We start from the raw sequence: 55,981 nt of genomic DNA on the forward strand, positions 1-55,981 counted from the left end.
CGGCGGCGCGACTGCAGCGTCGGTGCGCCGGCCTTGTTTTCGATGATGAAGCTCTTCGCGTACTCGCCCGTCTGAATGTCGGTCAGCACAGCCTTCATCGCCTTCTTCGTTTCAGCCGTCACGATACGCGGACCCGTCACGTACTCGCCGTATTCAGCGTTGTTCGAGATCGAGTAGTTCATGTTCGCGATGCCGCCTTCGTAGATCAGGTCGACGATCAGCTTCAGTTCGTGCAGGCATTCGAAGTACGCCATTTCCGGCGCGTAGCCCGCTTCCACCAGCGTTTCGAAGCCGGCCTTGATCAGGTCGACCGTCCCGCCGCACAGCACGGCTTGTTCGCCGAACAGGTCGGTTTCCGTCTCTTCGCGGAAGTTGGTTTCGATGATGCCGGCACGGCCGCCGCCGTTCGCTGCCGCGTACGACAGTGCGATGTCACGTGCTGCGCCCGACTTGTCTTGCGCAACCGCGATCAGGTGCGGCACGCCGCCACCTTGCGTGTAGGTGCCGCGAACCGTGTGGCCCGGCGCCTTCGGCGCGATCATGATGACGTCGAGGTCGGCACGCGGAATCACCTGACCGTAGTGAACGTTGAAGCCGTGAGCGAATGCCAGCGCAGCGCCTTGCTTGGCGTTGGCGTGCACTTCCTTGGCATAGACTTCGGCGATCTGCTCGTCCGGCAGCAGCATCATGACGACGTCTGCGCCCTTGACGGCTTCCGCCACTTCCTTGACTTGCAGGCCGGCGTTCTCAGCCTTGCTCCACGATGCGCCGCCCTTGCGCAGACCGACCGTGATGTTCACGCCGCTTTCCTTCAGGTTCAGCGCGTGCGCATGGCCTTGCGAGCCATAGCCGATGATGGTGACTTGCTTGCCCTTGATGAGGGAGAGGTCAGCGTCCTTGTCGTAGAAAACTTTCATGTCGGTTCCTTGGCTAAATTCGATGATTCAGTGAAATTCAAATGCTGCAAATAGTGTGTTGCTTGGCCGAGTTCTTGAAGGCACGGCCCGGCCTGGATCGAGACGATCTGAACGCTCGCGCGTCACACCTTTAGAATGCGCTCGCCGCGACCGATCCCCGAGCTGCCCGTGCGGACCGTTTCGAGAATCGCGGTGGCGTCGAGCCCTTCGATAAAGGCATCGAGCTTGTCGCTCGCGCCCGTCAGTTCGATCGTGTAGGTCTTTTCGGTAACGTCGATGATGCGGCCGCGGAAAATATCCGACATCCGTTTCATCTCCTCACGTTCCTTGCCGACCGCCCTCACCTTGATCAACATCAGCTCGCGTTCGATGTGGGCGCCCTCGGTAAGGTCGACCACTTTCACCACCTCGATCAGGCGGTTCAGATGCTTCGTGATCTGTTCGATCACGTCGTCCGAGCCAATGGAGACGATGGTCATGCGCGACAGCGAACGGTCTTCGGTCGGAGCCACCGTCAAGGTTTCAATGTTGTAGCCGCGTGCGGAGAAGAGACCAACCACGCGTGATAACGCGCCCGGTTCGTTTTCCAGCAGGACGGAAATGATGTGTCTCATGTTTCGCTTCTTCCAGATGTTTTGTCGATGTCTGCGAACGGTTCGCGCCGCTTCGTCCGCCCTCGCCTTTCATGAAGGCGCGCGGGACGAAGCCGGCACAGATGCCGTCGTTATAGATCTTCCGAACCCATGAGCATCTCGGTGATGCCCTTGCCGGCCTGAACCATCGGCCAGACGTTTTCGGTCGGATCGGTCTGGAAATCGAGAAACACCGTGCGATCTTTCAGGCGCAGCGCTTCCTTGAGCGCCGGCTCGACATCGGCCGTGCGTTCGATACGCATGCCGACGTGGCCGTACGCCTCGGCGAGCTTCACGAAATCCGGCAGCGCATCCATGTACGAATGCGAATAGCGCTTGCTGTATTCGATCTGCTGCCACTGGCGCACCATGCCCAGATAGCGGTTGTTGAGCGAAATGATCTTTATCGGAGTCTCGTACTGCTTGCAGGTGGAGAGCTCCTGGATACACATCTGGATCGAGCCTTCGCCCGTGATGCAGAGCACGTCGTCGTCCGGGTGCGCCATCTTCACGCCCATCGCCGCCGGCAGGCCGAAGCCCATCGTGCCGAGACCACCGGAGTTGATCCAGCGGCGCGGCTTGTTGAAGCGATAGAACTGCGCCGCCCACATCTGGTGCTGGCCGACGTCGGAACACACGAAGGCATTGCCGTCGGTCAGTTCCCACGCCTTTTCCACCACGTACTGCGGCTTGATGATCTCGCTCTTGCGGTCGAACTTGAGGCAGTCTTTCGCGCGCCAAGCTTCGATGTCCTTCCACCAGTCGGCGAGCGCCGCGGTGTCCGGGCCATGCTCGGCCGTTTGCAACTGCTCGATCAGCTCCTTCAGCACTTCCTTCACGTCGCCGACGATCGGAATATCGACCTTGACGCGCTTGGAGATGGAGGAAGGATCGATGTCGATATGGATGATCTTGCGCGGACGCGACGAGAAGTGCGCCGGGTCGCCGATCACACGGTCGTCGAAGCGCGCGCCGATCGCGATCAGCACGTCGCAGTGCTGCATCGCCATGTTGGCTTCGTACGTGCCGTGCATGCCGAGCATGCCGAGGAATTTCTTGTCGCTCGCGCGGTAACCGCCCAGACCCATCAACGTGTTGGTGACGGGATAGCCGAGCAGATCGGCGAACTGGTTCAGCTCACGCGAGGCGTCCGCGAGAATGATGCCGCCGCCGGTGTAGATATAAGGACGCTTGGCCGACAGCAACAAGGCCACGGCCTTGCGAATCTGACCGGAGTGACCCTTCGTGACCGGGTTGTACGAGCGCAGCGAAACCGTCTTGAGCGGTTCGTACTGGCACGGCGCCTTCGACACGTCTTTCGGAATGTCGATCAGCACCGGGCCGGGACGGCCGGTACGGGCAATATAGAAGGCTTTCTTGACGGTGGCGGCGAGGTCGCGCACGTCCTTCACGAGGAAGTTGTGCTTCACGCAAGGACGCGTGATGCCGACCGTGTCGCACTCCTGGAACGCATCCTGACCGATCGCGGCAGTCGGCACCTGGCCGCTGATCACCACCATCGGAATCGAATCCATGTATGCGGTGGCGATGCCGGTCACCGCATTGGTGACGCCGGGGCCGGAGGTCACGAGGCATACACCGACCTTGCCGGTGGAACGCGCATAGGCGTCGGCGGCGTGGACCGCGGCCTGCTCGTGGCGCACGAGGATATGCTGGAACTTGTCCTGCTTGTACAGCTCATCGTAAATGTAGAGTACCGAGCCGCCGGGATAGCCCCACACAAACTCGACGTCTTCGTCGGCCAGTGCCTTCATGAGCACGGTGGCGCCGATAGAGTCAGCTTCGGGATGGGGTGTCGTATCCGACGTGGAGAATTCCGCGCTGGGCATATTCATTAATTCACCTTTCGAAATTTCGGCAAAAATTTGATCGGGTGCTCTCTGCCGGGCTTGTGGCTCGGGTTCAAGCGGCGCGTCCAGTTGACAGGTGAGCTTCTTGGGCCACACCTCAATTGAGACAAGTCACTTATGTTGCGAACCAGCGACGATATCTGCAGACGCCCGCGCGGTCAAGCAAATATTGCCGTGGCGCCTTCCGCCAAATCTCGAAATTGACCGAAACCTTGTTATAGAGATGCAAGGTGAATCGCGTTTCGCCCCAGCGGCGCAAAAGTTTGTTAGCATCCGCGAGTTTTACGACATTTTTCGACCGATTACGCGCACGCTCGCTGCGCCGACCCCCAACGGATGGCATCAGACAAGGAACTCGCCGATTTTCTGGCGGGCGTCGAAAGGCGCGCATTCAAGCAGACGGTCTACGCCGTGCGGGACGACGACGCCTCGCTGGATATCGTGCAGGACGCGATGATCAAGCTCGCCGAAAAATATGGCGACCGTCCGGCCGCCGAACTTCCGCTGCTGTTTCAGCGTATTCTGCAGAATGCGATGCACGACTATTTCCGTCGTGCCAAAGTGCGCAATACTTGGGTTAGTCTGTTTTCGTCGCTCGGCAACGCCGACGACGAGGATTTCGACCCCCTCGAAACCTTCGAGGCCCAGCAAGGCTCGGCGGGCTCCGAGAGCAACGAACAGAAACTCGAACGCGAACAGGTCCTGCAGTTAATCGACGACGAGATCCAAAAGTTACCGGCACGTCAACGGGAGGCGTTTCTCATGCGTTATTGGGAAGATATGGATGTCGCCGAGACTGCCGCCGCAATGGGCTGCTCCGAAGGCAGTGTGAAAACGCACTGCTCGCGGGCCACCCACACGCTGGCGCAAGCGCTCAAGGCCAAAGGAATCACGCTATGAGCTCCCTCGAAACTAAAGAACTCGAGTTCGCCCGCCAGGTGCGCCGCGCGCTCGACGAAAACGCCGCCAGCATTCCGTCCGCCACCGTCGATCGACTCGCCGCGGCGCGCCGCGCCGCGCTCGCCCGCAAGAAGCCCGAAACCGTGAGCGCGCCGGTGTTCGTGCCGGCCCTCGCCGGCGCGGGCATGCCCGCCGGCATGCCGCAGGTTGAACTGCCGCAGCGCCGCCGTTCGCCGCTGCGCCGCTTCGCGCTTGCGTGGCCGCTCGCCGCGCTGGTCGTCAGCCTCGTGGGCATTGCCTACTGGGAAGACCAGCAACGCACCGCCGAACTCGCCGATATCGATGCCGCCATGCTAAGCGACGACCTGCCGCTCAATGCCTATCTCGACCACGGTTTCAACGCGTACCTTTCACGCGCCCACTGAGCGGGAGATTCTTCGGGTGAGTTACAAGCGCGGCCTGGCCGTTGTTTTCGGATGCACGATCGCGGCCCTGGTGTCGTTTGCCGCGACTTATCCGCGCTTTTATCCGAGCCCGTCGCCCGTCAGCGCGCCTGCCGCAGGCGGCAACGCGACCGCCAAGGCGCCCGCGCCGACGCTCGCCGTCGAATTGCCCAGCCTGCCCGGCAGTAACAGCCCGATGGCGTGGTCGCGCCTGACGTCGGCCGAGCATATCGCGCTCGCGCCGTTCGAGGCCCAATGGGATTCCTTCAGCGACGAACGCAAGCGAAAATGGATCAAGATCGCATCGCGTTACCCGAAGATGTCGGCTGATGCGCAAAAACGCCTGCATGAGCGCATGACTGAATGGACCCGTATGACGCCCGACCAGCGGCGCGTCGCACGTGAAAATTACCAGGTCTCGAAGGAACTGCCACGCGAAACTCGTCAGAACGCGTGGAAGGCTTATCAGCAGTTGCCCGAAGAGCAGAAGGAACGGCTTGCCGCCAGCGAGCGCAAGCGGCGGCCCAGCGTGGTCAGCGCGCCGCCGTCGGGTCGCAGTGAAATCAAGGGGCTCGATCGTCTGGTGAATGCACGCGACCACGGCGCAAGTGGCGCCGCAGCGGTGAGCGCTGCCGCAGCCGCCTCGTTGCCTAGCCCAGCTGCCGCGCCGCCGATTCCCGCCGCCGGAAGCTTTGTGCCCGCGACGCCGCTGCCGGTTTCGCCGGCTGAAGCGCCGTCGATCTTCAACGGTTCCTGAGCCCGGCCGCGCCTTGTCCCAGCCGCTCACGACCCCGGCACTGGCTGCCGATACCAACGGCAACGCACCGACCGTTCGGCGGCGCCTCGCGGCGCTGCTCTACGAAGCGCTGCTCCTGTTCGGCGTGGTGTTCGTCGCCGGCTATCTGTTCAGCACGCTGACGCAGCAACGCAACGGTCTGACCCATCACAACCTGCTGGCAACATGGATCGGCCTCGTGGTCGGCGTGTATTTCGTCTGGTTCTGGACCCACAGCGGCCAGACTTTACCGATGAAAACCTGGCGTCTACGCGTGGTCGCCGCGGACGGCGCGCCCCTGTCTACCGGCCGCGCGATTGCCCGCTACGCGCTCGCGTGGCTGTGGTTTCTGCCGCCGCTCGCGCTGCATCCGCTGCTCGGACTCAAACTGCCGCAGACATTGCTGATCGCCGGCATCTGGTTCGTGCTGTGGGCGGCTACCGGCCGTTTCGATCCGCAGCGTCAATTCCTGCACGACCGCCTCGCCGGCACACGGGTTATCAGCGTTTCGCGCTAAGCCGTCGCGGCTCAGCCGGTCGATTATTTCGCCCTCCTGCCGAGTCGCCATCGCCTTGCGCGAGCCTCGCCAGACGCCGCCGCACTGACCGCCCGATTATTTCGCGCTGCTGTCGGTCCGCTACCACACGACGCGCCTCACGCAGGCCGCGGCTGTGCTGACCTCTCAGTTATTTCACCCTCCCATCGGTCCGCCACCCGTCGGCGCGAGCCACGCCTGCCGCGGGCCATCAGCGTTCCGAGCTCCGCCCTTCACGCCCACCAGCTCCCCTCCCGCCCCCACAGTAATAAGAACTTCTCATGACTGTCACGGCACAGTCACGCACACTTGGCCCAATACGGGCACCGCAACTCGACGCGTGAGCCATGGACCCCAAAACGTCCGCGACTTCCCTGTTCCGCCAGACCGGCCCGAGCGTCGACCCTGTCGCGTTCCGCCCGGAACCCAACCATAGTCACGGCTTGCCGTTGCCCGTGGCGCCACTGCCGCTCGACGGCAATGCCAGTCATCACGACGACGATCACGCCGAGCCGCACCGCTATCGCACCATCTGGCTGTCCGACATCCATCTCGGCTCGAGCGGCTGCCAGGCGCCCTATCTGCTCGACTTCCTGCGTCACAACGAGTCGGAGTATCTGTACCTCGTCGGCGACATCATCGACGGCTGGCAACTGAAGAAAGGCTGGTACTGGCCGCAGGCGCACAACGACGTCGTGCAGAAAGTGCTGCGCAAGGCGCGCAAAGGCACTCAGGTGATCTACGTGCCCGGCAATCACGACGAAGCCGCGCGCCAGTTCTGCGACCTCGCGTTCGGCGACATCCACGTGCGCGGCGAGGCGTTTCACACCACGCTCGCCGGCAAGCGTCTGTGGATCGTGCACGGCGATCTGTTCGACGGCGTGATCCAGCACGCCAAGTGGCTCGCCTATCTCGGCGACACGCTCTACACCATGATTCTGATCCTGAACCGCTGGTTCAACCGGATCCGCAGCCGGCTCGGTTTTCCGTACTGGTCGCTGTCGCAGTACCTGAAGCATCAGGTGAAGAACGCGGTGAATTTCATCTCCTCGTTCGAACGCGTAATGACCGACGAAGCACGCCGCCGCGGCTGCGACGGCGTGGTCTGCGGGCACATCCATAAAGCCGAGATACGCGATATCGACGGCGTCCTGTATTGCAACGACGGCGACTGGGTCGAAAGCCTGTCGGCACTCGTCGAGACATATGAAGGCGAACTGAAGGTGATCTACTGGACCGTGATGCGCTCCCCGGAAGTGGGCGTGCAAAAGGCCCGGGCGACCGCGTAGTCCCTCTTAACTTCTATTGGGCCAAAACCGATGAAGATCATGATCGTCACCGATGCATGGGAACCGCAGGTCAATGGCGTCGTGCGCACGCTGAAAAACACCACGCGCGAACTCAGCGCGCTCGGCCATCACGTCGATCTGCTGACGCCGCTGGAATTCAAAACGATCCCTTGCCCGACTTATCCTGAGATCCGCCTCTCGCTGCTGCCGCGCCGCAAGCTGCGCGAGCGTATCGACGCCTTCTCGCCCGACGCGCTGCACATCGCCACCGAAGGCCCGCTCGGCATGGCCGCGCGCGCCTACGCGATCCAGCACAAGCTGCCGTTCACCACCGCTTATCACACGCGTTTTCCGGAGTACGTGCAGGCGCGCTTCGGCATTCCGCTCAACGCGACCTACAAGTTCCTGCACTGGTTTCACAAGCCGTCGCTGGCCGTGATGGCGCCCACGCCGGTCGTCAAGAGCGACCTCGAGAAATTCGGTTTCACCAACGTCGTGCTGTGGACACGCGGCGTCGACCTGGACATCTTTCACCAGATGGACTCGAAGGTGCTCAACAGCGCGCGGCCGATCTTTCTGTACGTGGGACGCGTGGCGGTCGAGAAGAACGTCGAAGCGTTTCTGAAGCTCGATCTGCCCGGTTCGAAGTGGGTCGCCGGTGAAGGTCCGGCGCTAGCCGAACTGAAGTCGCGCTATCCGCAAGCGAATTACCTGGGCGTGCTGACGCAGGCCGAACTGGCGAAGGTCTATGCGGCGGCCGACGTCTTCGTGTTCCCAAGCCGCACCGACACGTTCGGGCTCGTGCTGCTCGAAGCGCTCGCCTGCGGCACACCGGTCGCGGCGTATCCCGTCACCGGTCCGATCGACGTGCTCAGCGACGGCGGCGCCGGCGCGATGCACGAAGACCTGCGCGAAGCCTGCCTCGAAGCCTTGAAGATCGATCGCAACCATGCGCGCGCGTGGGCCGAACGCTTCTCCTGGGCGGCGGCCTCCGAGCAATTCGCCGCGCATCTGAAGCCGCTGCCGCGCGCCTCGTATCGCGAGGAAAGCGCCGCCGCGTGACGCGGCGTGCCGAGCTGTCCATGCGAACCAGACCATCCACCGTGGGGCGCGCGCCGAACGGCGCGCTGCGTGCCGTCGATGCCGACAACGACAACGACAACGCGAGCATCGAACCGTTCGACGACGTAAGCGAGCCAGGCACGTCGAATCATGCGGATCACGCGCATGGTTTGAACGGCATGCACGGCGCGAGCGTTGCGAACGGAACGCAACAAAACGGCACGCAACACGACACGCAGCACGAACCCCTCAGTCCCGACGATCCACTCACGCCGCTGCCTTTCAATCCCTACAAAGGCAATCGCGGCCTCACGCGCGCCTGGCACGCGATGAAAAATTCGCTCGCCGGCTTTCGCGTGGCGATTCGCGAGGAAAGCGCGTTTCGCCAGGAGCTCACGCTCGCCGCGATCCTGATTCCCTGCGGCGTGCTGGTGCCGGTCGAGCCGGTGTCGCGCGTGTTGCTGCTCGGCTCCGTGCTGCTCGTACTGATCGTCGAGTTGCTGAATTCGAGCGTGGAAGCGGCCATCGACCGGATTTCGCTCGAACGCCACGAACTCTCGCGCCGCGCGAAGGATCTCGGCAGCGCGGCCGTGATGGTCGCCCTCGGCATGTGCCTGATGACGTGGCTGCTGATCGTCGGGCCACTGGTCGTGCATTGGATCAAGGCATGGCTGTGAAGTCACGTGCCACCGCGTTTCAACGCGCTCGAGCCGCCGCCGAACGGCGCGCGAAATCGCCTTGAGCAATGAAAACCCTGACTATCCGCTTGGTATAAGAACGCTCGGTTTATAATCGTCCGATACACCAACCGCGTCCGGGCGGATCACGCAAAGAGCGGCACGCCGCCGTGTGCCCCAGCCCGGCTAACCAGGGCCGGACGACATGGAAGCCAAACCTCCCCGCCGCACGCGCGAACGGATTCTCGAACTGTCGTTGAAGCTGTTCAACGAAATCGGCGAGCCGAACGTCACGACGACGACGATCGCCGAGGAAATGGAAATCAGTCCAGGCAACCTGTACTACCACTTCCGCAACAAAGACGACATCATCAACAGCATCTTCAGCCAGTTCGAGCAGGAGATCGAAAAGCGTCTGCGTTTTCCCGACGACCATCGCGCGACCATCGACGAAATGTGGTCGTATCTGCAGTACATGGTCGATTTCACGTGGCGCTATCGTTTCCTGTATCGTGACCTGAACGATCTGCTGGCGCGCAATCGCACGCTCGAAACGCATTTCAAGCAGATCATCAGCCACAAGGTGCGTTTTGCGAGCCAGTTCTGCGAACAGCTCGTCGCCGACGGCGAAATGGTCGTCACGCCGGAAGAGCTGCACGTGATCGCCACCAACGTCGGCGTGATCGGCACGTATTGGCTCTCGTACCAGTTCGTGATGAACCCGCGCAAATACAACGAGCAGGAAGCGATGCGCGCGGAGCTGCATCAGGTGAGCGTACAGATCGTGTCGCTGATGGCGCCTTATCTGCGCGGCCGCTCGCGGCAGATTTTCGACGACCTCGTGTCGGGCAAGCTGCCCAAGCGCGAGTTTTACGACTACCTGCCGCCCAAGGAAGGCGCCGCGCCCCGCAACGAACCGAAGGACGTTTGAGCATGAAGTCGGTGTGTGTGTATTGCGGCTCTTCCAACGGAGCCAAACCTTTGTATGCGGAAGCGGCGCGTGCCTTCGGCCGCGCGCTGGTGCAAGCCGATCTGGCGCTGGTGTACGGCGGCGGCAAGGTCGGCCTGATGGGCGTGATCGCCGACACGGTGATGGCCGAAGGCGGCCGCGCGATCGGCGTGATTCCCGAGTTGCTGGTCAACAAGGAAGTCGGCCATAACGGCCTGACCGAACTGCATGTCGTGCCCGACATGCATCATCGCAAGAAGATGATGGCCGACCTGTCCGACGCGTTCGTCGCGATGCCTGGCGGCGCGGGCACGCTCGAAGAGCTGTTCGAGGTCTATACGTGGGCGCAACTCGGCTACCACCAGAAAGCGGTGGCACTGTTGAATATCGACGGCTTCTACGATCCGTTGATCAACATGCTTCAGCACACGGTCGACGAAGGCTTCATGCGCCAGACCTATTTCGACATCCTGCAGATCGACGCCGATCCTGCCGGCTTGATCGGCAAGCTGCAACGCTACCAGCCGCCCGTCAGCGACAAGTGGGCGATCAAGCGCGACGCGGTCTGACTTTCCCCCAACGATGAGGTTGCGATGACGAAAGCCGTTCTGATCACCGGTGGCAGCCGCGGCATTGGCCGCGCGACCGCGCGTTTGCTGGGTGCGCGCGGCTGGTCCGTCGGCGTGAATTACGCGCGCAATCTCGCCGCGGCGCAGGACACCGCCGCTGAAGTGGAACGCGCCGGCGGCCGAGCGTTGACGATTGCGGGCGATGTCGCGAATGAAGCCGACGTTCTCGCGATGTTCGATGCGCTTCAGCAGAAGTTCGGGCGGATCGATGCGCTCGTCAATAACGCCGGGATCGTCGCGCCGTCCAGCCAACTCGCCGATATGGACCTCGCGCGTCTGAAGCGCATGTTCGACGTCAACGTGCTGGGCGCGTATCTGTGCGCGCGCGAAGCCGCGCGGCGCATGTCGACTGATCGCGGCGGCGCGGGCGGCGTGATCGTCAACGTGTCGTCGGCAGCGTCGCGCCTTGGTTCGCCGAACGAATACGTCGACTACGCCGGCTCGAAAGGCGCCGTCGACACCATGACGCTCGGCCTCGCCAAGGAACTCGGCCCGCGAGGTGTGCGCGTGAACGCGGTGCGCCCTGGCTTGATCGACACCGAGATCCACGCGAGCGGCGGCAAGCCCGAGCGCGCCGCGCAACTCGGCGCGACCACACCATTGGGTCGCCCCGGCACGGCCGACGAAGTGGCGGAAACCATCGTCTGGTTGTTGAGCGACGCTGCCTCGTATGTGACGGGCGCGCTACTCGATGTGTCGGGCGGGCGTTAGGTCTCGCTGTCCTGCTCGTTACGTGCCGCATGCATGTCAGCCGAGCGGCGGCGAGTGCGCGCGCGCCTAGAACGATGAACCAGGAGTGCGCAGGAAGGCGATTTCTTCAGCCGTCGAGGGACGCCCGAGCGGCGCATTGCGATGCGGAAAGCGTCCGAAACGCTCGATGATTTCCGCGTGCCGCACCGCGGACCGGTAATACGACTTGCCGCCCGGCTCCGCGTTCAACTGCGTGAAGAGACGCAGCGACTCCCGCTGGCTCTCGGCCGTTTCATCGTGCTCGAACGGCAGATAAGCGAACGCGCGATGATGCACGGTAGGCAACAAGCGGTCCGCCCCGCTCGCGACTATCTGCTGCGCGATATGCAAGGCCTTCTGATCGGCGGCGAACGCGCGCGCTGTGTCGCGGTGACAATTGCGCGAGAACTGATCCAGCACGATGACGAGCGCCAGCGCGCCGAGCGGTGTTTGCGTCCAGCTATCGAGCGCGGATTCGCGCGCCGAGTCGATCAGGGTACCGAAGCGTTCCCGCAGCATCGCGTCGAAAGCCGCATTGCGTGAAAACCAGATTTTGCGCTCCGTGCCGAACTCCGCTGCACCCGGTACTCCAAACCAGCAGTCGAGGACTTCGCGTGCTTCCTGAGGCAAGTCAGCATAGTCCGCGGATGCCGCGCCGGATGTCTGGCCCAACCCCAACCCGTTAGCCATTCCGGTTGCGCATCCAGTCAGCCGTTTCGAAGAACGAGCCGAGCAGGCGCTCCCTCAGCGGCTCGGCAAGACCGACATCTTCCATCGCCCACGCCATGCATCTGAGCCATTGATCGCGCTCGCTGGAGGCGATCGCGAACGGCAAATGCCGCGCGCGCAAACGCGGATGCCCGAACCGGCTGATGTAGTGATCAGGGCCGCCCATCCAGCCGCACAAAAACCAGAAGAACTTGTCGCGCGAACCGTCGAGCGATTCCGGATGCAACGCGCGGATTCCGGCGAAATCCGCTTCGAGATCCATCAAGTCGTAAAAGCGGTCGACCAGTTCGCGCACACGCGCTTCGCCGCCGACCAGTTCGAAGGCCGTCGGCTGCGCCGCGGACACTTCGTCGTTCAAATCACTCATACCTGCTCACTAACCGATAAGAAAAAATCACGCGTCCCGCAGCGATTGCAACGCCGGCCGCGCCAGCACATGCCGCAGGCTCAGCCAGCCGCCCACGCCGGCACACGCGATGCCGGCGGCAATGCCCGCCGGCAACAACCAGGGATTGAAACTCAGATAGAACTCGAAGACGCGCGTCGCCAGCACGTAGCCGATGGCCTGCGCGCCGGCCGCCGCCATCAACCCCGCTAGCGCGCCCACCGCGACGAACTCGGCGATCTGCACCGCCCGCACCTGACGATGCGACGCGCCCAGCGCGCGCAGCAGCGCGGATTCTCGCATACGCTCATCACGCGTGCCGGCGAGCGCCGCGTACAGCACGAGCACGCCCGCCGCGAGCGTGAACGCGAACAGGAACTGCACGGCGCCGATCACCTGCTGCAACACGCGTTGCACCTGGGCGAGAATCGGACCGGTGTCGATAGCCGTGAGGTTCGGATAGGCGGCGATCAGGCCGTCGATGGTCGACTGTTTTTCCTGCGGCAAATGGAAGCTCGTGATGAACGTCGCCGGGAAATCCTGCAAGGCAGCGGGCGGCATCAGCACGAAAAAGTTGACCTTGAACGAACCCCAGTCGAGCTTGCGCACACTCGTGACCGGCGCGTCGATCTGCAAGCCGGTCACATCGAAACGCAGCATGTCGCCGGGCTTCACGTTGATCAGCTTGGCGAGGCCCTGCTCGATCGAAATCTGCGACGTTTTCGTGTCGCCGTACCACGTGCCGGCGGCGAGGCGGTTGTCGTCGGGCAGCTCAGTCGTGTACGACAGATTGAATTCGCGATCCACGAGACGCTTGGCGTCGTCGCCCTTGAACGAATCCGGATTGACCGGCTTGCCGTTGATCGCCGTCAGCCGTCCGCGCACCATCGGCGCGAGCACCGTGCCGGGCACGCCATGCGTGCTCAGATATTGGGTGACGGCGTCACGCTGGTCGGGCTGGATGTCGATGATGAACTCGTTCGGCGCATCGGGCGGCGTCGATTTGCGCCAGCCGGCCACGAGGTCGTTGCGCGTCATCGCGATCAGCAACAGGCACATCAGTCCGATGCCGAGCGCGGTGATCTGCAATGCGCTCGCGCTGCTGCGCCGTTCGAGCGACGCCAGCGCATAACGCCAGCCAATGCTCGCATTCACGCGCTCGCTGCGCACGACGCGCGCCGCGCCCCACAGCGCCAGCCGCGCGATGCACGCGAACACCAGCATCCCGCCCGCGAAGCCGCCCGCGACGATTCCGCCGAGCTTCAACTCACCCGCCGCGATGATCAGCAGCGCGGCGAACAGCACGATGCCGAGCGCGTAGGCCGCCCATGCCGTGCGCCCCGCTTCGCCCCATTCGCGGCGCAGCACGCGCACCGGCGGCACGCGCGTAAGTGGCAACAGGGGCGGCAATGCGAAGCCCAGCAGCAGCACGAGACCGGCCGCAATGCCTTCGAGCGCCGGCCATGCCGTCGGATACGGCAGCACCACGTCGATCAAACTGCCGAGCCACGTGAGTAACGCGAGATGCCCGAGGAAACCGAGTGCAACGCCGAGCGCGCCGCCGATCAAACCGAGTCCGACGAATTCGAGCGTGAAGAGCGCACGCAAAGTCGACTGGCTGACGCCGAGGCAACGCATCGCCGCGCAGCCGTCCAGATGACGGCGCATATACCGATGCGCGGCCATCGCAATCGCCACGGCCGCCAGCAACGCGGTGAGCAGCGAGACGAGCGTGAGGAAGTGACTCGCGCGGTCGAGCGTCTGGCGCACTTGCGGCTGGCCGTCCTGCAGCGATTCGAGCGCGACGCCGCGCATCTTGCCGCCGTCCACCCGCTCATGCGCGAACTGCGCGAAACGCGCCACCGACTCGTCCGATCCGGCGACCAGCAAGCGGTACGTCACGCGGCTGCCGTAGGTCACGAGGCCAGTGGATGCGACGTCATCGGCGCGCAGCATCAGGCGCGGCGAGAAATTAACGAATGAGAAACCGCGGTCGAGCTCGCGCGTGATCACCGCGCCGATCGTGAAGTTGCGGCCGCCGACTTTCACCGCATCGCCGACATGCACCTTCAACGCGTCGAGCAGCGCCTGATCGACCCACACGACGCCCGGCGGCGGAATAGACTGCGCCGGATGGTCCGCCGCGCCCGGCGCCGACGCGATGCGCAACGCGCCGCGCAACGGATAACCGGGCGACACGGCCTTGATGGCGGCGAGCCGCGAGACCGGCTGCGCGCCGGTCGAATTGATCATGCTGGGAAAGATCGCCGTGCTGGCGGTATTCAGACCAAGCGCTTTGGCTTGCCCGGCGAATTGCGGATCGACCGGATGATCGGCCCGCACGATGAAGTCGGCGGCAATCATGCGCCGCGCGTCGCGCTCGAGCCCCTGGTGCAGACGGTCAGCCAGAAAGCCGACACTCGACAAAGCCGCCACGGCCAGCACCAGCGCCAGCAGCAGCATCGTCAACTCGCCCGCGCGCCAGTCGCGCGACGTCATGCGAATGGACTGGCGCACCAGATCCATGCCACCGAACCGGCGCGTCGTCGTCGGTAAAGCCGTGCGCGCCGTGGAACCCCGTACCGTATCGCTCAATCGTGCCTGCTCCTGGCAAAGCGCGACACCATGTGCGTCGCCATGCCGCGAAAACCGCCCTGCACCCCACGCCAGAGCCGCGGCAATGCCCAGCCGGCCAGCATCAGGAAGCCCACCATCAACACCAGAAAGACGAGCGGCACGAACAGCGCGAGCAGCATGCCGCCGAACACGAGGCCGTCTTCAGCGGTCGAGGTCACGACGTTGGACACCGGTTCCGGCGACAGATTGATCAGCGCGCGCGTGCCTGCTTTAGCAAGGTGCGCCGTACCCGCCAACGTGCCGCCCGCGAGCGCGGCCACGGTCAACAGCGCCGGATCGGCATGGCCAAGCGCGCCGGCTGCCAGCACGGCGCCCGCCGGAATGCGGATGAAGGTATGGACCGCGTCCCACAGCGAATCGAACGCGGGGATCTTGTCGGCGAGGAATTCGGTGACGGTCAGCACGCCCGCCACGCCGATCACCCACGGCGAGGACAACGCGGACAGCGTATCGGGAAGATGGATGAAGCCGAGCCGGGCGAACACGCCGGCCAGCAGGACCGTCAGATAGAGGCGCAGGCCGCTGCCCCATGAGAGGCCCGCCGCGAGCGAAAGTGATTCAAGCATGGCCGCCTCCAGGCGCGCTGTGCGTGCCGGGCGCTTCGGCGGGCCACTAATGAGGAAGCCGCATCGAAGTCGTCAGACCCGCGCCAAGCCGGTCGCGCCAAATGGGCCGCGGACAATTTCAGGTTGGATTCGATCTCATTATAGCCACGTTAATTCGCAGAACGCAGAGCGGAGATTAAATGGCGAGTTCGAGTGGGACGCCGCCCGGGCATCGGCGGACTCGGCGAATGGGCCCGGCGGCGGTTTGGAATGCGGGGCTCAATGCCCCGAAGACAGCTTCAATCCGATCAAGCCGATCACGATCAGCGCCGCGCTGGCGACCCGCGCGACGCTCAACGCCTCGCCCATCATCACAATCCCGAAGATGAACGCGCCGACCGCACCGATCCCGGTCCACACCGCGTAGGCGGTGCCGAGCGGCAACTGGCGCATGGCCATGGCGAGCAGCACAAAGCTGCCGAGCGCGGTCACGACCGTGAACACGGACGGCCAGAGACGGGTAAAACCCTCGGAGGTTTTGAGACCGGCCGCCCACGCGACTTCGAGCAAACCGGCAATCAACAGAAGAATCCAGGACATGAGACAGCTCCATGGTCAGATGGGGCCGTCCCCGTTTGTGAAACCGCAAGGTCGTCCTTACGAACTGTAATTATATCAAAACCGCCCAGGCGCCGCCGGCGGCGGGCCGCCGCAAGCCTGCGCGTCCCGTCGTTGCAAATTACCGACACAGCCTCAAACCGCGCCCACCAGCCGGTATCCGACACCCGTTTCGGTGATGATGTGCTCCGGCTGCGCCGGGTCGCGCTCCAGCTTGCCGCGCAGATGCGCCATATAGATGCGCAGATAGTGATGGCTCTCGACATGCGACGGCCCCCACACGTCGCGCAGCAACTGGCGATGCGTCAACACGCGGCCGGCATGGCGCACCAGCGTCGCGAGCAGCCGGTATTCGATCGGCGTCAGATGGACGACGGCGCCGTCGCGGCTCACCTGCCGCAGGGCCAGATCGACGGTCACCGTGCCGAAGCGCACCTGCGGCGATTCGTTGGCGCCGCCCTGATTGCGCCGCCGCATATGCGCGCGAATCCGCGCCAGCAACTCGGACACGCCGAACGGCTTGGTGAGGTAGTCGTCCGCGCCGGCATCGAGCGCGGCGACTTTTTCGCTCTCCTGGGTGCGCGCCGACAGCACGATCACCGGCAGCTCGCTCCAGCCGCGCAGTTCGCGGATGACGTCGAGACCGTCGGTGTCGGGCAGGCCGAGATCGACGATCACCAGATCGGGCTTGCGCGTCGCGGCTTCGACGAGACCCTGCTTGCCGGTTTCGGCGTCGTGCACGACGATGCCCTCGCCTTCCAGCGCCGTTCGCACAAAGCGGCGAATCTGCTTTTCGTCTTCGATCAGGACGACGGTGATGCTGGGGTCACTCATGGCTAGGCTTGGAAAGCGGGTTAGGAGTTGAATCGCTGCCGGTGTCGACGTGAGTCAAGGAATCGGCGCCCTCGTCCTCCAATGCATCCGGTGCGTCGGGCGGCGTTTCCACCGGCAGCGTGAACCAGAAGCGCGCGCCTTCGACACGGCCGTCCGCCGAGACGCGATTGAGCGCGCCGATTGTACCGCCGTGCGCTTCCACGATCGCGCGGCAGATCGCCAGTCCCAGGCCGATGCCCGGCTTGGCCGACTCCTTCTCGCCGCGCGTGAATTTCTCGAACACACGCGCTTCCATGCCGGCGGGCAGGCCCGGGCCGCTATCGTCGACGGTCACGCGCACGAACGACTTGCCGTCCGCGTCGAGACGCTGCGCGCCGATCGTCAGAGGCGTGGCCGGTGCGGTGTATTTGGCGGCGTTCTCGAACAGGTTGGAGAAGAGGCGCTCCATCAGCACGGCGTCGAGGTGCAGCAGCGGCAGATCAGCGGGTAGTTTCACCTGCACCGGATGATTCGCCAGCACGCGTTTGCACGCGCGCAGCGCGGCGCCTACCGTCTCTTCGAGCAGCGTCCATTGCTGATTCAGCTGCAGACTGCCCGCCTGCAGACGCGCCATGTCGAGCAGATTCGTGACGATGCCGGTCATGCGCAGCGCTTCCTCGTGAATCGCTTCGACCAGTTCGCTGTTGGGCTGCGCGTCAGGCGCTTGCGCGAGCATCGACGAGAAGCCGACGATGGTCGTCAACGGCGTGCGCAGATCGTGCGAGATCGCCGACAACAACGAGTTGCGCAAGCGCTCCGACTCCATGTTGACGAGCGCATCTCGCGCGATGTCGACGTAATGCACCCGCTCCAGCGCAAGCGCGATCTGCGCGGCGAACGCGTCGAGCATGCGCTGCTGCTCGGGCACGTCGAGCTCGCCCTCGTCGCGCATCACGACCGCGAGCACGCCGCGCGTGCGCATCGGCGCCTTGAGCGGCAGGTAGAGCGCGGCGGCGGCCGGCAGCGTGTCGGTGCCGTGGCCGGCCGGCTTCTGCTGATCGTAGACCCATTGGCCGACGTCGCTATCGAGCATCTCGCCTTCGAGCGTGATCGCCGCGTCGGGATCCTCGATCTTCTGCTTCACCTGATCGACGCTGTCCGGCAACAGAATCGCCACGCGCGCGCCGAACACCTCGCTCACATGACGGCTGCCGATGCCGACGATCTGTTCCATGGTCAGCGCCGCGGCCAGTTCGCGCGCCATCGCGTACATCGCGCCGGTGCGCTGCTCGCGGCGCCGCGCCACGCTCGCCTCCCGGCGCAGACTCGAGGTGAGATGGCTGATCACCAACGAAGTCAGCAGCATGCCCAAAAAGGTCAGCAGATACTGCGTATCGGAGACCGACAGCGACATGCGCGGCGGCACGAAGAAGAAATCGAATGCGGCCACGCTCATGAACGACAGCAGCACGCCGGGTCCGCGTCCCAGCTTCACCGCGGCGAAGATCACGCCGAGCAGGTACAGCATGACGAGGTTGGTCAGATCGATATGATCGATCAACTGGCTCGCCAGCAGCGTGATGGCCGCGCAGATCAACAGCGCGAAGCCGTAGGCGCGCGGCGGCGAGCGGCGTTCGCGCGCCGCGCTTAGCGCCTCGCGCCATGCGTTCGCGGTGGTGTTCAACAGATGGCGATGCTCACCGCCGTCGCGTTCGGACGAGGCGCGAATCAGCGTGAGATCGAGATCGCCCGCCTTCTCGGCGATACGTTCGCCGAGCGGCCTGCGCAGCCAGCGCTTCACGCCCGTGCGTGCCGAGGCGCCGGCCACCAGCTTCGACACGTTGCGCGCCTGCGCGTAGCCGATCAACGCGACGGCCGCGTCGGCGGCCGCCAGCGTGGCGGTTTCGGCGCCGAGTTCCGCGGCGAGCTTCAACGCGTTCAGCGTGCGTTCGCGGCGCGCATCCGGCAAACGCTGCAACGCAGGCGTCTCGACATAGACGGCGATCCAGTCGGCCTTCAGGCTGGCGGCTAGACGCGCCGCCGCGCGCACCAGCATCGGCGCTTCCGGGCCGGGGCCGACGCACACCAGCAAGCGCTCGCGCGCCTGCCAGATGCGCTGGATCGAACGGTCGGCGCGATATTCCCGCATCTGCGCATCGACGCGATCCGCGGTGCGGCGCAACGCCAGCTCGCGCAGCGCGATCAGATTGCCTTTGCGAAAGAAGTTGCGCACCGCGCGCTCGGCCTGCTGCGGCATATACACCTTGCCGTCGCGCATCCGGTCGAGCAGTTCCTCGGCGGGCAAATCGACCAGCGTGACTTCGTCGGCGCGATCGAACACGCGATCCGGCACCGTCTCCCAGACGCGAATGCCAGTGATCTGGCCGACCACGTCGTTCAGGCTTTCGAGGTGCTGGACGTTGACCGTCGTATAGACGTCGATGCCGGCGTCGAGCAGTTCGTAGACGTCCTGCCAGCGCTTCAGATGCCGTGCGCCCTGCACGTTCGAATGCGCGAGTTCGTCGACGAGAATCAGCGCCGGCTTGCGGGCCAGCGCGGCGTCGAGATCGAACTCGCCGAGCTTGCGGCCGCGATACTCGATATGCGCGAGCGGCAGCACGTCGAGACCGTCGAGCAATGCCGCGGTTTCAGTGCGGCCATGCGTTTCGGCGATGCCGACCACCACGTCCGCGCCTTCATCGTGACGGCGGCGCGCGGCCTGCAACATCGCATAGGTTTTGCCGACGCCCGCCGACGCGCCGAAAAAAATCTTCAGCCTGCCTCGCTGACGTTTTTCTTCGTCGCGTTGCAGCTTGTCGAGCAACTCATCGGGATCGGGGCGGTTCATGCTCAATGGTTTTCATCGTTGGACGAGCGGCGGTGTATGCATGGTGGCACGGCGGCGGCCCGGCCGCAAATAGCGGCCACCGTACACCGCGGTCACCGTACATGGCGTCGCGCCGTCAAAAGGCAAAGGCGGAGTCGCGCGGACGCCGCCTTTGCGAAGCGAAGCGCTGCCGCGTTTCGTCGATCAACCGTGCTTCATCTCGTCCAGCGCCAGGTTCAGTTCCAGCACGTTCACGCGCGGCTCACCCAGAATGCCGAACTGACGGCCGCTCGTATAGCGATCCACCAGCGCCTGCACATCGTTCGCCGCGAGCTTGCGTGTCTTGGCGACGCGCTCGATCTGATAAGCCGCAGCCGCCGGGCTGATCTCGGGATCGAGACCGCTGCCCGACGACGTCACCAGATCGACCGGCACCGGCTTCGACATATCCGTACCCGCCGCTTTCAACGCGTCGAGGCGGCCTTTGATTTCGTCGAGCAACGCCGGGTTGGTCGGGCCGAGATTCGAACCGCTCGAACCCTGCGCGTTATACGGCATCGGGCTGGTGGCCGACAGGCGGCCCCAGAAGTATTGCGGCGCATCGAACTGCTGGCCGATCAGCTTCGAGCCGACCACCTTGCCGTCCTGTTCGAGCATGCTGCCGTTAGCCTGGTCGTTGAAGGCCGCCTGACCGACGGCGGTCATCACCGCGGGATAGGCAAGTCCGGTCACGGCGGTGAGCACCGCGAAAATCACGATCAACGGACGGAACAGATTTTTCATGATGAATAATTCCTCTTGAACTAGCGCTTAGACCCAACCGAACGCGGCCAGCACCATATCGATCAGCTTGATGCCGATGAACGGCACGATGATCCCGCCCAAACCGTAGATCAGCAGATTGCGGCGCAGCAGGATCGCCGCGCCCAGCGCGCGATAACGCACGCCCTTGAGCGCCAGCGGAATCAACAGCACGATGATCAGCGCGTTGAAAATCACCGCCGACATGATGGCCGAGGCCGGCGTGGCCAGGTGCATCACGTTCAGCGCATTCAGCGCCGGATAGGTCGTGGCGAACGCGGCCGGAATGATCGCGAAGTATTTGGCGACGTCGTTGGCAATCGAGAACGTGGTGAGCGAACCGCGCGTCATCAGCATCTGCTTGCCGATCTCGACGATCTCGATCAGCTTGGTCGGATTCGAATCGAGGTCGACCATGTTGCCCGCTTCCTTCGCGGCCTGCGTGCCGGTGTTCATCGCCACCGCGACGTCGGCCTGCGCGAGCGCCGGGGCGTCATTGGTGCCGTCGCCGGTCATTGCGACGAGGCGCCCTTCGGCCTGGTGCGCGCGGATCGTGGCGAGCTTCGCTTCCGGCGTGGCTTCGGCGAGGAAATCGTCGACCCCGGCTTCCGCGGCAATCGCCGCCGCGGTCAGACGGTTGTCGCCCGTCACCATGATGGTCTTGATGCCCATCTTGCGCAGTTCGGCGAAACGTTCCTTGATGCCGCCCTTCACGACGTCCTTCAACTCGATCACGCCGAGCACGCGCGCGCCCTGCTCGCCCTTCTCGGCGACCACCAGCGGCGTGCTGCCGCGCCGCGCGACTTCGGCCACGGCGTTGCTGACTTCGTTGGGGAAACGGCCGCCGTTCGCTTCGACGTAGTTCTTGACCGCATCGGCCGCGCCCTTGCGAATCTCACGGCCCGGCAGATCGACGCCGCTCATGCGCGTTTGCGCCGTGAACGCGAGGAACGTGGCATGCAGCGAGGCCATATCGCGTTGACGGATGTTGAAGCGCTGCTTTGCCAGCACGACGATGCTGCGGCCTTCCGGCGTTTCGTCGGCGAGCGACGACAGTTGTGCGGCATCCGCGAGCGATTCTTCCGTCAAACCCGGCGCCGGCACGAATTGCGAAGCCTGGCGGTTGCCGAGCGTGATGGTGCCGGTCTTGTCGAGCAACAGCACGTCGACGTCGCCGGCCGCTTCCACGGCACGGCCCGACGTCGCGATCACGTTCGCCTGCATCATGCGGCTCATGCCGGCCACGCCGATCGCCGACAACAAACCACCGATCGTGGTCGGAATCAGACACACCAGCAGCGCGACCAACGCGGTGATCGTCACCACGTGGCCAGCCTTCGCGGCTTCGACCGAGAACATCGAGAACGGCAGCAGCGTGGCGGTGGCCAGCAGCATCACGATCGTCAAGGCAACCAGCAGAATCGTCAGGGCGATTTCATTCGGCGTCTTCTGACGCTTCGCGCCTTCCACCATCGCGATCATGCGGTCGAGGAACGCTTCGCCCGGATTCGCCGTGACGCGCACCACGATCCAGTCCGACAGCACGCGCGTGCCGCCCGTCACCGACGAAAAGTCGCCGCCCGATTCGCGGATCACCGGCGCGGATTCGCCCGTGATCGCCGATTCGTCGACCGACGCGACACCGTCGATCACTTCGCCGTCGGCCGGAATTACGTCGCCGGTTTCGACCAGCACCACGTCGCCCTTGCGCAGATCGGAAGCCGTCAGAACGCGGATCGGCGACTTCGGATGCGGCTCGTTGAGCTTCTTGGCCATCACGTCTTTCTTCGCGCTGCGCAGCGACGCGGCCTGGGCCTTCGAACGGCCTTCGGCGAGCGCTTCCGCGAAGTTGGCGAACAGCACCGTGAACCACAGCCACAAGGTGACCGCGAGAATGAAGCCCGCGGGCGCCTCGGCCTGGCCGCCGAGCGCGGCGATCCAGAGAATGGTCGTGAGAATGCTGCCCACGTACACGCAGAACATCACCGGATTGCGGAACTGCGTGCGTGGCGTGAGCTTCTTGAAGGAGTCCACGATCGCCGGGCGCACTAGCGCCGGGTCGAACATGGACCGGGTTGCATTATGTTCAGTCATTGAATCCTCGAATTTCCCGTTTGCGCCTGTTCAGTCATGGGTTCGCAAGGGCCGCCTCAATGGGCGCCCATCATGATCAGATGTTCGACACCAGGACCGAGCGCGAGCGCAGGCACATAAGTCAGCGCGCCGACCAGCAGCACCGTGCCGAGCAACAGCACGACGAACAGCGGTCCGTGCGTGGGCAGCGTGCCGCCCGTCACGCCGATGCGTTTTTTCGCGGCGAGCGAGCCGGCAATCGCGAGCACCGGAACGATCGTGCCGAAGCGGCCGAACCACATCGCGATCGCTGTCAACCAGTTGTAGAACGGCGTGCTCACGGTAAGGCCCGCGAATGCGCTGCCGTTGTTATTGGCGGCCGAACTGAACGCGTAGAGGATTTCGGAGAAACCGTGCGCGCCGGGGTTGGCGATGCCCGCCTTGCCCGCGTCGCTCAACACCGCGATCGACGTACCGACCAGCACCAGCAGCGGCGTGAGCAGCACGACGATCGACACCATCTTCATCTCATACGCTTCGATCTTCTTGCCGACGTATTCCGGCGTGCGGCCGATCATCAGGCCCGCCACGAACACGGCCAGCATCGCGAACACGAGCATCCCGTACATACCGGAACCCACGCCGCCGAAGATCACTTCGCCGAGTTGCATCAGCAGCATCGGATAGAGGCCGCCGATCGGCGTCAGCGAGTCGTGCGTGTTGGCAACCGCGCCGCACGAAGCCGCGGTGGTCGCGACCGTGAAGATGCCCGACTGCGCGATGCCGAAGCGCGTTTCCTTGCCTTCCGCATTGCCGCCCGACTGCAGCGCATTGGCCGACTGATCAACATGCAATGCAGCGATGGCCGGATTGCCGACCTGCTCGGCGCTGATCTCGCCGAACACACAGACGGCAAACGCGATCGTCATGGCGGCGAGCACGGCCACGCCCTGCTTGCGGTCCGCGATCATGCGGCCGAACACCAGCGCCAGCGCCGCGGGAATGATCAGGATCGAGAAGATCTGCAGGAAGTTCGAGAACGGCGTCGGATTTTCATACGGATGCGCCGAGTTGCCGTTAAAGAAGCCGCCACCATTGGTGCCGAGCATCTTGATCGCTTCCTGTGAAGCAACCGGGCCCATTGCGAGGGTCTGGGTCTTCACCGGCGTATCGATCGTCACCGGGTTGCCCTTGGCGTCCTTCACCGGATTGCCTTGCGCGTCGAGCTTCGGTGCGGCGTACGTGGTGGTTTGCAGCGTCGGCACATCTTCATAGGCCTTGAAGTTCTGCACCACGCCCTGGCTCATCAGCAGAGCCGCGACGATGGCCGACATCGGCAGCAATACGTAGAGCGTCACGCGCGTGATGTCGACCCAGAAGTTGCCGATGGTTTGCGCGGTGTGACGCGCGAAGCCGCGAATCAGCGCGACCACCACTACGATGCCGGTGGCCGCCGAAAGGAAGTTCTGCACGGTGAAGCCGAGCATCTGCGTCAGATAGCTGACGGTTTGCTCAGGCGAGTAGTCTTGCCAGTTCGTGTTCGACACGAAACTGACGGCCGTGTTGAATGCGCCGTCGACCGTCATCGGGCCGAACTGCTGTGGGTTGGCCGGCAGCCAGCCTTGCACGCGCAACAGCACGTAGAGGAACGCCACGCCGAGCACGTTGAACGCGATCGTGGCAATCGCGTAGTGCTTCCAGCTCATTTCCGTCGACGAATCGACGCCCGCGATGCGGTACAGGAAACGTTCGACGGGACCGCCGAAGCGGACCACGCGCGAGCTGCCGTCCATCACGGCGCTCAGATAGCGGGACATCGGCACCGCGGCTGCCAGCAGCACGACGATGAAGAGGCCCGCTTGCAGGACATTGTTCGAGTTCATTCAATGTCCTCCGCGCGCAACAGCGCATAGACCAGGTACACAAACAGCAGCGCGGTCGCCGCGCCGGACAACCAGAGAATCCAGTTCATGAGCGTGCTCCCTGCCCACGGCGAAACTGCATCAACTTCTCGCAGCCGATAATCAACGCGAAGGTCAGCGCGGAAAACAGCACCAGCCCCCCGACATACAGCACATCCATTTTTGGTCTCCATTCACGGACTTTGGATAGCCGCAACGTTATGCCGAACCGTGTAAAGGGCTGGTCAAAGATGGGGTGGCGTATATAAAAATCGCGTAAACGGACAAGGCCGTTCCATCCTGCGATGGAACGGCCTTATGCTTGCTGGGCGTGGTTTTGCGGCGTGCCGCGTCGGTTCGGCCTGGGCCGTGGCGCTGCCGCGAACGAGCGCGGTTTTTATACGACGGTTGCCGGCGCGCTCATGTCATGGGCGTTACGGCAACAGCACCGTCGAGCCCGTCGTGCGGCGCCCTTCGAGATCCGCGTGCGCTTTCCCGACATCCGCCAGCGCATAACGCTGGTTGATGCTTGTCTTCACCTTGCCCGACACCAGCACGTCGAACAGTTCGGTGGACATCGCCTCGTAGTCGCTGCGTTTGGCGATGTAGGTAAAGAGCGTCGGGCGCGTGAAGAACAGCGAACCGCGTCCGGCGAATTCCGACGAGTCGATCGGCGGCAACGGCCCCGATGCATTGCCGAAGCTCACGAACATGCCGAGCGGCGCGAGACAATCGAGCGAGGCCGTAAACGTGTCTTTACCGATCGAGTCGTATACCACCGGCACGCCCGCGCCGTTGGTAATCTCGCGCACGCGCTTGGTGAAGTTCTCGCGCGTGTAGACAATCGCGTGATCGCAGCCGTGCGCCGTGGCGATCTCCGCTTTTTCATCCGAGCCGACCGTGCCGATCACCGTCGCGCCGAGCGCCTTCGCCCACTGGCACACCAGCAGACCCACGCCGCCCGCCGCGGCCTGAATCAGGATCGTGTCGCCGGCTTTCACGGGATACGTGCGGCGCAGCAGATATTGCGCGGTCAGGCCTTGCAGCATCACCGAGGCGGCCTGCTCGTCGCTCAGGGCGTCGGGCACCTTCACGACCTGCGCGGCCGGCAGCACGCGTTCCTGCGCGTATGCGCCGGGCGGACGCCCCACGTAGGCGATGCGGTCGCCCACCTTCAGACCGGTCACGCCCGAGCCGAGCGCCGTCACTTCGCCGGCCGCCTCCATGCCGAGCCCGCCGGGCAACGGCAACGGATACAGACCCTTGCGGAAGTACACGTCGATATAGTTCAGCCCGACCGCCGTCTGCCTGACGCGGATCTCGCCCGCGCCCGGCTCACCGACTTCGACGTCGACCCACTTCATCACTTCGGGGCCGCCGGTTTTATCGAATCGGATTGCTTTGACCATCATGTCTCCTTGAGGTTGGGTGTCGCTTGATCGGGTCGTGAGTGCGAGCTCAAATCTGTTGCGTGAGGCGCAAGGTCAGCGAGTCGAGCACCATGCGCGCCGTCGAAATGTTGGTCGCGCACGGAATGTTGTGCACGTCGCACGCGCGGACCAGCGCATTGATGTCCGGCTCGTGCGGCTGCGGCGTCATCGGGTCGCGCAGGAAGATCACCATGTCCACGCGCCCTTCCGCGAGTTGCGCGCCGATCTGCAGGTCGCCGCCGTGCGGGCCGGACAGCATCCGCTCGACCGTGAGGCCGTGCGCGTCGGCGATGCGCCCGCCGGTCGTGCCGGTCGCCACGATGTCGCAGCGCCGCAGCGTGTCGACGTATTCGCCGGCCAGTTTGACGATGTCGTCCTTTTTATGATCGTGCGCGATCAGCGCGATACGGGTGGTCATGACGTAAGACTCCTGAAACCGTTGTGATTGTCGTTGTTGTGGTGATGCTTTAGGACGTGCCGTTCAGAACGTGCCGGGATAGGCGCCGCCGTCGATCAGCCAGTTCTGCCCGGTGATATAGCCGGCATGCACGCTGCACAGGAAGGCACAGGCGGCGCCGAATTCCTCCCGTGTGCCGAAACGGCCGGCGGGAATCGTCTTCGTGCGCTGCTTGCGCGCGTCGTCGACGGAAATGTTTTGCGCCTTGGCTTGCGCCTCGAAGGTGACGCCGATGCGATCGGTGTCGAACAGCCCCGGCAGCAGGTTGTTGATCGTCACGCCGGTGGGCGCGACCTTGCGCGCGAGTCCCGCGACAAAACCGGTCAGCCCCGAGCGTGCGCCGTTGGACAACCCGAGCACGTCGATCGGCGCCTTCACCGCCGAACTCGTAATGTTGACGATGCGCCCATAACCGTTCGCGCTCATCGAATCGATGGTCGCGCGAATCAGCTCGATCGGCGTGAGCATGTTGCTCTCGAGCGCGCGGATCCAGTCGTCATGCGTGAAGTCGCGGAAGTCGCCCGGCGGCGGGCCACCTGCGTTATTGACCAGAATGTCCGGCTGAGGGCAAACGGCGAGCGCCGCGGCACGCCCTTCCGGTATGGTGATGTCGCAGGCCACCGTCTTCACCTCGACGCCGCTTTGCTTGCGAATCTCCGCCGCGGTCGCCTCCAGCGTCTCGGCGGTGCGCGCGACGATCGTCAGGTTGACGCCTTCGGCGGCGAGCGCTTCCGCGCAGCCGCGCCCCAAACCCTTGCTGGCCGCGCAGACCAGCGCGGTGCGTCCTGCGATTCCCATGTCCATCAGTGTTCTCCTCGTGAAGTTGTGCCTCGTGAGAAAACGCCGGGCCGCCCCAGGTTCTCTCCGTCCGGGCGTCTGGCGCGAAGCGACGGCTCTGGATGCCCTCTCGCGGCAAAGTTTCCCCGATTCTAGAAGAATCGGTGCCGGACTGCGCCGGGCCGCTGCAATCTCCGGTATCTTCGGGCGGCACTCTTTCGGTAAACTTGCGCCGTGGCGCGTCCGCCTACCAGCCGGTTCACCGGCCACGCGGCGCGCCGAACCGATCCCTCTAGCCGCCCCGTGCGCACCCGCCATGACCCAGGACAGCCGTTTTCCCAATCTCTTCATCCTCGATCACCCGCTGATCCAGCACAAGCTGTCGCATATGCGCGACCGGGATACCTCGACTCGCACGTTCCGCGAACTGCTGCGTGAAATCACGCTGCTGATGGGCTACGAAATCACCCGCAATCTGCCCATGACCACGCGCCGCCTCACCACGCCGCTCGTCGAGATCGACGCGCCGGTGATCGCCGGCAAGAAGCTGGCGATCGTGCCGGTGCTGCGGGCCGGCATCGGCATGTCGGACGGCCTGCTGGAGCTGGTGCCGTCGGCGCGGGTGGGGCACATCGGCGTGTATCGCGCCGAGGACCATCGGCCGGTCGAATATCTGGTGCGCCTGCCGGATCTCGAAGATCGCGTGTTCATCCTGTGCGATCCGATGGTCGCGACCGGCTATTCCGCCGTGCACGCGGTCGACGTGCTCAAGCGCCGCAACGTCGCTGGCGAGAACATCATGTTCCTCGCGCTGGTCGCCGCGCCCGAAGGCGTGCAGGTGTTCCAGGACGCCCATCCGGACGTCAAGCTGTATGTCGCGTCGCTCGATTCGCATCTGAACGAGCACGCGTACATCGTCCCGGGTCTCGGCGACGCCGGCGACCGCCTGTTCGGCACGAAAAACTGAAAGCGGCCTGAAAACTGCGTGACGGCGTGCATCAGACGCCGCTGTTGCGCACTTTTCGCAGCGTTTGCCGTTATCTCGTCCTCTGCCGCACCCCTGCGGCGTGATAAAATTCGAATCCGCTCAAAGAGCGGCTCAACTCGCACCACCGCCTGGCGCCCCGCGCCTTTCGCGGGGCCTGGCAGGCCGGCGCGGCGTTTGCCGCGTGCCAGCCGCACCGCCCCGTCCCAATCGCGCTGCCGACCCGCGGTCCCGCTAGCCGGGCCCGGCTGGGCGTGATCAGGCTCGAAACGCTTGGGTTCCGGACGGTTAGTCACGAACAGTTGAGCTGGACAGTCAGGCAGCGGACGGTTTGACATCGAGGCGCACAACAAGCAACCGCGCGCAAACACGCGCAAGCGCCCGACATCGCAACGACAATTGCACAATGCGTGCGCCCCACTGGCGCGCGCGATGGAGAAAGGTATGGCGGGTCATTCGAAATGGGCCAACATCAAGCATAAGAAAGCAGCGGCCGACGCCAAGCGCGGCAAGGTCTGGACGCGGCTCATCAAGGAAATCCAGGTCGCGGCGCGCATGGGCGGCGGCGACATCGACTCGAACCCGCGCCTACGGCTCGCCGTCGAAAAGGCCTACGACGCCAACATGCCGAAAGATAACGTCAACCGCGCAATCCAGCGTGGCGTGGGCGGCGTGGACGGCGCAAGCTACGAAGAAATCCGCTACGAAGGCTACGGCATCGGCGGCGCGGCGGTGATCGTCGACACCATGACCGACAACCGCACGCGTACGGTGGCGGAAGTGCGTCACGCGTTCTCGAAGAACGGCGGCAACATGGGCACGGACGGCTCGGTGGCGTTCATGTTCGATCACGTCGGCCAGTTCCTGTTCGCGCCCGGCACGCCGGAAGACAAGCTGATGGAAGCCGCGCTAGAAGCCGGCGCCGACGACGTCGTCACGAATGAAGACGGCAGTATCGAAGTGCTGTGCCCGCCGAACGATTTCCCGAAGGTGAAGTCCGCGCTGGAAGCCGTGGGTTTCAAGGCCGAGTTGGCCGAGGTGACGATGAAACCTCAGACGGAAGTCGAGTTCACCGGCGACGACGCAGTGAAAATGCAGAAGCTGCTCGACGCGCTGGAGAATCTGGACGACGTGCAGGAAGTCTATACAAACGCCGCGATCGCCGACGAATGAGCGCGCCCCGGCGGCGCGTGGCGCGTGCATTTGCATCGCACCACGCCCGCGCCGCCGGCTGGCCCTCGCGTTGCTGCTGAGCGGGCGTGAGTGTGGTCATGCACCGCGCGTCCACCCGGGTTCGTACTGCGCCCCGCGCCGCCAACGGCTGCTGCGGGCTCAATGCGAACCTTGTTGTCATTCCACGGCTGAGCGTGCTGCGTCAGCCGTTTATGGTTTTTAAGTCTCGGGGATTCAAATGAAGTTACTCGTCGTCGGTTCCGGCGGTCGCGAACATGCGCTCGCATGGAAGCTCGCGCAATCGCCGCGGGTTCAGCTCGTCTACGTGGCTCCTGGCAACGGCGGCACCGCCCAGGACGAGCGTCTGCGCAACGTCGACATCACCGAGCCGGCTGCGCTCGCCGATTTCGTCGAACAGGAACAGATCGCCTTCACGCTGGTCGGGCCGGAAGCGCCGCTCGCGGCCGGCATCGTCAATCTGTTTCGCTCGCGCGGTCTGAAGATTTTCGGACCGACCAAGGAAGCCGCTCAGCTCGAAAGCTCGAAGGACTTCGCCAAGGCATTCATGAAGCGCCACGCGATCCCGACGGCCGAATACGAAACCTTCGCCGACGTCGCCGCCGCGCACGCGTACCTCGACGCCAAGGGCGCGCCGATCGTCATCAAGGCCGACGGTCTCGCCGCGGGCAAGGGCGTGGTGGTCGCGCAAACGCTGGAAGAAGCGCACGCCGCGGTCGATATGATGCTGTCGGACAACAAGCTCGGCGACGCCGGCGCGCGTGTCGTGATCGAGGAGTTCCTCGCCGGCGAGGAAGCGAGCTTCATCGTGATGGTCGACGGCAAGCATGTGTTGCCGCTCGCCTCGAGCCAGGACCACAAGCGTCTGCTCGACGGCGACCAGGGCCCGAACACGGGCGGCATGGGCGCCTATTCGCCCGCGCCGATCGTCACGCCGCAACTGCATGCCCGCGTGATGCGCGAAATCATCCTGCCGACGGTGCGCGGCATGGAAAAGGAAGGCATCCGCTACACCGGCTTCCTGTACGCGGGTCTGATGATCGACGCGCAAGGCAACCCGAAAACGCTCGAATTCAACTGCCGCATGGGCGACCCCGAAACGCAGCCGATCATGGCGCGTCTGAAGGGCGACTATTCGAAGGTGGTCGAGCAGGCCATCGCCGGCACGCTCGATACGGTGGAACTGGAGTGGGACCGCCGCACCGCGCTCGGTGTCGTGCTCGCCGCGTACAACTATCCGGACACGCCGCGCAAGGGCGACCGCATCAACGACATTCCGGCTGAAACCGCGGATTCGGTCACGTTCCACGCCGGCACCACGTTGGCGGACGGCAAGCTGACCACCTCGGGCGGCCGCGTGCTGTGCGTGGTGGGTCTCGCGGATTCGGTGCGCAGCGCGCAGTCGGTCGCGTACGAAACGATCAACCAGATCTCGTTCGACGGTATGCAGTATCGCCGCGACATCGGCTACCGCGCGCTGAACCGCAAGCACGACGCCAAGACCGAAGGCAAGCACTAAGCCATAACCCCCACTCGCCCGCGTGCGGCGCCAACGGCGCTACACTGCGGGTTTTCGCGGCGGTTCCTGAGCCCACCGCACCATGTGGGCCGATATGGGCTGACCGGAGCCGGCAGCATCCCGCCCGGCGCGAAAAACCGTATGGCCGCGCCTTCGCAGGTTCCACCCTGACGCGGGCCCGGCCATCGTCCTTCACGAAGAACCCGCGGCACGACGAGCGTGCCGCCCTCAGCATCTGCATTCATGACCGATTCGAGCTACGACGCACAGGCCGTGCGCAGCTGGCTGCAAGGCCTGCAAACGCATATCGCGGACACGCTCGGCGCGTTCGACGGCACGCCGTTCGCCACCGACGCATGGCAGCGCGCGCCCGGTGAGAAGCTGCGCGGCGGCGGCTACACGCGGATTCTGGAAGGCGGCAACTTCTTCGAGCGGGCCGGCATCGGTTTTTCGGACGTCGCCGGCGACGCCTTGCCCGGCTCGGCGAGCGCCGCGCGTCCGCAACTGGCCGGCCGCGGTTTCGAAGCGATGGGCGTGTCACTCGTGCTGCATCCGCACAATCCGCACTGCCCGACTGTGCATATGAATGTGCGTCTCCTGATCGCGACCAAGGCCGGCGAAGAGCCGGTGTTCTGGTTCGGCGGCGGCATGGATCTGACGCCGTACTACGGCTACGAGGAAGACGCGCAGCATTTCCATCGCACCTGCCGCGACGCGCTGCAGCCTTATGGCGCGGACCTCTACCCGAGCTTCAAGCGCTGGTGCGACGAGTATTTCTTCCTCAAGCACCGCAACGAAGCGCGCGGCATCGGCGGGATTTTCTTCGACGATTTCTCGGCGCCGGGCTTCGATCAATCGTTCGCGATGCTCAGGAGCGTCGGCGACGCGTTCCTCAAAGCGTACCTGCCGATCATCGAAAAGCGCCGCAACATTCCGTACGGTCAAGCCGAGCGTGATTTCCAGGCGTACCGGCGCGGGCGCTACGTCGAGTTCAATCTGGTCTTCGACCGTGGCACACTGTTTGGGCTGCAGAGCGGCGGACGCACGGAATCGATCCTGATGTCCATGCCGCCTGTGGTGAACTGGCGCTACAACTGGCATCCCGAACCGGGCACGCCGGAAGCGCGTCTTTATAGCGATTTTCTCGTGCCGCGCGAGTGGGTGTGACGGGCCGCGCCCGCACCTCGCCCGAATCGTCACGACAAAGGATCTTCACCTGAAGCCGAACGCTCATCCTGTTGCCCTGCCTCGCCGGATCGGACTGCTCGGCGGCACTTTCGATCCGATCCACGACGGCCACCTCGCGCTCGCGCGGCGTTTCGCGCACGTGCTGCAACTGACCGAGCTCGTGCTGCTGCCGGCCGGCCAGCCCTGGCAGAAATCGGACGTCTCGCCGGCCGTGCATCGTCTGGCCATGACGCGCGCGGCGGCCAGCGAACTGGTGCTGCCGGGCGCGACCGTGCGCGTCGCGACCGACGAGATCGATCACGACGGCCCGACTTATACGATCGACACGCTGCAACGCTGGCGTGAACGCGAAGGTAAGGACGCATCCATTGCGCTCCTGATCGGCGCGGATCAACTGGTGCATCTCGACACATGGCGCGACTGGCGGCGCCTGTTCGACTTCGCCCATATCTGCGCGGCCACCCGGCCCGGTTTCGACCTCGCTTCGATTCCGCCGGTAGTCGCACAAGAAATCGACGCGCGCCGTGCCCGCGCCGACGTTCTGCAAGCCACGCCCTGCGGCCACTTGCTGATCGATACGACGCTTGCGTTCAACGTTTCGGCCACCGACATTCGCGCGCATCTGCGCGAGCAGGTGAACCGGCGGCTCGCCCTCGCGGGCGGCGAACAGCAAGACCAGGCGGCGAGCCATGTCCCCACCGCGGTGTGGGACTATATTCTTCAACATCATCTGTACCACCGGTAAACCCATGGATATTCGCAAACTGCAACGCGTGATCGTCGACGCTCTCGAAGACGTCAAGGCGCAAGACATCAAGGTGTTCAACACCAGCCACCTGACCGCGCTGTTCGATCGCGTGATCGTCGCGAGCGGCACCTCGAACCGGCAAACCAAGGCGCTCGCTTCGAGCGTGCGCGAGAGCGTCAAGGAAGCCGGCGGCGACATCGTCAGCACCGAGGGCGAGGACGTCGGCGAATGGGTGCTGGTGGATTGCGGCGACGCGATCGTGCACATCCTGCAGCCGGCTCTGCGCCAGTACTACAACCTGGAGGAAATCTGGGGCGACAAGCCGGTGCGCATCAAGTTGTCCACGCCGGACCCGTTCGGCGGCGCGCGTTCGAGCGAACCCGATGAAGACGAGGACGAAGACGAAGCAGCGCCGGCGGTGAAGAAGCCCGCGCGCAAGACGGCCGCACGCCGCAAGTAAGCAGGCGGGCTTGGGGCGACTACATCGTCCTGGTCCGCGATTACATTCGCGATTCGATCCGTCATGAAACTGCATATCCTCGCCGTCGGCCACAAGATGCCGGACTGGATCGCCACCGGCTTCGACGAATACGCGAAGCGCATGCCGCCCGAGCTGCGCATCGAACTGCGCGAAATCAAACCCGAGCAGCGTTCGTCGGGACGGCCGGCGGAAAGCGTGATGGCCGCCGAGCGGCTGAAAATCGAAGCCGCGTTGCCGAAGAACGCGCGCATTGTCGCGCTCGATGAACGCGGCAAGGACTGGACCACCATGCAGCTCGCCGGCGCCCTGCCCGGCTGGCAGCAGGACGGCCGCGACGTGGCGTTCCTGATCGGCGGCGCCGACGGGCTCGACCCGGATCTGAAAGCGCGCGCCGATATGCTGTTGCGCGTCTCCAGCCTGACTTTGCCGCACGCGATGGTCCGCGTGCTGCTTGCCGAACAGCTTTACCGCGCGTGGACCATCACGCAAAATCACCCCTATCATCGCGTGTGAGCGGACGAGGCGACGTGGAGAGCGCGCGGCTTTGTCGCGTGTTTCCAGCCGTGCCTTCCAGTTGCGCTCTCCGGTCGCATCACCGGCGCTGAGTGACCTGCATGTCGACATGCGCTTTGCCATGCGTGTGTCGATAGCGTTCACGACACGCTGATCGACGCTCGACCGGCACGCTCGCCGAACCCTCATACAATCCGCTTCATCGAGACCTGTTCATGTCCACGTCCGTCGCTTCGCTGCATCCGTTCGTCTATCTCGCCTCGCAGAGTCCACGCCGCCAGGAGTTGCTGCAACAGCTCGGCGTGCGTTTCGAACTGCTGCTGCCGCGCCCCGATGAAGACGCCGAAGCGCTCGAAGCCGAGTTGCCCGGCGAGCGCGCGCACGACTATGTGCAGCGGGTGTGCGTCGCCAAGGCGCATGCGGCACGCGCGCGCCTCGTAGCCGGCGGCCATGCCGCACGGCCGATTCTGGTTGCGGATACAACCGTCACGATCGACGACGCGATTCTCGGCAAGCCCGTCGATGCCGACGACGCCGTCGCAATGCTCAAGCGACTCGCCGGCCGCGACCACGAAGTGCTGACCGCCGTGGCCGTGGTCGATGCCGAGGGCGCGTTGCTGCCGGCCGCGCTATCCGTGTCGAAGGTGCGTTTTGCTGCACTGCACGCAGACGCGATCCGCCGCTATGCGGCGAGCGGCGAGCCGCTCGGCAAGGCGGGCGCGTATGGTGTGCAGGGGCGCGCCGCGGAGTTTATCGAGCATATCGACGGGTCCTATTCAGGTATCATGGGTTTGCCGCTTTTTGAATGTGCTGCCCTCCTGCGTGCAGCGCGCATCGACTTCTAAAATAACACCATGAATGAAGAAATCCTGATCAATGTCACGCCGCAGGAAACGCGCGTCGCGCTGGTCCAGCAAGGCGCCGTCCAGGAACTTCACGTCGAGCGAACACTGTCGCGTGGCCGCGTCGGCAACGTCTATCTTGGCAAGGTTGTACGCGTGTTGCCGGGCATGCAATCCGCCTTCATCGACATCGGTCTCGAACGCGCCGCGTTCCTTCATGTGGCCGACATCTGGCATCCGCGCATTGCCGGCGAACCGCAACATCAGACGCCGCATCAGCCGATCGAAAAGATCGTCTTCGAAGGCCAGACGCTGATGGTGCAGGTCGTGAAGGATCCGATCGGCACCAAGGGCGCGCGACTGTCCACGCAAGTGAGCATTGCCGGGCGCACGCTCGTGTATCTGCCGCAGGAGCCGCATATCGGCATCTCGCAGAAGATCGAGAGCGAAGCCGAACGTGAAGCCGTGCGCGCGCGTCTGACCGCCGTGCTGCCCGCCGACGAGAAAGGCGGCTACATTGTGCGCACCATCGCGGAAGATGCGACCAGCGAAGAGTTGGCCGGCGACGTCGCGTATCTGCGCAAGACGTGGGCGACGATTCTCTCGCAAGGGCAGCGCATGCCGCCCACGAGCCTGCTATATCAGGATCTGAATCTCGCGCAACGCGTGCTGCGCGATTTCGTCAACGATGAAAGCTCGCGCATTCAGGTCGACTCGCGCGAGACGTATCAGATGCTGGCCGATTTCGCGGCCGAGTTCACGCCGGCCGTGTCGTCGAAACTGCATCACTACACCGGCGAGCGGCCCCTCTTCGATCTGTACAACATCGAGGCGGAAATTCAGCGCGCGTTGTCGCGCCGGGTGGATCTGAAGTCGGGCGGCTACCTTGTGATCGACCAGACCGAAGCGATGACGACCATCGACGTGAACACCGGCGGTTACGTCGGCGCACGCAACTTCGACGATACGATCTTCAAGACCAACCTCGAAGCCGCGCACACCATTGCGCGGCAATTACGTCTGCGCAATCTGGGCGGCGTGATCATTATCGACTTCATCGATATGGAAAACGTCGAGCACCGCGACCAGGTGCTGGGCGAATTGAAGAAGGCGTTGTCGCGCGATCGCACGCGTGTGACGGTGAATGGGTTCTCGCAGCTCGGGCTTGTGGAGATGACACGCAAGCGTACGCGTGAGTCTCTTGCGCATGTGTTGTGCGAGCCTTGTCCGGTTTGTCAGGGGAAGGGGCAGGTCAAGACGCCGCGCACGGTGTGTTACGACGTGCTGCGCGAGATTCTGCGCGAGTCGCGGCAGTTCAATCCGCGCGAATTTCGGGTGGTGGCGTCGCAGCAGGTGATCGATCTGTTTCTCGAGGAAGAGTCGCAGCATCTGGCGATGCTGATTGATTTCATCGGCAAGCCGGTGTCGCTGCAGGTGGAGTCGAATTTGAGTCAGGAGCAGTACGATATTGTGCTGATGTAAGTTGGTTACGCCGTAGGGTATCGTGCGCCGAACGCGGTAGCCGATACCCGCAATGATGAAAACGACCGCCGAGCAATTCGGCGGAGCCTTGTCTCAACAAGGCGGTTCATTGGTTGCGTCGCGGTGATGGATCGAAATACCTCCGCCGCGCGACAAAGGTCTTGTTCATGTCGGATCACTCTCTACATATTCGACCAATCCCCAAATATCGGACTCCAACTATCTGCCTGGTTGACGCCGTCACGGACAATAGATCCTGGCAATAGGCGGCACAGAACTGAAAACCGACTCGCGTGGTCGTTGGATGCTGTTCGCGCCGATACCCCAGCCAGGCGCTCCTCACCGCCTGCAACCCCGAACGAACCCCCAATTTCCTCATTGACCGCATCCCGCCGAAAGGCGTATAACCATCCCACTGGATGTTAATTGGATGGCCTCCAGATGCCTACCGGAGTGCAAATGCCCAAATTCAACCTCATTGCCACCTCCCGTCCCAAAGGCGGCGAGACCGAAAAAATCACCATCAACCTGGGCCCGATCGACCTCGGCCAGATCGATCTACTGGTCGAAGAAGGCTTTTACTCGAACCGCACCGACCTGATCCGCACAGCGATCCGCAATCAGCTCGCCGTGCACGCCCAGGTCGTCACGGAGACGGTGACCCGGCGCGCCATGGTGCTCGGCATGCAGCACTTCTCGCGGCAGGATCTCGAGGCGGCTCAGGCCGCGCACGAACAACTCGACATTCATGTGCTCGGCCTCGCCAGCATCGCAGCCGATGTGCCGCCGGAACTCGCGGCGGCCACGATTGCATCGGTGGTGGTGCTCGGCGCCTTTCACGCATCGCCCGCGGTCAAGGCAGCGCTTGCCGGCCGCATCAGCTAGGCGCGACGCTCGACTCATTCCCGTGGCTGAAGCAGCGACTCATCAGTCGACTCGCTCACCCACGCCCCACACAGGTCAACGCAAACGATCATGAAGATGAACGAAGATTTCCTGAAATCGATGACAGATGCCTTCGAGCTATTGCGCACGAAGGGCCCGCAGGAAGCCACCGCGGCGGTTCAGCGCGCGCTCTCGGGCGGCAAAGCGAACGAGGCCCGCGCGGACCACGTACAAACACCGCACACGCCGTCGAATGCCAGCGAATGGGCGCAAGCGTGGACGCAAATGCAAACCCAAACGCAAGCCCAGGCGCGCCCCGCTCAGCACGCCCCTGCCGCGCCGACTTTCGACGCCGACACGCCGGGCACCTTCAGCACGCACACGTTCAGCAACGCAGCCGGACAACGCCAGTACAAGCTCTACGTGCCGGCTGTCTACAACAGCGAACCATTGCCGCTGATCGTGATGCTGCACGGCTGCACGCAGAACGCCGACGACTTCGCCGCCGGCACGCGCATGAACGAAATGGCGGAGCGTCATGGCTTTATCGTCGTGTATCCGAATCAGGCGCAGGCGGCCAATCATTCGAAATGCTGGAACTGGTTCAAGCCTGTCGATCAACTACGCGACCAGGGCGAGCCGTCCTTGATCGCCGGCATCACGCGAGAGGTGATGGGCCGCTATCGTGTGGATCCGGCGCGTGTGTATGTCGCGGGTCTGTCGGCGGGCGGTGCGATGGCGGACATCATGCTGAAGACGTCGCCCGATCTCTACGCGGCGGCTGGCGTGCATTCGGGCCTCGCCTACGGCTGCGCGAAGGACTTGCCTTCGGCGCTCGGCGCGATGAAGGGCGGCAAGACGCAACGCAAACGCACGCATGGCACGCCGCAACGTCCGCTGATCGTGTTTCATGGCGACGCTGACTCGACGGTGCACCCGTCGAATGCGGCTGAGATCCTCGCGCCCTTCGATGCCGGCACCACCACCGTCAGCGCGCAATCAGGCGCTGCTAGCGGCCAGCGTGCGTATACGCAGCAACGGCGCGTCGCGGCGAACGGCGTCGAAGCGGAGTCGTGGTCGATTCACGGTGCGGGTCACGCATGGGCCGGCGGCAGTCAGCGCGGTTCGTACACGGACCCGTCCGGCCCCGACGCCGCCGCGGAAATGGTGCGATTCTTCCTCGCCCATCCGCGTACGCATTGAATCGACACATCGGCGTCGAATCAAACGGGTCCGTTCACTATGAATGACCGGAGGCTGGTTATAGAGGCGGCGGCGTGATCGCAGGAGACTCGTTCTCCACGAGGCGCCTCGTGCGCTATACCAGCGCAGATGGGCGGTAACAGCCCCGCTAAAGACCGCGCGGCGAACCTACGCCGCAACCGGACAGCCTGCCTGTTCGAGCGCGGCCTGCGCGTGCTCGTGCAGATCGCCGCTGGTCAGCGACGCGTCCGGCGTGCGCACCCACGCCGCGATGCGCAACGTCGCGCCGCCATCGTCCGGATAGTCCGCTACCGTCACGATCGGTGCGAGCGTAGCGCCGCTCAGCACGCGCGGTTCGTCGGCGACCAGCTTCTTCAATTCGCCGATCGCGGCGTCGACGTCCTTGCGCTGCGCGAGGCCCACTTCGACCTCGATGCGCTGCGTGCCGCCGCTGCTGTAGTTGATCACCGGATTGCTCCAGATCTGGCTGTTCGGCACGAACACGGCGTTGCCGTCGCCGCGCTCGATGCGCGTGGTGAACAGTCCCACTTCGCGCACGATGCCCGCGGCCGCGCCGCTGCCTTCGATCACGTCGCCGACGCGAAACGGCCGCAGCATCAATAGCATCATGCCGGCCGCGATATTTTGCAGCGTGCCTTGCAACGCGAGTCCGATCGCAAGGCCGGCGGCGCCGAGCACCGCCAGCACGCTCGCGGTCGCGATGCCGACTTCGCTGAGCGCCGCGATGAACACGAGCACTCGCACAGCCCAGGTGCTCATCGCCGCGAGCATCGGCGCAAGCGTCGGGTCCGCATGCGTGCGCGCGAGCGCGCGGGCGAACATCGTGCCGACGCGATTCGAGAGCCACCAGCCGACCACGAGGATCAGCACGGCCAGCACGATATGAAGGGCGTCGTGCGTCAGCGTGACGAGCAACGACGGCTGGAAGTGAAAGAGTCGGGCGAGGAGATCGTTCATTTGAGTCTTCGTTCCGTTACGGTATAGATGTCTCGACGCAACGAAGCAGGATACGTTCCCGCCCTTTACACTTGGCACACCGTGGCATGCGAATTGCACGGCCATGCCGACAAGTGCAGTGCAATCATGCAAAGCCCCGCGAGCAATGGAGTTGCACGCTGCCCTTGAACGTGCAAAGGAGCGTCACATGTCCCAACATTTGAAGTCTGGCGACCGCGTCAGTTGGACCACGCCGCAAGGTCTCACGCACGGCAAGGTGGTGCGTGTCATTTCTACCCATACGACCGTGAACGGCAGGACCATCGACGCGTCAACATCCGACCCGCATTACGAAGTAGAAAGTGAGAAGAGCGGCAAGCATGCCGTGCATCGCCGCGACGCGCTGCACCGGATCAAGAATTGATACGGATCGCTAAGCATAGTCACGGGCATGGCGTCCATGCTGACGCAAACGCCTGAGTTTGCCGACGCGGCACCAAAGCCGTCGTCGGCAAGCGCGCGCTTCAAAGGCTGCCCAACGGCCTGAGCAAATTACGCAGTGCCGCGACGGTAATCGGACGCGAGAACCAGAAGCCTTGCGCTTCATCACACCCGAGCGCTTCCAGTTGCGCGGCCTGCTCGGCCGTTTCGACGCCTTCGGCCGTCACGCGTAGTTTGAGCGCATGCGCCATCGCGATGATGGCGCCGACCAGCGCCGCGCACTGCGGATCGGTGCTCATGCGCATCACAAACGAGCGATCAATTTTCAGGCGATTCAGCGGAAAGCGCGTCAGATACGCGAGGCTCGAATAGCCGGTGCCGAAGTCGTCCACCGCCACCTCCACGCCCAGATCGCGCAACGCAAAGAGTGTCTGCAAAGCCTGTTCGGTGTCGCCGAGCAGCACACCCTCGGTGATTTCCACCTCGAGGTACGAAGGGTCGAGCGCGGCATCTTCCAATGCCTCGCGAATGGTCTCGAACAGATTGTGCCGCTGGAACTGTTGCGGCGACACGTTCACCGCGAAGCGCGGCAACGTGCCCGTCAGCCGCAGCAATTTGCCGGCGTCGCGGCACGCAGTGCGGATTACCCATTCGCCGATCTGCTCGATCAACCCCGCCTCCTCCGCGACCGGTACGAATTCGACGGGGCTAATCAAGCCGCGCTGCGGATGGTTCCAGCGCAGCAGCGCCTCCACTTGCGCGATGCGGCCGTTGGAGAGCGTCACCTGCGGTTGATAGACGAGATGCAGTTGCTGACGCTCGATCGCATCGCGCAGCATGGTCTCCAATTCGAAGCGGCGCGCCGCCTGCCCTTCGAGCGCGGTGGAAAAACGCCGTACTGCATTGCCGTTCACGGCCGAAGCCGCCGACAACGCCACGCCCGCGCGACGCATCAACGTAGGCGCATCGCCGCCGTCAGCCGGATAAGCTACGATGCCGATGCTCGCGGTAATGTTCAAGGTAGTGCCGGCGTAGTCGATCGCCTCGGCGATGCGGCCCAGCGCTTCGGCGGCGAACGCATCGGCGGCCGGCCCGGTTTCGTTGACCAGCAAGGCGAATTGCGTGCCGCCGATCGAGGCGATCGTGCCGTCGTTTGGAAAGAGACCGCGCAACCGTTCACCGACGATCTGCAGCACAAGTTCGGCCGCATGCAGCCCGAGCGCATCGCGCAATTTGCGCAGATGATCGAGTTCGGCGATCAGCACGGTAAAACCGCTGCCGCTACGCTGGCAACGCGCGATCGTCAGTTCCAGCCGTTCAGTAAAAAGCGTTTGATTGGGCAAGCGGGTCACGCCGTCGTGATGCGCGACGTACCAGAGACGCGCTTCCGATTGCGCGTAACGCGTCATGTCGATGGCGATGCCCACGTAGAGCGCAGGCCTGATGGCGACACCACCCGGATGCGCGGGCTCGGCGATGAGCGGCGCCAACGCCAGCACCACACGAACCGGCGTGCCGTTGCGCCGCAAAAAGCTCCATTCGCCTTCATAGCGCGAAGTCATCGTGGCCAGCGGCGGCAGTTCGGCGCGGCGCTTGGCGAGTTCGGCGGGATCGAACAAAGACTCGAACGTGCGCCGGCCAATCAGTTCATCCGCTGTAAATCCAGTCAGCTTTTCGAAAGCGGCGTTGACGGTGTCGAACGTGCCGTCCGCGGTGCAGATGAACATGCCGTAAGGCGCCGAGGCAAGCGCGGCATCGCGCGTACGCATTTCGGCGTGGAGGGGGACTTGCATCGCGCCGGCCTTTTGTTTTTTCCTGAGTAGTGAAAGCGATCGGACGTGTTCTTGACGCGCGGGCGCAAACAGCAAAGCCCCGAAATCCGGTCCGATGTTTCGGGCAACCGTGCGTATGATAACGGCTTTCGTGTCCTCGCCGAATTCGCTGCCCCGCATTCTTCGCGCCAATCGTTTCCCTTGGTGTAATCCCCAATCCCCCCGACCGGCGCGCTCGCGCATCCGTGCATCATAAGCGCCTCGCATTTGCCAGGATATTCGATCCTTCATGAGCCCTTGCACAATGGCGTTCGGAGCCCTCGGGCAGGGCTCCGCCGGATTGACGACCGCTATATCCGTGGATATATTTCGCTGACGATCCCCCCGATAAAACACGCCGTTTCGCGGCACCGTTCCGCACGGATTCCCCACGAGACACCGTCCCGCATTCCATGTCCAAGGAAGTCATCGACTCGCACCTTCTCAAGGTGCTGCACACGCTGCTGACCGAATCGAGCGTTTCACGCACGGCAGCGTTGCTCGGACAATCGCAGCCGACCGTGAGCGTGGCGCTGCGCAAATTGCGTGACATGACGGGCGATCCCCTGCTGGTGCGCAGCGGCAGCCGGATGGTGCTCACGGCACACGCGCTGACCTTGATCGAACCCACCGCGCAGGCGCTGAACAGCATCGCCGCCATTCTGCATCCCACCACGACGTTCCATCCGGCGACCACCAGCCAGACCTTTCGCATCGGCTCACCGGACTATCTCGACGCGTTCTTCGTACCCGCCGTGGTCGACGCGTTTCATCGCGAAGCGCCGCACGCCAAGCTCGAATTCAGGCATCTGATGATGGTGGATGGCGGCTACGAACACGGCCTGGAAAGCGGCTTTCTGGATCTGGTGATCGGCAACTGGGGTACGCCGCCCGAACATCTGCATTTGCAACCGCTGTGCAAGGACGAACTGGTGTGCCTGATGCGCAACGGCCACCCGATCAAACCCGGTCGCCTGAGCAAGCCGGTCTACGAAGAAGCCGACCATCTGGCCGTGACGACCTACAACACCACGGCGTGGGGCACCGTCGATATCGAACTCGCGCGCAACGGCCTGTCGCGCACCGTCACGACGACGCTGCCCTACTTCGGCATGGCGCCGTACGTGCTTGCGCGCTCCAATCTGCTGTTCACCACCACGCGCGCGCTCGCCACCCATTACACAAAACTGCTGCCGCTGCGCATCGAGCCGGTTCCCGGCGAACCGCGCGCGCTCACCTACTATCAGCTCTGGCACGACCGCACGCATCGCAGCGTGGCGGCGGTGTGGCTGCGCAGGCTGATTGCCAGCGTCGCTAAAGATCTGGCTTCCTAAGAAACTTTCCAGGCCACGCCGCGCTACCCCTGTCGAAAAAAAACGCCGCAAGCGAGAGAGCTTGCGGCGCGAATGCAATCATCGGATACCTTCGAGGTGACAGGCCCCTTTCAGACACCGAGCGATCACAAAGTGAGGTCGGTCAGACGGAAGATTGTTATGGGTTAGTTCGCGCCTCCCACGGCCATCGCCTTGACGAGCGCCGCTTTGCCTTCCACCGCCGCGCCGAGTAGCGCGAAGCCGAGAGGCCGTTCGCTGGCCGCGTCCTTGCATACGGCGCGCGCCGCATGCAAGGCCGCATCGACGCCGGTCTCAATCGACCAAGCGCCCTCGCCTTCGGGTGTGACGACGACGGCCGGAGTCGCCGGCGTCTTCACGGTGATCGGCATCACCGGGAAAGCGACGCGCGTCGGCTCGCCGGCCAAGGTTCGCGCTAGAGCACGCGCGGCGTGCATGATCGGCAAGACATAAGGCTGCACTTTGCCGTCGATCGCGGCACAATCGCCGAGCGCGTAAATGTCCGGCGCGCTGGTGCGGCACCACGCGTCGGTGCGAATACCCTGATCGATTTCGAGGCCCGCCGCGGCGGCCAGCGACGTGCGCGGCGCGAGTCCGATCGCCGACACGACGAGGTCGGTGTCGATCGGCTCACCGTCGGCGAAACTCAACCGGTAACCGTCCGTCAGGCGATCGATCCGATTCACGCTGCGGCCCGCATGAAAGCGGATGCCGCCCGTGCCGAGACCGCGCGCGAAAATTTCGCCGACCTCTTGCGGCAGTAGACGCGCCAGCGGCGTCATGGCGGGATCGATCAGATCGACCGTATATCCGGCGGCCGCCAGATCATTCGCGAACTCGCAGCCGATCAGCCCCGCACCCAAGATCGCCACCGAGCGGCAACGCGTGAGCGCGAGGCGAAAGCGCGCGTAATCGTCGAGATCGTTGATGGACAACACATCGTCCGCGCCGTCACCCGCCACGCGCAAGCGGCGCGGATCGGCGCCGGTGGCCAGCACCAGTTTGCTGTAGCCCACCAAGGCGTTATCCACCAGCAACGTGTGCTCGGCCGGCAGAATGCGCTCGACCTTCTGACGCACGCGAATCCACGCGCCCAGTTGCGCCGCCATCGCCAACGCGTCGAAACTGGCCAGCGTATGCGGCTCTTTCTTCATCGCCAGCGCGTTCGACAACATCGGCTTCGAATAGAAGCTGCCGTCGTCGCGGCTGATCATCACGATCGGCACGCTGCTGTCGAGCTTGCGCAACTCGCGGGCAACCGTATAGCCCGCCATGCCGGTGCCGACGATCACCACCGGCAGCGCGTTGTTCTCCTGCAGAGCGGCCGTCATGCGATCACCTGCATTTCGAAATCGTGCTTGCCGGTCGCGCAGTCCGGGCACAGCCAGTCGTCCGGCACGTCTTCCCAGCGCGTGCCCGGCGCGATGCCTGCTTCGGGCAGACCCAGTGCTTCGTCATAGCGAAAGCCGCAGATCACACATTCCCATACTTTCATGGCTTGTCTCCCGAATCGCCACGCGCTTTAGCGTACATAAGCTTGACCCAGACCGATCTCGGCCAGCGCACGCCGATACGCACCTGACGAACGATCGGCCAGAATAGGCGCTTCCGCCGCGCGGTCGATCGGCAGGTCTTCCGGACGCTGCTGCTCGACGATCGCGCGATCTTCTTCGAATACCTGACGATTGAACGCGTAGACGTCGTCGAGCGGCAGGTCCTTGTCGAAGTTGCGCACGATCGGCACGAACAGACGCGTCTTGCGCGCGGATATCGGGCTCGCGGCGTTGAGGATCGACAGACGTCCGTCCTCGGGAAAATGCACCGTGAGACGCGCGAAGAACGGCACGTCCACCTCGAAGATACGGCGCCACAGATAGCCGTCAGGCGCGCGATGCTGCATCGATTTCGGAAAGTTGCTGACGCTGCTCACATACTCCGCATGCATGCCGCGCTCGCGCCGCTCGACGGAATACTGCGGCACCACCGGGTTATGCCGGTCCGCGAAACTGTCGTGGTGAATCCACGCAAAATGCGCGACGTCGATGAAACCTTCGGTTTGACGCCCCGCCGATGCGTTGATGTCGATCGAAGGCGGCAGGATCTGCTGGAACTCGGGATCGTTCCAGTTCGGAAACGCAGGCAAGGCTTCCGTGCCGCCGCCCAGCGACACCCACACGAGCCCATACGCTTCCTGCGTCGCGTACGTGACGAGATACAGCCGCTCGGGAATCGGACCATCCGTTTGCGACGGAATGTGTTTGCACTTGCCTTCGCTGTTATAGGCAAGACCATGATACGGACACACGATGTTGCCGTTGTCGACCCATCCCTGGCTGAGCGGCGCGCCGCGATGCGGACAGATATCGCGTGCGCTCACCAGTTGGCCATTCGAGCGGAACACCACGAGCGGTTCGTCGAGCAGCGTCACGCTGATGGGTTTGTCGGCGACTTGGGCGACGAACGCCACCGGATGCCAGTAGCGGCTGAGAATCTCCCAGTCGTGGCTATCGAAAGTGCAATTGCGGGGTAACGCGGGGGAACGTTGAAATGTCAGCGGGCTGGTGGTGGCGGTGGCAGTAGCAGTGGCGGAACTCATGCGTGTCTCCAAAACCTGGTGGGGTTCATCGCGCTCATGAGCTGTCTCGAGCGCGTTGGAGAGAACGATAGCGGGATGAGGTCCGCCGACCCATCCCCTGAACTGCATTGACTCTATGTACGGAAAAGCATAGGGTGCCGCCGCACCGCTACTGTGCTTTTTACGCGGCGCGCGGCAACGCTGCTTCGATGAACACCGCGCACAGCGCTTCCATGCCCTTCGCGTCTTCTTCGTCGAAGCGCGCGACGCTTGGGCTGTCCACATCCCACACGCCAATCAGCGTACCGTCCGGCGCGACGAGCGGCACGACGATCTCCGATTGCGACGCCGAATCGCAGGCGATATGGCCGGGAAACTCATGCACGTCACGCACGACCTGCGTCTGCCGGGTTTGCGCGGCCGTGCCGCAGACACCCTTGCCGAGCGCGATACGCACGCACGCGGGCTTGCCCTGGAACGGTCCGACGACCAGTTCCTGGCCGTCGTGGAAATAGAAGCCAGCCCAGTTCAAATCACTGAGGGAATGAAACACGAAAGCGGAAAAATTCGCGGCGTTGGCGATCCAGTCGGTTTCGCCGGCGAGCAGCGAGCGCGCCTGGGCGACCAGTTCTTCGTAGTGCGCGGCTTTGGGCAGATGTGAGGCGGAGGAGACTTCGAACATGACGGCGTCCGTGATGAAAGCGGAAAGAGGAACAGCGAGTCGTGCAGTTTAAAGCAAGCCGCCGTTTCCTTCACGGCGCGCGCTGGCGCCGCGGCGGCGCGTGCACAAAGCAAAGCGCTCTTTCCAGGCGGTTCCATCAGACCCGTCGGCGTCCACGCAAAGCGGAAGCCGACGGGCAAAACAAAACCGCGCAACGATCACTGATCGACGCCGATGATCACGCTCGATGCCTTGAAAATCGCCGTCGCCGCTTTGCCGTTTGCGAGGCCGAGGCGATCGACGCTCTCGTTGGTGATGATCGCCGCGATCTGCGCGCCGCCGGCGCTGATCGACACTTCGGAATTCACCGCGCCCTTCGTGACCGCCGACACCGTACCGGCGATGCAATTGCGCGCCGACACCTGCTCCTTTGTGATGTCGACCATCACGATCACCGACGACGCCTTGACCAGCGCGAAGGCTTTCTTGCCCACCGCGAGGCCGAGCGACGTCGCGCTGCCGTGCGTGATGATCGACACGATCTCGAGACCTTCCTGGGTGCGCAGCGTGACTTCGTCGTTCACGGCGCCATGTTTGAGTCCGGTGACTTCGCCGGCGAATTGATTGCGTGCGCTGGTTTGCATGTAGTTCTCCTTGGTTAGGCGGCCTCGTACGAGCGTTTTTTCGAGGCCATGCGTTGGGTTGAGCAGTGAGCGTAGTGGAACGCTCGCCGGCTGCGGCAACCTGCGCGTGAAGCGCGGTATCGCACAGCCGCTATTGACGATGCGAACCCCAATGAAACCACATAAGCGTCGTGTTTGGGTGCGCACCACGGATACGTACAACACGGCGTCGGCACAACGTGCTGCACAATGCGCCGACACCGTATCATCGTGCCCTGAACCTTCTTCGCCGAACCTCATGCCCGTTGCCGTTCTATCCCGCCTCGCCGCCGCCTGGCCGAACGCCTGCCGCGCCGCCGCGTTGTGTGCCGCGCTCGCGGCGATCACCGCGTGTAGCAATCCGTCACCGGCGCACGACGCGCGCGCGCCGGCCGACACTATCACGCTGTTCCCGATCGCACACTACGATCAGGACGTCGATCACTGGCTCGAGCCGGACAGCCCGGGCTACGACCAGCCGTTCCTGAGTCCCGCGGACCAGCAGGCACACTTCAAGGCCCTGTATGCGCGCTACTTCGGCACCGGCACCGCGGCGCCCTCGCCGTGGAATGCCAACTTCGTGACGATGCGCGTCTATCGCCAGCAAGGCGCGGACATTGCCGCATTGCAGCAGCGGCGCATCGGCAAGTTCGATAACACCGGCAAGAGCGGCGCGGACATCGGTTACGGCGAAAATTTCCGGCCGCACGACAAGGCATGGATCGACGCCATCGCGCAAAATATGAACGTCGCGCAGTTCACGCAGATGGCCGTTTATCAGCCGCAGCGCCGCGCAATCGCCACCAGCAACCTGATGGTGCGCGAACTGCCGACCACCGATCCATCGTTCTACGACCATCATCTGGCCGGCGAAGGCTATCCGTTCGACAACCTGCAGATCTCGGCCGTGCGGCCCGGCACGCCGCTGTATGTGCTCGGCAGCAGCGTCGACGGCGCGTGGCATTACGTGCAAACGCCCGACGTGCAGGGCTGGGTGCGCAGCGACGGCGTCGGCATGGCCGACGACCGCTTCGTCGACACATGGCGCGCCACGACGGGCAAATCGCTCGGTGCGGTGATCGTGGCGTCGGCGCCGGTGCGCGACAGCCGCGGCGTGTTCCGCTTCGACGCGCCGGCCGGCACGCTGCTGCCGATCGTCCCAGCCAACGCCGCGCCGCCGCCGCAAGCAAAGCCTGCCGCGAGCGACGCCAGCGGCTCCGTCGCCACCGTCGTTACGCGTCAAGTGCTCGTCCCAGCGCGCGACGCCGACGGCCAGGCGCTGATCCGCACCGCCGCCCTGAGCGACGCGCAAATCGCGCCGGCGCCGCTCGCCGCGACGCCGCGCCATCTGGCGATGCTGATGAAAACGCTGATCGGCCGCCCCTACGGCTGGGGCAATAGCGGTCTCTACAACGATTGTTCGTCGGAACTGCAAAGCATCTTCGCCGCGTTCGGCGTCTGGCTGCCGCGCCATTCGTCCACGCAGATGAACGCCGGCCGCATGATCGACCTGTCGTCGTCCACGCCCGCGCAGCGGCTCGACTATCTGGCGCAGCACGGCGAGCCGTTGCGCACGCTGATCTACATCGGCGGCCATGTGATGCTGTATATCGGCAACACCACCCGCAACGGCAGCGCGGTGCCGGTCGTCTATCAGGACGTATGGGGCTTGCGGCCCGCCGACGATAGCCGGCGCGCGGTGATCGGCGGCTCGGTGATTCTGCCGCTGTTCGAACACATTCCCGAAGACGCCACGCTGCAATCGCTCGCGGCGACGCCGACGTTCCAGATCAGCATCCTCGGCGCGCCGCGTGGCGGCACCCCGGCGCCGTCCGCCGCGCCGCCGGACGAGGACAATCCGGCCGGTTGAAACACGCGACCGGGCCAAAAATATTTTTTCCGGAGTGTCGATTCAACGGTCACGTACTCGTCGTAACGTTGAAGACCTGACTCAACGAGTCGGTTTTTCAACTCACGAACCTGTTACTTCAAGGAGTCGCCGTCATGTCCAGCAACGCTGTCAAACCGATCCCCGACGGGATGCACTCGCTCACGCCGTATCTGATCTGCGCCAACGCCGCGGACGCCATCGCGTTCTACACGAAGGCCTTCAACGCCGTCGAGCAGGTCCGCCTGCCCGGCCCCGGCGGCAAGGTCATGCACGCCACCCTGAAGATCGGCGATTCCATGCTGATGCTGACCGACGAATGGCCCGAGCACCAGTCGTTCGGCCCGAATTCGCTGAAAGGCACGCCAGTCACGATTCACTACTATGTGGAAGATGTCGACGCCAGTTTCAAGCAGGCCGTCGACGCCGGCGCGACCGTCGTGATGCCCGTCACCGACATGTTCTGGGGCGACCGCTACGGTCAGGTGAAAGACCCGTTCGGCCATAGCTGGTCGCTGGCCACGCACAAGCGCGACCTGAGCCGGGAAGAAATCCAGAAAGCCATGGACTGCATGAAGTAAGGCGCGGTCCGCCCGGTGAGAAGGAGGAGAAACGTCATGCAAAAGATTGCGCCGTGCCTGTGGTTCGACGGCAACGCGGAAGATGCGGCCCGCTTCTACACGTCCGTGTTTTCCGATTCCCGCATCGCCACCACGATGCATTACACGGACGCCGGACCCGGGCCGAAGGGCGGCGTGCTGGCCATCACGTTCGAGATCGAGGGCCAGGAGTTCATGGCCCTGAACGGCGGCCCACAGTTCCCCTTCACGCCGGCCATTTCGCTGTTCGTGCACTGCAGTTCGCAAGAGGAAGTTGACCGTTACTGGACGAAGCTCCTCGACGGCGGTAAGCCGTGGCAATGCGGCTGGCTTCAGGACAGGTTCGGCGTCTCGTGGCAGATCGCGCCGGACGTGCTCGGCGAGATGCTGCGCGACCCGGACGAGGCCAAGGCGAGCCGCGTGATGAAGGCCATGATGAATATGGTCAAGCTGGAAATCGCGCCGCTCGAAGCGGCTTATCGCGGCGATTGAAGTGGCAAGCCTGAACGCGCGTTGCCGTCGGCGCGCGGCCTGCTTGCCGTTGCGTTGAGAATCCACGGCGCAGCAAGCAGGCCAGGGCGCGAGCGCTCTATCTTTGATAGGATCGGTCTCGACCCATAAACGGCGGGACATGAACGGTGCGCGTCAACCATCAGGCTTTCTTCTGCTCGCTGTTTGTCGCGCGTCTCGCCGATCAGGTCCTGCTGTTTCTCGTGCCGCTCGTCGTCTTCCAGACCACGCACCAGGTGTCGTGGTCGGGGCTCGCGTTCTTTATCGAAACGCTGCCCCGCTATCTGGTGTTTCCCTTCTTCGGCGCCTTGTGCGACCGCATCTCGCCGCTCAGATTGATGCGCGTGAGCCAGACCGTGCGGGCGCTGGCGTGTTTCGGCGGCATACTCGCCTATGCGCTGTTCGGCGGCATCGGCTGGTTGATCGCACTCTCGGCCGTGTGCGGCGTATTGACGAGCCAAGGCCTCGTCGCGCGTGAAGTCATGTTGCCGCAAATCTTCAGCACGCAGCAGTTTCAGCGCGTGCTCGCCTACTCGCAGTTGGCCGACCAGTTGGGTTTCGTGCTCGGCCCGATGCTCGCCGCGCTGTTGCTCGGCCTGTGGCCTTGGGAATGGGTCGTCGGCGCAACCGGCGTGCTGTTTCTCCTCGCCGATGCCGCGCTGCTGCTATGGCAACGCGCGAGCGGTTTTCGCGCCGCCGAGCCGCCGGCCCTGGCTCCGGGTCACTGGACGCTGCCGCTGCGCATCGCGCTGCGGCACGTGCTGGTGTTGCCTGGCCTGAAGAAAGTCGTGCTGCTCGCCGCCGCCGAGAATCTGGTGATCGGCGTGACGCTCGCCACGTCCGCCGCCATGGTGACCGGCCTTCACGCGCAATCGAATCACTACTATGCCGGACTGCAAACAGCCGGCGCCGTGGCCACGGTGCTGATTCTGTTGACGATCGCACGCGCCGCCTGGCCGGCGCGCGCCTTGGGTCTCGTCGCCTTCGTCTCGATCTGCGCGGGCGGCGTGATCGCCGGCGCGAGCGCGGCGCCGTGGGGCTATGCGCTCGGCTTCCTGCTGATCGTCGGCTTCGACAAGATGTTCAACGTCTACATCCGTAGCGCGCGACAGCAAATCATTCCGCCGCAGGATTATGGCAAGACGACTGGCGTGGTGATCCTTCTCAACAACATGACGCAGCCGCTCGCCGGCCTGCTGGTCAGCGTGTTCTCGGCGCGCACGCAAACCGGCCCGCTGATCGTGATCCTGTCGCTGACGATGGGCGGCATCGGCGCAGCGGTGCCGATCGGCGCGGCGTTGATGCGAAGGAAGCGCGCACTGGCGCTTGGGGAATGACGCCGCGCCGGATTGTCTGAATGCCGTATTCAATATCGAGCGTCGGCTGCACAGCGCTCGGGCGGCTTCAGGCCTTTATCCGCAACCCAGCTAGACAGCCTCGCACACCACCGCGAACTTCAACAACTGCGTCGGCCCGAACGCATTGCTGAGCGCCACGTCGGCCGCGTCGCGCCCTCGCGCCATCAGCACGCGCCCCGTGCGCGGCGCGTTGTTGCGCGGGTCGAACGTCTGCCAGCATCCGCCGATATAGGCCTCGAACCACGCGGCGAAATCCATCGTGGCGTACGGCGGCGGCAGGCCGACATCGCTGATATAGCCTGTGCAATAACGTGCCGGAATGTTCATGGCCCGGCAGAGCGCCACGGCCAGATGCGCGAAGTCCCGGCACACACCTTTGCGCTCCTGCCAGGCCTGCCATGCGGTCTTGGTCGGCCGCGCAAAGTCGTAGCCGAACACGATGTGGTTGTGCACGTAATTGCAGATCGCATCCACGCGCCCGCGGCCGAGCGGCAGCTTGCCAAAGGTCTGCCATGCGAATTCGGAGAGCAGATCGGTTTCGCAATAGCGGCTGCCGAGCAGAAACACCAGCGTATCGTCAGGCAGCATTTCCACCGGATGCTGTTCGGTGTAAGGCGGGCGCATCTCCGGCTCGGACGACACCTCCAGCACCGCGCTCGTCGAAAAGGCAATTTTTCCCGGCGGCGCTACCAGCCGGCTGCACAGATTGCCGAACGAATCGCGATACTGGCTGATCGGCACCGGCGGATCGACCACCAGCAAATCAGGATTCAGCACCTCTTTCGCATGCGAATAGTGGGTGTTCAACATCAGCATCATCGGCGTCGGTTGCACGCACTCATAGACCAGCTCGTAGCCAACGCGCAATTTCATCGCGGCGCCCTCTTCCAGTTGAAACATTCAATTGACGCGCCCGGCGAGCCGCCCAAAGCGGCACTCCCCCGCAAACACGTTTCGATTCGACACGCCGCGACATTCGGCGCGCGTTCATTCGCCCTTATCCGCCTTGCTTCGCCGTGATTCGCCTTCCGTTACGCTCACATCCACCTGCAGGCCGCGAAACGAATGCGGCGCGCCATGCCACGTGCCCCACAACGGCAGCGCCTGGTAGGCGTTCCACGCCACCGCCACGCGAATCAGATGGCGGTTGCCGACGATGCTGTTGGTCGGATCGAAATCGACCCAGCCGGCGCCCGGCAAAAAGATCTGCAACCAGGCGTGCGTCGCGCCGCCGCCTTGCGTGGCGTCGTGCTCGGGCACGAATATGTAGCCGCTCACGAAGCGCGCCGCGAGGCCGAGCGAGCGCACCGCGTCCATCATCAGCACGGCGAAATCGCGGCAGCTGCCGCTGCGGCTGCGCAAGGTGTCGCCGGGACGGTTCACGCCTTTTTCCGTGCGGCGCACATAGAAAAACGTGCTCTTGATTTCGAGCGTCATCGCGCGCAGGAGCGCCATCGTGCCGCTGCCGCTTGCCGCACCGCTCTTGCCACTTTCGCCGCTCTTTGCAGCGACACCCGATGTCGGCACGAAACGGCGCGCCCACTCATCCACGTCGCTGTCCGGATACTGGCGGCTGCGCGCGTTCACGAGATCGGAAGCCTCCTCGTTGGTGTACGCGAACGGCCAGTTCACCGCGTACGGTTCGAGCGCATAGTCCGGCAAGGGCGCTTCGAAGTGCTCGAGTGTCACTTCGCTGTCGAAGCGCAATTCGCTCGCCTTGTCCGCGAAACTCGCGACCGCCACCGAATTGTCGAATACGTCGTGCAGCCAATGCAGCCGCGACGGCGCGGGTGTGATCACCAGCTGGTTCGTGACGAGCCGCAAATCGTGGCTCGCGCGCGGCCTGAACATCATGCGATGTTCGCCGAAGCGCACGGGTTCGGAGTAACGGTAGACGCTGACGTGGCGCACCGTGAAGCGCTGCGGATCATTCATCCGACCGCCCGATGGATGCCGCCGGGTTCATCCTGTCCATCGCGTTCACGCTTGTAAAAAAGCCGCGGCCACAGCGGGCAAAAAGCGCGCAGCGCGGTTTTGATCCTCAATGAGCCACGGCCGGGTTGCGGTGTGGTCGAGTGCTCTCAAACACAAACTGACGGGTTGAGCATACACCCGCCATATTGGTTGAAAGCACTCATTTGGCCGCGGCGTCGCGCGCGAGAAGTTATCAACAGAATCTGTTCGCAAATCTGTGCATAACTATCCGGCAAAAACTGCAAGCTGTTGATGCGATTGCTATTTTTACCGTGACGCCGAAGTTGGGCAGCGCTCGCTCCGAGCGCGCGTCATTCGTGCACCGTGCCGCGCGATGCGTCGTCGGCAACGTGCGCGTGACGGGCTTCCTCGCGCCATTGCTGACGCGAGCGAACCATTCTGCGCACCGCGAGGCGCGCCATCTTGACCCAGCCCGAAGGCCGCGGGTCGGCCAGCATGCTCAGCGCCCGCGCGTAGTCGAGCGTGAGGCCGGGTGTCCACGCCATCGTGGCGGCTCGCTTGCGCACTTGCGCGGCGACCCACAGTTCCGGCGTCGAGATCACGCGCAGAAACGGCTGCCAGCCGCCGAGGTCGCCCCACACGCGCGACGAGGCGCCCTCGATCGCAGCCTCCAGTGCGCGCGAGACACTGCTCGAACAGTTGCGATGCGTGAGGTTATAAGTCGTGTCCTGTCGATACATGTCCCAGAAGCGGCGCAGGCGCACCGGATCGTAGTTGCGGATGCGCACCTGAACCGTCGACGGACACCACGCTTTCGATTCGGTTGGGTAATCAGGCTGGAATAGCCCTGGCACGTCGTTCTCGCGCGTGGCGCGCAGAAGCCGCGCGAAGTCGTCGGGCGAACGATCGATTTCGACACCCGGATATAGGCTGATGTAGACGCCCTCGGGCGATTCGAGCGCGGCATGGCCGGTCGATATCACGCCGTTGCGATCCACCGCCGCGATATAGCGATCCACGATCAATTGCCGCCGCGCTTCGCCCTTGGCGGAGCCGACCGGCGTCCACACGTGCACGGTCAAGGCGGCTTCGTCGGCGGCGGGCGGGCCGTCCCATTCATGCGCGATCAGACGGCTGGCGGCCAGCACGCTCGCGGCGGCGAGGCCGGCATCCGCCGCCGAATCGCCCGCGACGACCGCGGGGTTCGACGCGAGCCGCCGCACCCGCGCGCTGAGCAGGATCATGTTCCATCCGCCAAAGATCAGGCCGAGTCCGACACAGTACGGCACCGTGCCGACGTAGTGAGTCGGATAAGGTTGATAGAAGAAGATCGCCAGCGCGATTTCGACGGCGCCGCCGATCATCGCGAGCCGCCACGTGCGAAAGCGGACCACTTTCGCCGAGACGATCTGCAAGAGGCCATCGGCGAAAAAGAGCGTGCCGAAGATCATCGACAGAATGAAATTGCCGTGCTCGTGGCCGATCAGAATCAGCGCCGCGGCGGTGGTGAACGCAATGCCCTTCACATAGCGCAGCGTGCGTTGCCCGCCCATGCCGGTCCAGGCGACGGCCAGCGTGGCGAGGCCTTCGAGCAACAGCAACGAGACGAACGGGGTGATGGGGAAATAGAGCGCGCTATCGAGCGCGTCGATGAACACGAAGACGCCGAGCAGAAAACTGATGCAACCGACGATCCGCAACGATCGCCAGCGCGTGCGCAGATAATCGACGCCCAACAGAATCATGACCAGACGAACCATTGCAAGTCCTCCGTAACTGACGCGTTCTGCTGATCGCCATCTTAACCACTTTCGTGGCGCGGGCGCGCGACGGTCTGACGTGAACCACGAAGCGAAAGCGCACATTCGCCGCGCCTCGCTCGAACATCTTTGTACCGCTCATGCCGATGCGTTTTCGGCTCGATCGATCCGGCATGAAAAAGGCCGGCGCGGAAATGACTTCAACGCGCCGGCCTGCAACAAACCAGAAAACCAGAAGCTGCTTACGCTGCCTTGGCTTGCGGCATCGCTTCGCCGCCCTGCTCGCCGCCCAATGCGTCGAGCAGATCGCTCAACATGCGGTCGAGTTCGGCGGTCATCAACGTGACGTCAGAGTCGAAGCGTTCGTCGTCGTTTTGCGCGGTGGGATCGCTCGCTTCCTTCAACACGTCGAGCGGCGCGATGCGCTTGATCGTCAGCGACGGCGTCAGCACGAACGACACGCGATCGTTCCATGTCATCGCGAGCCGCATGCATTGCTTGCCGGCTTCGATATGACGGCGCATATCTTCGGCATCCAAAGTATGTCCGACATAGCGCACGGTCGCGTTGCCTTCAGTGGGCGAACGCAACTCGGTGTCCTGGTCGAGCGTGAAGCCAGCGGGGCCCTCGCCAGAGAGCAGCCATTCGGTCATGGCCGCGACCGGCGAGTGCGTGACGCGCACCGTGCCGAGCGGCAATTGATCGATCGACTTGACCAGCAGGCCGCGTACTTCATCGGCGACCGCTTGCGAAGCGGCGTCGATCACGAGCCAGCCGTTCTTGCAATCGATCCACACGCGCGTGTCGCGGCGAATGCTGAAGGCGCGCGGCAACAGTTCGTCGGTGACCTGTTCCTTGAGTTCGCGCATCTGCTTGCGACCGGGTTTGAAGCCTTGCTGATCCTCAAGTTCGAGCGCGCGTTCCTTGGTCACTTGCGTGACGACCGACGCCGGCAGCAGCTTCTTCTCGGCGCGAAACACCAGCAACATCTGGCCATTGAGCGAGTACACCAGCGAGTCGTTATCGCGCGGCGA

56 protein-coding genes (2 of these 56 only partly in view) are annotated in these 55,981 nt (G+C 64.0%); 27 read left to right on the forward strand and 29 right to left on the reverse strand.

Annotation, left to right across the window (positions count from 1 at the left end; genetic code table 11):
• The 3 genes from ilvC to PQR42_RS31495 all read right to left on the reverse strand — a co-directional run.
• Positions 1-917, reverse strand: partial view of a ketol-acid reductoisomerase gene (gene ilvC / locus PQR42_RS31485; RefSeq protein WP_408214512.1) — the 5' portion only. It extends 100 nt beyond the left edge of the window; only the first 917 of its 1,017 coding nucleotides appear in the window; its start codon is at positions 915-917; the stop codon falls past the left edge of the window.
• A 122-nt stretch (positions 918-1,039) separates the two neighbouring features.
• Entirely contained in the window at positions 1,040-1,531 is a 492-nt protein-coding gene (gene ilvN, locus PQR42_RS31490) for an acetolactate synthase small subunit (protein ID WP_007175629.1), read from the reverse strand.
• A gap of 110 nt (positions 1,532-1,641) precedes the next feature.
• A complete protein-coding gene (locus tag PQR42_RS31495) occupies positions 1,642-3,405 on the reverse strand; it encodes an acetolactate synthase 3 catalytic subunit (RefSeq protein WP_408214509.1) in 1,764 nt (587 codons plus the stop codon).
• A gap of 351 nt (positions 3,406-3,756) precedes the next feature.
• Between PQR42_RS31495 and PQR42_RS31500 the strand changes: the two genes are divergently transcribed.
• The 10 genes from PQR42_RS31500 (at position 3,757) to PQR42_RS31545 (ending at position 11,390) form a co-directional block, all read left to right on the forward strand.
• Positions 3,757-4,320, forward strand: a complete 564-nt coding sequence (locus PQR42_RS31500; RefSeq protein WP_012432361.1) for an RNA polymerase sigma factor — start codon at positions 3,757-3,759, stop codon at positions 4,318-4,320.
• On the forward strand, positions 4,317-4,745 hold the full coding sequence (locus tag PQR42_RS31505; RefSeq protein ID WP_408214506.1) for a DUF3619 family protein: 429 nt from the start codon (positions 4,317-4,319) through the stop codon (positions 4,743-4,745). The genes PQR42_RS31500 and PQR42_RS31505 overlap by 4 nt, the downstream gene beginning before the upstream one ends.
• Positions 4,746-4,761: 16 nt before the next feature.
• Positions 4,762-5,520: a DUF3106 domain-containing protein gene (locus tag PQR42_RS31510; RefSeq protein ID WP_408214503.1), complete on the forward strand. Its 759-nt coding sequence runs from the start codon at positions 4,762-4,764 to the stop codon at positions 5,518-5,520.
• A 13-nt stretch (positions 5,521-5,533) separates the two neighbouring features.
• The gene (locus tag PQR42_RS31515) at positions 5,534-6,055 is read left to right on the forward strand and encodes an RDD family protein (RefSeq protein ID WP_408214500.1); all 522 of its coding nucleotides are present in this window, start codon (positions 5,534-5,536) and stop codon (positions 6,053-6,055) included.
• 365 nt (positions 6,056-6,420) lie between these two features.
• The gene (locus PQR42_RS31520) at positions 6,421-7,362 is read left to right on the forward strand and encodes a UDP-2,3-diacylglucosamine diphosphatase (protein ID WP_408214498.1); all 942 of its coding nucleotides are present in this window, start codon (positions 6,421-6,423) and stop codon (positions 7,360-7,362) included.
• Between the two features lie 30 nt (positions 7,363-7,392).
• Entirely contained in the window at positions 7,393-8,424 is a 1,032-nt protein-coding gene (locus tag PQR42_RS31525) for a glycosyltransferase family 4 protein (protein ID WP_408388344.1), read from the forward strand.
• A gap of 20 nt (positions 8,425-8,444) precedes the next feature.
• The gene (locus PQR42_RS31530; protein WP_408388346.1) at positions 8,445-9,101 is read left to right on the forward strand and encodes a diacylglycerol kinase; all 657 of its coding nucleotides are present in this window, start codon (positions 8,445-8,447) and stop codon (positions 9,099-9,101) included.
• A 205-nt stretch (positions 9,102-9,306) separates the two neighbouring features.
• Complete coding sequence (locus tag PQR42_RS31535) at positions 9,307-10,032, forward strand: TetR/AcrR family transcriptional regulator (protein ID WP_132375276.1); 726 nt, start codon at positions 9,307-9,309, stop codon at positions 10,030-10,032.
• 2 nt (positions 10,033-10,034) lie between these two features.
• On the forward strand, positions 10,035-10,619 hold the full coding sequence (locus PQR42_RS31540) for an LOG family protein (RefSeq protein WP_132375278.1): 585 nt from the start codon (positions 10,035-10,037) through the stop codon (positions 10,617-10,619).
• A gap of 24 nt (positions 10,620-10,643) precedes the next feature.
• Entirely contained in the window at positions 10,644-11,390 is a 747-nt protein-coding gene (locus PQR42_RS31545; RefSeq protein ID WP_106306719.1) for an SDR family oxidoreductase, read from the forward strand.
• A 66-nt stretch (positions 11,391-11,456) separates the two neighbouring features.
• Here the strand turns inward: PQR42_RS31545 and PQR42_RS31550 are convergent, their stop codons facing one another.
• From PQR42_RS31550 to PQR42_RS31620, 15 genes are all read right to left on the reverse strand, one after another.
• The gene (locus tag PQR42_RS31550) at positions 11,457-12,098 is read right to left on the reverse strand and encodes a DUF924 family protein (protein WP_408388348.1); all 642 of its coding nucleotides are present in this window, start codon (positions 12,096-12,098) and stop codon (positions 11,457-11,459) included.
• Complete coding sequence (locus PQR42_RS31555; protein WP_310812467.1) at positions 12,091-12,504, reverse strand: group II truncated hemoglobin; 414 nt, start codon at positions 12,502-12,504, stop codon at positions 12,091-12,093. Before PQR42_RS31555 ends, PQR42_RS31550 begins: the two co-directional genes overlap by 8 nt.
• A gap of 27 nt (positions 12,505-12,531) precedes the next feature.
• Positions 12,532-15,117 carry an ABC transporter permease gene (locus PQR42_RS31560; protein ID WP_408388350.1) on the reverse strand — a complete coding sequence of 862 codons (2,586 nt, stop codon included), beginning with the start codon at positions 15,115-15,117 and terminating at the stop codon, positions 12,532-12,534.
• Complete coding sequence (locus tag PQR42_RS31565) at positions 15,114-15,725, reverse strand: DUF4126 domain-containing protein (protein WP_408214481.1); 612 nt, start codon at positions 15,723-15,725, stop codon at positions 15,114-15,116. Before PQR42_RS31565 ends, PQR42_RS31560 begins: the two co-directional genes overlap by 4 nt.
• 258 nt (positions 15,726-15,983) lie before the next feature.
• Positions 15,984-16,304 carry a quaternary ammonium compound efflux SMR transporter SugE gene (gene sugE, locus PQR42_RS31570; RefSeq protein ID WP_106280325.1) on the reverse strand — a complete coding sequence of 107 codons (321 nt, stop codon included), beginning with the start codon at positions 16,302-16,304 and terminating at the stop codon, positions 15,984-15,986.
• Between the two features lie 153 nt (positions 16,305-16,457).
• Positions 16,458-17,156, reverse strand: coding sequence for a two-component system response regulator KdpE (gene kdpE, locus PQR42_RS31575; RefSeq protein ID WP_132375283.1), 699 nt, complete (start codon positions 17,154-17,156; stop codon positions 16,458-16,460).
• Positions 17,149-19,983 (reverse strand): DUF4118 domain-containing protein, encoded by a 2,835-nt coding sequence (locus PQR42_RS31580; RefSeq protein WP_408388352.1) that lies wholly within the window; start codon positions 19,981-19,983, stop codon positions 17,149-17,151. Before PQR42_RS31580 ends, kdpE begins: the two co-directional genes overlap by 8 nt.
• A 183-nt stretch (positions 19,984-20,166) precedes the next feature.
• The gene (gene kdpC, locus PQR42_RS31585) at positions 20,167-20,745 is read right to left on the reverse strand and encodes a potassium-transporting ATPase subunit KdpC (RefSeq protein ID WP_408214474.1); all 579 of its coding nucleotides are present in this window, start codon (positions 20,743-20,745) and stop codon (positions 20,167-20,169) included.
• A 27-nt stretch (positions 20,746-20,772) separates the two neighbouring features.
• The gene (gene kdpB / locus PQR42_RS31590) at positions 20,773-22,857 is read right to left on the reverse strand and encodes a potassium-transporting ATPase subunit KdpB (protein WP_408214472.1); all 2,085 of its coding nucleotides are present in this window, start codon (positions 22,855-22,857) and stop codon (positions 20,773-20,775) included.
• Positions 22,858-22,913: 56 nt separating this feature from the next.
• Positions 22,914-24,719, reverse strand: coding sequence for a potassium-transporting ATPase subunit KdpA (gene kdpA, locus PQR42_RS31595; RefSeq protein ID WP_408388354.1), 1,806 nt, complete (start codon positions 24,717-24,719; stop codon positions 22,914-22,916).
• Complete coding sequence (gene kdpF / locus PQR42_RS31600) at positions 24,716-24,808, reverse strand: K(+)-transporting ATPase subunit F (RefSeq protein ID WP_011487462.1); 93 nt, start codon at positions 24,806-24,808, stop codon at positions 24,716-24,718. Before kdpF ends, kdpA begins: the two co-directional genes overlap by 4 nt.
• The gene (locus PQR42_RS31605) at positions 24,805-24,918 is read right to left on the reverse strand and encodes a potassium ABC transporter ATPase (RefSeq protein ID WP_132375289.1); all 114 of its coding nucleotides are present in this window, start codon (positions 24,916-24,918) and stop codon (positions 24,805-24,807) included. Before PQR42_RS31605 ends, kdpF begins: the two co-directional genes overlap by 4 nt.
• A 253-nt stretch (positions 24,919-25,171) precedes the next feature.
• The gene (locus PQR42_RS31610) at positions 25,172-26,146 is read right to left on the reverse strand and encodes a quinone oxidoreductase family protein (protein WP_408214656.1); all 975 of its coding nucleotides are present in this window, start codon (positions 26,144-26,146) and stop codon (positions 25,172-25,174) included.
• Between the two features lie 49 nt (positions 26,147-26,195).
• On the reverse strand, positions 26,196-26,585 hold the full coding sequence (locus PQR42_RS31615; protein ID WP_408214467.1) for a methylglyoxal synthase: 390 nt from the start codon (positions 26,583-26,585) through the stop codon (positions 26,196-26,198).
• Between the two features lie 63 nt (positions 26,586-26,648).
• On the reverse strand, positions 26,649-27,428 hold the full coding sequence (locus PQR42_RS31620; RefSeq protein WP_408388356.1) for an SDR family oxidoreductase: 780 nt from the start codon (positions 27,426-27,428) through the stop codon (positions 26,649-26,651).
• 289 nt (positions 27,429-27,717) lie between these two features.
• On the opposite strand from PQR42_RS31620, the gene upp reads away from it, so the two are divergent.
• From upp to PQR42_RS31675, 11 genes are all read left to right on the forward strand, one after another.
• Positions 27,718-28,368 carry a uracil phosphoribosyltransferase gene (upp, locus tag PQR42_RS31625; protein ID WP_012432337.1) on the forward strand — a complete coding sequence of 217 codons (651 nt, stop codon included), beginning with the start codon at positions 27,718-27,720 and terminating at the stop codon, positions 28,366-28,368.
• A 462-nt stretch (positions 28,369-28,830) separates the two neighbouring features.
• Positions 28,831-29,559 carry a YebC/PmpR family DNA-binding transcriptional regulator gene (locus PQR42_RS31630; RefSeq protein ID WP_408214462.1) on the forward strand — a complete coding sequence of 243 codons (729 nt, stop codon included), beginning with the start codon at positions 28,831-28,833 and terminating at the stop codon, positions 29,557-29,559.
• 238 nt (positions 29,560-29,797) lie between these two features.
• Positions 29,798-31,096 (forward strand): phosphoribosylamine--glycine ligase, encoded by a 1,299-nt coding sequence (gene purD, locus PQR42_RS31635; RefSeq protein ID WP_408214459.1) that lies wholly within the window; start codon positions 29,798-29,800, stop codon positions 31,094-31,096.
• Positions 31,097-31,339: 243 nt separating this feature from the next.
• The gene (gene hemF / locus PQR42_RS31640) at positions 31,340-32,263 is read left to right on the forward strand and encodes an oxygen-dependent coproporphyrinogen oxidase (protein WP_408214456.1); all 924 of its coding nucleotides are present in this window, start codon (positions 31,340-31,342) and stop codon (positions 32,261-32,263) included.
• Positions 32,264-32,312: 49 nt separating this feature from the next.
• Entirely contained in the window at positions 32,313-33,029 is a 717-nt protein-coding gene (locus PQR42_RS31645) for a nicotinate-nucleotide adenylyltransferase (RefSeq protein ID WP_408388461.1), read from the forward strand.
• 4 nt (positions 33,030-33,033) lie between these two features.
• Positions 33,034-33,492: a ribosome silencing factor gene (rsfS, locus tag PQR42_RS31650; RefSeq protein ID WP_408214453.1), complete on the forward strand. Its 459-nt coding sequence runs from the start codon at positions 33,034-33,036 to the stop codon at positions 33,490-33,492.
• A 63-nt stretch (positions 33,493-33,555) separates the two neighbouring features.
• Entirely contained in the window at positions 33,556-34,026 is a 471-nt protein-coding gene (gene rlmH, locus PQR42_RS31655; protein WP_091795971.1) for a 23S rRNA (pseudouridine(1915)-N(3))-methyltransferase RlmH, read from the forward strand.
• Positions 34,027-34,241: 215 nt separating this feature from the next.
• Positions 34,242-34,871: a Maf family protein gene (locus tag PQR42_RS31660; RefSeq protein ID WP_408388358.1), complete on the forward strand. Its 630-nt coding sequence runs from the start codon at positions 34,242-34,244 to the stop codon at positions 34,869-34,871.
• Between the two features lie 9 nt (positions 34,872-34,880).
• On the forward strand, positions 34,881-36,350 hold the full coding sequence (gene rng, locus PQR42_RS31665) for a ribonuclease G (RefSeq protein WP_012432329.1): 1,470 nt from the start codon (positions 34,881-34,883) through the stop codon (positions 36,348-36,350).
• A 459-nt stretch (positions 36,351-36,809) separates the two neighbouring features.
• On the forward strand, positions 36,810-37,235 hold the full coding sequence (locus PQR42_RS31670; RefSeq protein ID WP_408388409.1) for a ribbon-helix-helix domain-containing protein: 426 nt from the start codon (positions 36,810-36,812) through the stop codon (positions 37,233-37,235).
• A gap of 90 nt (positions 37,236-37,325) precedes the next feature.
• Positions 37,326-38,438: an extracellular catalytic domain type 1 short-chain-length polyhydroxyalkanoate depolymerase gene (locus PQR42_RS31675; RefSeq protein ID WP_408214443.1), complete on the forward strand. Its 1,113-nt coding sequence runs from the start codon at positions 37,326-37,328 to the stop codon at positions 38,436-38,438.
• Between the two features lie 168 nt (positions 38,439-38,606).
• Here the strand turns inward: PQR42_RS31675 and PQR42_RS31680 are convergent, their stop codons facing one another.
• A complete protein-coding gene (locus PQR42_RS31680) occupies positions 38,607-39,416 on the reverse strand; it encodes a mechanosensitive ion channel family protein (protein WP_408214440.1) in 810 nt (269 codons plus the stop codon).
• A 187-nt stretch (positions 39,417-39,603) separates the two neighbouring features.
• Between PQR42_RS31680 and PQR42_RS31685 the strand changes: the two genes are divergently transcribed.
• On the forward strand, positions 39,604-39,819 hold the full coding sequence (locus PQR42_RS31685; protein ID WP_408388411.1) for a hypervirulence associated TUDOR domain-containing protein: 216 nt from the start codon (positions 39,604-39,606) through the stop codon (positions 39,817-39,819).
• A 100-nt stretch (positions 39,820-39,919) separates the two neighbouring features.
• Here the strand turns inward: PQR42_RS31685 and PQR42_RS31690 are convergent, their stop codons facing one another.
• The gene (locus PQR42_RS31690) at positions 39,920-41,629 is read right to left on the reverse strand and encodes a putative bifunctional diguanylate cyclase/phosphodiesterase (RefSeq protein ID WP_408494408.1); all 1,710 of its coding nucleotides are present in this window, start codon (positions 41,627-41,629) and stop codon (positions 39,920-39,922) included.
• Between the two features lie 431 nt (positions 41,630-42,060).
• Here PQR42_RS31690 and PQR42_RS31695 point away from each other — a divergent pair, with 431 nt between their 5' ends.
• Positions 42,061-42,981: a LysR family transcriptional regulator gene (locus PQR42_RS31695; RefSeq protein WP_408388415.1), complete on the forward strand. Its 921-nt coding sequence runs from the start codon at positions 42,061-42,063 to the stop codon at positions 42,979-42,981.
• Positions 42,982-43,145: 164 nt separating this feature from the next.
• Here PQR42_RS31695 and PQR42_RS31700 read toward each other — a convergent pair whose 3' ends face one another.
• The 5 genes from PQR42_RS31700 to PQR42_RS31720 all read right to left on the reverse strand — a co-directional run bounded on the left by PQR42_RS31700 (position 43,146) and on the right by PQR42_RS31720 (position 46,879).
• Positions 43,146-44,330, reverse strand: a complete 1,185-nt coding sequence (locus tag PQR42_RS31700) for an NAD(P)/FAD-dependent oxidoreductase (protein WP_408388417.1) — start codon at positions 44,328-44,330, stop codon at positions 43,146-43,148.
• Positions 44,327-44,494 (reverse strand): rubredoxin, encoded by a 168-nt coding sequence (locus PQR42_RS31705; protein ID WP_093639504.1) that lies wholly within the window; start codon positions 44,492-44,494, stop codon positions 44,327-44,329. The genes PQR42_RS31700 and PQR42_RS31705 overlap by 4 nt, the downstream gene beginning before the upstream one ends.
• 27 nt (positions 44,495-44,521) lie before the next feature.
• Positions 44,522-45,595, reverse strand: coding sequence for a Rieske 2Fe-2S domain-containing protein (locus PQR42_RS31710; RefSeq protein WP_408494410.1), 1,074 nt, complete (start codon positions 45,593-45,595; stop codon positions 44,522-44,524).
• 160 nt (positions 45,596-45,755) lie between these two features.
• Complete coding sequence (gene msrC, locus PQR42_RS31715) at positions 45,756-46,256, reverse strand: free L-methionine (R)-S-oxide reductase MsrC (protein WP_408388421.1); 501 nt, start codon at positions 46,254-46,256, stop codon at positions 45,756-45,758.
• 197 nt (positions 46,257-46,453) lie between these two features.
• The gene (locus PQR42_RS31720; protein WP_408214422.1) at positions 46,454-46,879 is read right to left on the reverse strand and encodes a TOBE domain-containing protein; all 426 of its coding nucleotides are present in this window, start codon (positions 46,877-46,879) and stop codon (positions 46,454-46,456) included.
• A gap of 277 nt (positions 46,880-47,156) precedes the next feature.
• Between PQR42_RS31720 and PQR42_RS31725 the strand changes: the two genes are divergently transcribed.
• The 4 genes from PQR42_RS31725 to PQR42_RS31740 all read left to right on the forward strand — a co-directional run bounded on the left by PQR42_RS31725 (position 47,157) and on the right by PQR42_RS31740 (position 51,231).
• The gene (locus PQR42_RS31725) at positions 47,157-48,767 is read left to right on the forward strand and encodes an SH3 domain-containing protein (protein ID WP_408388423.1); all 1,611 of its coding nucleotides are present in this window, start codon (positions 47,157-47,159) and stop codon (positions 48,765-48,767) included.
• Positions 48,768-48,901: 134 nt separating this feature from the next.
• Positions 48,902-49,366 (forward strand): VOC family protein, encoded by a 465-nt coding sequence (locus PQR42_RS31730; protein WP_408388425.1) that lies wholly within the window; start codon positions 48,902-48,904, stop codon positions 49,364-49,366.
• Between the two features lie 36 nt (positions 49,367-49,402).
• Positions 49,403-49,876, forward strand: coding sequence for a VOC family protein (locus PQR42_RS31735; protein ID WP_408214418.1), 474 nt, complete (start codon positions 49,403-49,405; stop codon positions 49,874-49,876).
• A gap of 146 nt (positions 49,877-50,022) precedes the next feature.
• Entirely contained in the window at positions 50,023-51,231 is a 1,209-nt protein-coding gene (locus PQR42_RS31740) for an MFS transporter (protein WP_408388427.1), read from the forward strand.
• A gap of 90 nt (positions 51,232-51,321) precedes the next feature.
• Here the strand turns inward: PQR42_RS31740 and PQR42_RS31745 are convergent, their stop codons facing one another.
• From PQR42_RS31745 to PQR42_RS31760, 4 genes are all read right to left on the reverse strand, one after another.
• Entirely contained in the window at positions 51,322-52,125 is an 804-nt protein-coding gene (locus tag PQR42_RS31745) for a transglutaminase-like domain-containing protein (protein WP_310812496.1), read from the reverse strand.
• A 114-nt stretch (positions 52,126-52,239) separates the two neighbouring features.
• Positions 52,240-53,187, reverse strand: a complete 948-nt coding sequence (locus PQR42_RS31750) for a transglutaminase family protein (protein ID WP_408388429.1) — start codon at positions 53,185-53,187, stop codon at positions 52,240-52,242.
• A 350-nt stretch (positions 53,188-53,537) separates the two neighbouring features.
• Positions 53,538-54,947, reverse strand: a complete 1,410-nt coding sequence (locus PQR42_RS31755; protein ID WP_408388431.1) for an HdeD family acid-resistance protein — start codon at positions 54,945-54,947, stop codon at positions 53,538-53,540.
• A gap of 242 nt (positions 54,948-55,189) precedes the next feature.
• A protein-coding gene (locus PQR42_RS31760; RefSeq protein ID WP_106306611.1) for a recombination-associated protein RdgC crosses the window boundary here: on the reverse strand, positions 55,190-55,981 show its 3' portion. It continues 135 nt past the right edge of the window; the window shows 792 of its 927 coding nt (coding positions 136-927); the start codon falls outside the window, past its right edge — the gene reads right to left on this strand; it ends in the stop codon at positions 55,190-55,192.

The organism is Paraburkholderia sediminicola, assembly GCF_046027355.1.
GTDB lineage: Bacteria > Pseudomonadota > Gammaproteobacteria > Burkholderiales > Burkholderiaceae > Paraburkholderia > Paraburkholderia sediminicola_B.

What these genes read in the sequence shown, in the direction of transcription:
- PQR42_RS31745 (WP_310812496.1), bottom strand. Translation starts at nt 52,125, where the DNA reads ATGAAATTGCGCGTTGGCTACGAGCTGGTCTATGAGTGCGTGCAACCG.
- PQR42_RS31685 (WP_408388411.1), top strand. Translation starts at nt 39,604, where the DNA reads ATGTCCCAACATTTGAAGTCTGGCGACCGCGTCAGTTGGACCACGCCG.
- PQR42_RS31705 (WP_093639504.1), bottom strand. Translation starts at nt 44,494, where the DNA reads ATGAAAGTATGGGAATGTGTGATCTGCGGCTTTCGCTATGACGAAGCA.
- PQR42_RS31695 (WP_408388415.1), top strand. Translation starts at nt 42,061, where the DNA reads ATGTCCAAGGAAGTCATCGACTCGCACCTTCTCAAGGTGCTGCACACG.
- PQR42_RS31750 (WP_408388429.1), bottom strand. Translation starts at nt 53,187, where the DNA reads ATGAATGATCCGCAGCGCTTCACGGTGCGCCACGTCAGCGTCTACCGT.
- PQR42_RS31565 (WP_408214481.1), bottom strand. Translation starts at nt 15,725, where the DNA reads ATGCTTGAATCACTTTCGCTCGCGGCGGGCCTCTCATGGGGCAGCGGC.
- PQR42_RS31690 (WP_408494408.1), bottom strand. Translation starts at nt 41,629, where the DNA reads ATGCAAGTCCCCCTCCACGCCGAAATGCGTACGCGCGATGCCGCGCTT.
- kdpE (WP_132375283.1), bottom strand. Translation starts at nt 17,156, where the DNA reads ATGAGTGACCCCAGCATCACCGTCGTCCTGATCGAAGACGAAAAGCAG.
- PQR42_RS31670 (WP_408388409.1), top strand. Translation starts at nt 36,810, where the DNA reads ATGCCCAAATTCAACCTCATTGCCACCTCCCGTCCCAAAGGCGGCGAG.
- PQR42_RS31535 (WP_132375276.1), top strand. Translation starts at nt 9,307, where the DNA reads ATGGAAGCCAAACCTCCCCGCCGCACGCGCGAACGGATTCTCGAACTG.
- ilvN (WP_007175629.1), bottom strand. Translation starts at nt 1,531, where the DNA reads ATGAGACACATCATTTCCGTCCTGCTGGAAAACGAACCGGGCGCGTTA.
- sugE (WP_106280325.1), bottom strand. Translation starts at nt 16,304, where the DNA reads ATGTCCTGGATTCTTCTGTTGATTGCCGGTTTGCTCGAAGTCGCGTGG.
- PQR42_RS31700 (WP_408388417.1), bottom strand. Translation starts at nt 44,330, where the DNA reads ATGACGGCCGCTCTGCAGGAGAACAACGCGCTGCCGGTGGTGATCGTC.
- PQR42_RS31550 (WP_408388348.1), bottom strand. Translation starts at nt 12,098, where the DNA reads ATGGCTAACGGGTTGGGGTTGGGCCAGACATCCGGCGCGGCATCCGCG.
- rng (WP_012432329.1), top strand. Translation starts at nt 34,881, where the DNA reads ATGAATGAAGAAATCCTGATCAATGTCACGCCGCAGGAAACGCGCGTC.
- PQR42_RS31630 (WP_408214462.1), top strand. Translation starts at nt 28,831, where the DNA reads ATGGCGGGTCATTCGAAATGGGCCAACATCAAGCATAAGAAAGCAGCG.
- upp (WP_012432337.1), top strand. Translation starts at nt 27,718, where the DNA reads ATGACCCAGGACAGCCGTTTTCCCAATCTCTTCATCCTCGATCACCCG.
- msrC (WP_408388421.1), bottom strand. Translation starts at nt 46,256, where the DNA reads ATGTTCGAAGTCTCCTCCGCCTCACATCTGCCCAAAGCCGCGCACTAC.
- PQR42_RS31500 (WP_012432361.1), top strand. Translation starts at nt 3,757, where the DNA reads ATGGCATCAGACAAGGAACTCGCCGATTTTCTGGCGGGCGTCGAAAGG.
- PQR42_RS31735 (WP_408214418.1), top strand. Translation starts at nt 49,403, where the DNA reads ATGCAAAAGATTGCGCCGTGCCTGTGGTTCGACGGCAACGCGGAAGAT.
- PQR42_RS31525 (WP_408388344.1), top strand. Translation starts at nt 7,393, where the DNA reads ATGAAGATCATGATCGTCACCGATGCATGGGAACCGCAGGTCAATGGC.
- PQR42_RS31495 (WP_408214509.1), bottom strand. Translation starts at nt 3,405, where the DNA reads ATGAATATGCCCAGCGCGGAATTCTCCACGTCGGATACGACACCCCAT.
- PQR42_RS31720 (WP_408214422.1), bottom strand. Translation starts at nt 46,879, where the DNA reads ATGCAAACCAGCGCACGCAATCAATTCGCCGGCGAAGTCACCGGACTC.
- PQR42_RS31540 (WP_132375278.1), top strand. Translation starts at nt 10,035, where the DNA reads ATGAAGTCGGTGTGTGTGTATTGCGGCTCTTCCAACGGAGCCAAACCT.
- PQR42_RS31725 (WP_408388423.1), top strand. Translation starts at nt 47,157, where the DNA reads ATGCCCGTTGCCGTTCTATCCCGCCTCGCCGCCGCCTGGCCGAACGCC.
- PQR42_RS31530 (WP_408388346.1), top strand. Translation starts at nt 8,445, where the DNA reads ATGCGAACCAGACCATCCACCGTGGGGCGCGCGCCGAACGGCGCGCTG.
- PQR42_RS31505 (WP_408214506.1), top strand. Translation starts at nt 4,317, where the DNA reads ATGAGCTCCCTCGAAACTAAAGAACTCGAGTTCGCCCGCCAGGTGCGC.
- PQR42_RS31675 (WP_408214443.1), top strand. Translation starts at nt 37,326, where the DNA reads ATGAAGATGAACGAAGATTTCCTGAAATCGATGACAGATGCCTTCGAG.
- kdpA (WP_408388354.1), bottom strand. Translation starts at nt 24,719, where the DNA reads ATGAACTCGAACAATGTCCTGCAAGCGGGCCTCTTCATCGTCGTGCTG.
- PQR42_RS31660 (WP_408388358.1), top strand. Translation starts at nt 34,242, where the DNA reads ATGTCCACGTCCGTCGCTTCGCTGCATCCGTTCGTCTATCTCGCCTCG.
- rlmH (WP_091795971.1), top strand. Translation starts at nt 33,556, where the DNA reads ATGAAACTGCATATCCTCGCCGTCGGCCACAAGATGCCGGACTGGATC.
- PQR42_RS31615 (WP_408214467.1), bottom strand. Translation starts at nt 26,585, where the DNA reads ATGACCACCCGTATCGCGCTGATCGCGCACGATCATAAAAAGGACGAC.
- PQR42_RS31710 (WP_408494410.1), bottom strand. Translation starts at nt 45,595, where the DNA reads ATGAGTTCCGCCACTGCTACTGCCACCGCCACCACCAGCCCGCTGACA.
- rsfS (WP_408214453.1), top strand. Translation starts at nt 33,034, where the DNA reads ATGGATATTCGCAAACTGCAACGCGTGATCGTCGACGCTCTCGAAGAC.
- purD (WP_408214459.1), top strand. Translation starts at nt 29,798, where the DNA reads ATGAAGTTACTCGTCGTCGGTTCCGGCGGTCGCGAACATGCGCTCGCA.
- PQR42_RS31730 (WP_408388425.1), top strand. Translation starts at nt 48,902, where the DNA reads ATGTCCAGCAACGCTGTCAAACCGATCCCCGACGGGATGCACTCGCTC.
- PQR42_RS31610 (WP_408214656.1), bottom strand. Translation starts at nt 26,146, where the DNA reads ATGGTCAAAGCAATCCGATTCGATAAAACCGGCGGCCCCGAAGTGATG.
- PQR42_RS31580 (WP_408388352.1), bottom strand. Translation starts at nt 19,983, where the DNA reads ATGAACCGCCCCGATCCCGATGAGTTGCTCGACAAGCTGCAACGCGAC.
- PQR42_RS31680 (WP_408214440.1), bottom strand. Translation starts at nt 39,416, where the DNA reads ATGAACGATCTCCTCGCCCGACTCTTTCACTTCCAGCCGTCGTTGCTC.
- PQR42_RS31605 (WP_132375289.1), bottom strand. Translation starts at nt 24,918, where the DNA reads ATGGATGTGCTGTATGTCGGGGGGCTGGTGCTGTTTTCCGCGCTGACC.
- kdpF (WP_011487462.1), bottom strand. Translation starts at nt 24,808, where the DNA reads ATGAACTGGATTCTCTGGTTGTCCGGCGCGGCGACCGCGCTGCTGTTT.
- PQR42_RS31520 (WP_408214498.1), top strand. Translation starts at nt 6,421, where the DNA reads ATGGACCCCAAAACGTCCGCGACTTCCCTGTTCCGCCAGACCGGCCCG.
- PQR42_RS31755 (WP_408388431.1), bottom strand. Translation starts at nt 54,947, where the DNA reads ATGGTTCGTCTGGTCATGATTCTGTTGGGCGTCGATTATCTGCGCACG.
- PQR42_RS31545 (WP_106306719.1), top strand. Translation starts at nt 10,644, where the DNA reads ATGACGAAAGCCGTTCTGATCACCGGTGGCAGCCGCGGCATTGGCCGC.
- kdpC (WP_408214474.1), bottom strand. Translation starts at nt 20,745, where the DNA reads ATGAAAAATCTGTTCCGTCCGTTGATCGTGATTTTCGCGGTGCTCACC.
- kdpB (WP_408214472.1), bottom strand. Translation starts at nt 22,857, where the DNA reads ATGACTGAACATAATGCAACCCGGTCCATGTTCGACCCGGCGCTAGTG.
- PQR42_RS31555 (WP_310812467.1), bottom strand. Translation starts at nt 12,504, where the DNA reads ATGAGTGATTTGAACGACGAAGTGTCCGCGGCGCAGCCGACGGCCTTC.
- hemF (WP_408214456.1), top strand. Translation starts at nt 31,340, where the DNA reads ATGACCGATTCGAGCTACGACGCACAGGCCGTGCGCAGCTGGCTGCAA.
- PQR42_RS31620 (WP_408388356.1), bottom strand. Translation starts at nt 27,428, where the DNA reads ATGGACATGGGAATCGCAGGACGCACCGCGCTGGTCTGCGCGGCCAGC.